Here is a 56,944-nt window from a genome sequence, read left to right as displayed (position 1 = left end):
CCCCGGCGAGCTGCCGATCGTCGACGGGATGCTGGCCTACCGGCTGCCGGACGGCAGTGATCTCGACGACGTCGAAGCGGCTACCCAACTGCTGTGCATCTTCATCGGTGGCACCGAGACCGTGCCCAAGATCGTCGCGCACGGGCTGTGGGAACTGGCGCAACGGCCGGATCAACTGGCTGCGGTGCGGGCCGATCCGCACAACACAGTGCCGCGGGCACGCGAGGAGATGATCCGCTACTGCGCACCGGCGCAATGGTTCGCGCGCACCGCCCGCAAACCGTTCACCCTGCACGGGACGACGGTCAAGCCCGGCCAGCGCATCATCACCCTGTTGGCCTCGGCCAACCGCGATGAGCGTGAGTACCCCGATCCCGACGCCTTCCAGTGGGACCGGCCGATCAGACGATCCCTGGCATTCGGCCGCGGCCAGCACTTCTGCATCGGCTACCACCTGGCCCGGCTGGAAGTGACTGTCCTGGTGCAGGAATGGCTGCGCCGAGTCCCGGACTACCGAGTGCTCGACGAGGGTGCGACCAGGCTGCCGTCCAGTTTTCAATGGGGCTGGAACACCATCCCGGTGGAGGTCTGACACATGTGGGCATACCGATTGGTGGCGCCGTATCAGTTCGAGAAGATCGAGGCCCCCGACCCCAGCGAGCAGCAGGTCGGCGCGGGACAGGTGCTGCTGCAGTTCGTCGCCGCCGGGGTCTGCGGCAGCGATATGCCGGCCTTTCGCGGCGCGCAGGGCAGGCTGCCCGGTGACGACGGCGCCGCGGCCGCCGAGAAGCTCGGCTTCCCGATCCACGAGATCGTCGGCGACGTCATCGCCAGCCGCCACCCGCAGCACCGGCCCGGAGACCGAGTCGTCGGCTGGGCGTCGGGGTTCGACGGCCTGATGGAACAGGTGATCAGCGACGGCGACGGCCTGGCGACCTACGACCCGGCGCTGACGCCCGCTCAAGCCGTGGGCCTGCAGCCGCTGGCCTGTGTGCTCTACGCCGTCGAACAGCTGCCCGACCTCACCGGCCGGCACGTGGCGGTGATCGGTCAGGGCTCGATCGGTCTGCTGTTCAGCGCTGTCGCCAAGGCCGCCGGTGCTGGGCACGTCACCGGGGTGGACCCGGTTGATCGCCGAGAGGTGGCCGGCGCCTTCGGTGTTGACACGGTGGTGCAGGCGACCAGCGACCGCTGGGTGCGCCACCTAGAGGCGGGGGACCGCCCGGAGATCGTGATCGAGGCGGTGGGGCACCAGGTCGCCACCTTGGGCCACGCCGTCGAAGCAGTCGCACCCGGCGGCACGGTGTTCTACTTCGGCGTCCCCGACGACGACAGTTATCCGATCAGCATGCGCACCATGCTGCGCAACAATCTGACGTTGATCTCCGGAGTGACGCGGGACCGGCGGCGGATGCTGGAAGCCGCCGGCCGCTTCGCCACGCAGCATCCAGAACTGTTGGATAACTACGTGACTCACGTCTTCGGTTGCCATGAGGCCCAGGCCGCCTTCGAGCTCGCGACCCGACCCGTGCCGGACCGAGTCAAGATCGCGATGGTCGCATGACGTCGGCGCTGCGCACCGCACTGGCGTCCCGGGCCCCGATCTGGGGAGGCTGGGTCACCGGGCCCACCGTGCTGGGCCCGGAGGAATTCGCCCGCGCCGGTTATGACTATGTGGGTTTCGACGCCCAACACAGTTACCTCGACGACGCCGACATCGCCGCCATGCTGCGCCACACCGAACACCTGCCGATCGCGACCGCGGTCCGGTTGCCCAACACCGACGCCGCCGCCATCGGCCGGGTGCTCGACGCCGGGGCCGACGCGGTCATCATCGCGCTGATCGAGAACGCCGAGCAGGCGGCCTTCGCGGTGGCCGCCACCCGTTACCCCCCGGCCGGGATCCGCAGCTTCGGGCCGTTGCGGCCCGGGCTGGGCCGCGATCTGGCCGCGCTCGAAGCGCGAGCAGACGTGTTCGCCATGATCGAGACCGCCGCGGGGTTGGCCGACATCGAGCGGATCTGCGCCGTTCCCGGCCTGGCCGGCATCTATGTCGGCCCCGCGGACCTGGCGATCTCGATGGGTGTCGACGTCGCCCACGCCACCACGCACCCGGACCTGCTCGCGGCGATGACGCGAATCCGGCGTGCGGCAGCGCACGCGGGCGTGATCGCGGCGATCCACGGCGGATCGGGCGCGGCGGGGGCGGCCCTGGCCGGGCTGGGCTACCAGATGATCACGCTGGCCGCCGAGTCGCAGGCGCTGCGCCGCGGAGCGCTCGAGCATCTCGACGAAGCGCGGGGCCGATGAGCCCGCCCCGCGTAGCGCTGGTCACCGGCGCCGCCCGCGGCCAGGGCTGGGCCATCGCGCAACGACTGCGCGCCGACGGATTCGCCGTGGCCGCCTGCGACATCAACGACGCCGAACTCAACGCAGCGGTCACCGCGCGAGCCGACGACGCACTGATCGGTGTTCGGCTCGACGTGACCCGCCCCGAGCAATGGGAAGCCGCGGTGGCCACCACCGTCGAACGGTTCGGGGCGCTGACCGCGTTGATCAACAACGCCGGCGCCCTGCACCGCGCGGCGATCGCCGACGAGACACCCGAGGACTTCGAGAAGGCGTGGCGGGTCAACTGCCTGGGCCCGTTCCTCGGGATACAGGCGGCATTGGAGCAACTGCGCCGCCACGACGGTGCGGCGATCGTCAACACCTGCAGCACCGGGGCGATCCGCCCCTTCCCGCAGCACAGCGCCTACGGGTCGTCCAAGTGGGCACTGCGCGGCCTGACCCAGACCGTGGCCGCCGAACTGGTCTCGGCGGGCATCCGGGTCAACGCGGTGTTCCCCGGGCCGATCGCCACACCGATGCTCGACGACGTCACCCAACAGCGGCTGGCCGCGGTGTCGGCGACCGGCCGCCTCGGCCGGCCGGTCGAGGTGGCTGACGCGGTGGCGTTCCTGGTCTCGGAAGCCGCGTCGTTCATCACCGGCGCCGAACTCGTCGTGGACGGCGGCCAGTGCCTGCAGATCCGATGAGAACCCGCGAACTGTCGGTCGGCATCATCGGCGCCGGACCGGGCGGGCTCGCGTTGGGGATCCTGTTGCGGCGTGCCGGATTTGCCGACTTCACCATCTTCGACCGGGAGGACGGCGTCGGCGGCACCTGGCGGATCAACACGTATCCGGGACTGGCGTGTGACGTCAAATCACACCTGTACTCCTTTTCCTTCGACCTGAACCCGCACTGGTCGCGGCAGTGGTCGCAGCAACCCGAGATCTTGTCCTACTTCGAGCGCTGCGCGGCTGAGCATGGCCTGGACGCACATCTGCGGCTGCGCACCGAGATCCGCGCCGCCCGCTGGGAACCAGACCGGCGTCAGTGGTGTCTGAGCAGCAGCGACGGCGCGCAGCACCGGTTCGACGTGGTGGTCTCCGCCGTGGGGCTGTTCACCCAGCCGGTGCTGCCGGAACTGATCGAGGAAGAGCCGTTCGCCGGCACCGTGATGCACTCGGCGCGGTGGGACCACTCGGTGCCGATCGCCGGTGCGAAGGTCGCCGTGCTGGGGACGGGTTCGACTGCGGCGCAACTGCTGCCGGAGTTGGCGCAGGTCGCCGAGAAGGTGTATTCGCTGCAGCGGTCGCCGACCTGGATTCTGCCCAAACCGGACCGCCCCTACACCCCACGGGAGCGGTGGGCCTTCGCCCGCATCCCGTTGGCCAAGCGCCTCTACCGGATGCGTCTGTGGCTGCGCAGCGAGGCGAACATCTCGGTGATCGAGCACGGCAGCGACAAGACCCGCGAGTTCACCGACACCGCGCGAAAACTCCTGGAGCGCTCCATCGCCGACGATCAGCTGAGGGCGGCGCTCACCCCCGATCACCCGTTGGGCTGCAAGCGACTGGTGTTCTCCTCGGACTACCTGACCGCACTGGCCCGACCCAACGTCGAAGTGGTGACCAGCCCGGCCCGGGCGCTGCGGACCCGATCGGTGGTCACCGAGGACGGCACGGAATGCGAGGTGGACGTGGTGGTCTGCGCCACCGGCTATGCCGCCGCGGACTACCTCGGTCAGATCGAGGTGACCGGCGAGGACGGCACCACACTCAAACAGGCCTGGCGCGACGGGCCGCGGGCCTACCTGGGCATGGCGATGCCCGGCTTCCCCAACTTCTTCATGCTCTACGGGCCCAACACCAACGTCGGCTCCAACAGCGTCATCTTCGTGCTGGAAGCCCAAGCGCGCTACATCGTTCGGGTGCTCAAACACCTGCGGCGCACCCGCAGGTCCTACGTCGCGGTGCGGCCCGCCGCCCTGGCCGACTTCATCGCCAAGATCGACCGGTGGATGCACGGCACGGTGTGGACCACCCGCTGCAGCAACTACTTCCGCGCCGCCAACGGCCGGGTGGTCACCCAGTGGCCGCGCAGCGCCGGCGCTTTCTGGGCCATGACCCGACGGTTCCGGGCCGCCGACTTCGCCTTCGAACCGGATAAACCCGTCAGTGCGCAGCGAACGTGATGATCTGACGCACCGCGGCGCCGTCGGCGAGCTGATCCATGGCCTCGTTGATCTGCTCGAGGGGCACGGTCGCCGAGACCAGCCGCTCGACGGGAAGCCGGCCGGCTCGCCACAGCCCGACGAACCGCGGAATGTCGCGCGCGGGAACCGCCGAGCCCAGATAGCTGCCGATCAGCGCGCGGCCCTGCGCAACCAGACCCAGTGGGGACACGCTGATGCGGGCATCCGGCGGCGGTAGGCCGACGGTGATGGTGCGCCCACCCGGCGCGGTCAGCCCGATCGCCGTCTCGAGCGCGGCGGGATGACCCGCGGCCTCGATCACCACCGGGGCGCGCACGCCGGCGTCGAGCGCCTGCTGCGGGGTGTAGGTGAGCGCAGCGCCCAGCGCGGTCGCGGCGGCCAGCTTGTCCGGCAGGCGGTCGATCGCGATGACCTGCACGCCGTCGTGGGCCAGCGCGGTGAGCACCGCGGCCATGCCGACTCCGCCGAGCCCCACCACCGCCACGGTGTCGCCCGGCGCCGGACGGCCGACGTTGAGCACGGCGCCGCCGCCGGTCAGCACCGCACAGCCCAGCAGGGCGGCCACCGTCGGCGGCACGTCATCAGGCACCGGGACCACGCTGGTCTGGCTCACCACCGCATGAGTGGCGAACCCGGAGACCCCGAGGTGGTGGTAGACGGCCTGGTCGGCGCGATGTAGCCGCATCCCCCCGCCGAGCAGGGTGCCCGCGCCGTTGGCGGCGCTGCCGGGCTCGCACGGCGCCAGGCCGTCGGTGGCGCACGCCGCGCAGTGGCCGCAGCGGGGCAGGAAGGTCAGCACCACACGCTGGCCCGGCCGCACCGCGGTGACCCCGGCGCCGACCTCTTCGACGATGCCCGCGGCTTCGTGGCCGAGCAGCATCGGCACCGGACGCACCCGGTTGCCGTCGACCACCGATAGGTCGGAGTGACACACCCCGGCGGCCTCCACCCGCACCAGCAGCTCGCCCTCACCGGGCGGGGCCAGCTCCAGCTGCGTCACCGTCAGCGGGCGCGAGACGGCATAGGGGCGCGGCGCCCCGATCCGCTCCAGCACCGCCCCGCGGATGGTGGTCATGCTGGAATACAACCATGAGTGGCCACGCACCGGTTCCGCCCGCGCCGGAAGGGTTGACCAGCCAGGACTTCCCGGTGCACTGGCCGGTGCTGACCCGCTGGGCCGACAACGACATGTTCGGCCACCTCAACAACGCGGTGTACTACCAACTGTTCGACACCGCGATCAACGGCTGGATCGCCGAACATGTCGACATCGACCCGGTCGCGACGCCGGAGCTGGGGGTGGTCGCCGAATCGGGGTGCCGCTTCCTGGGCGAACTCGCCTTCCCGGAGCGGCTCGCGGTGGGGCTGGCCGTCACCCGGTTGGGCCGCAGCAGCGTCACCTATCGGCTCGCGCTGTTCCGGGCCCCGGGGGATGCCGGCGCCGTACCCCTGGCCGCACTCGGGCATTGGGTGCACGTCTACGTCGACCGCACCACCCGGCGGCCGGTGCCGATCCCCGACGGTATTCGCGCGCTGTTGGCCACCGCCCAGGTTTAGCGCGGCGGCTGGCGCGCCGGTGGCTATGCTCGGCGGGTGCCGCTCGTGAGCAAGACCGTCGAAGTCGCCGCCGACGCCGCAACCATCATGGGGATCGTTGCCGATTTCGAGGCGTACCCGCAGTGGAATGAAGAGGTCAAGGGGATCTGGGTGCTGGCCCGCTACGACGACGGCCGGCCCAGCCAGCTGCGGCTGGACGCCTCCTACTCCGGGTTCGACGGCACCTTCATCCAGGCCGTCTACTACCCCAGTGAGACCCAGATCCAGACCGTCCTGCAGCAGGGCGACCTGTTCAGCAAGCAGGAGCAGCTGTTCTCGGTGGTGGAGATCGGCCCGACCACGCTGCTCACCGTCGACATGAACGTCGAGACGGAGATGTCGGTGCCCAAACCGATGCTCAAGAAGGCGTTCAACAACGCCCTGGACTATCTGGCTGACAATCTCAAACGCCGCGCCGAAGCACTGGCTGCGGGCTAGCACGAAGCGGGAGAACCGAATTGAGCCACGAACCCGTCGATCCCGCCGAGCAGCCCTACCGGGCTCGTCGACAGAACTGGGTCAACCAGCTGGACCGGCACGCGCTGATGCAGCCGGATGCCCCGGCCCTGCGATTCCTGGGCCAGACCACCACCTGGTCGCAGTTGCGTGCGCGGGTCGGCGCGCTGGCCGATGCCCTGAGCCGCCGCGGGGTGCGCGCCGGTGACCGGGTGATGATCCTGATGCTCAACCGCACCGAGTTCGTCGAGGCAGTGCTGGCCGCGAACATGCTGGGCGGGATCGCCGTTCCGGTGAACTTCCGGCTGACTCCGCCCGAGATCGCCTACCTGGTCACCGACTGCGAAGCCCGAGTGCTGATCACCGAACCGGCGCTGGTGCCGATCGCCACCGGTGTGCGGGGGCTGACCGATCTGCTGGAGACGGTGGTGGTCGCCGGCGCTCCCAGTGACAGCGATGCGGGTCTGATCGGCTACGAAGAACTGATCAGCGAGACCGGCGAGCCGCACGAGCCGGTGGACATCCCGAACGACTCGCCGGCCCTGATCATGTACACCTCGGGCACCACCGGTCTGCCCAAGGGAGCGGTGCTGACTCACACCAACCTGGTCGGCCAGACGATGACCGCCCTGCACACCTCGGGGACCGGCACCTCCGACGTGGCCTTCATCGGGGTGCCGTTCTTCCACATCGCCGGGGTGGGCAACCTGCTGCCCGGCATGTGGCTGGGCATCCCGACCGTCATCAACCCACTCGGCGCCTTCGATGCCGCGCAGCTGCTCGATGTGCTGGCCGCCGAGCGGGTCACCGGGATCTTTCTGGTCCCCGCCCAGTGGCAGGCTGTCTGCGCCGAGCAGCGGGCCAACCCGCGTGACATCTGTCTGCGGACCATGTCGTGGGGAGCCGCACCGGCCTCCGACGCCCTGCTGCGGGAGATGGCGGAGACCTTCCCCGGCACCAAGATCCTGGCCGCGTTCGGGCAGACGGAGATGTCCCCGGTGACCTGCATCCTGCTCGGTGAGGACGCCACCAGAAAGCGCGGTTCGGTCGGAACCGTCATCCCGACGGTCTCGGCCCGAGTCGTCGACGAGGAGATGAACGACGTCCCCGTCGGCGAGGTGGGCGAGATCGTCTACCGGGCGCCCACCCTGATGAGCGGCTACTGGAACAAACCCGAGGCCACCGCCGAGGCCTTCGCCGGGGGCTGGTTCCACTCCGGTGACCTGGTGCGGATGGACGAAGAGGGCTACGTGTGGGTGGTCGACCGCAAGAAGGACATGATCATCTCCGGCGGCGAGAACGTGTACTGCGCCGAAGTGGAGAACGCACTGGCCGACCACCCCGACATCGCCGAGGTGGCCGTCATCGGTCGCCCGGACGAGCGCTGGGGCGAGGTGCCGATCGCGGTCGCCGCGCTGTCCCGCGACGGCTTGACGCTGGCCGACCTCGACGACTTCTTGACTCAGCGGCTGGCGCGCTACAAGCACCCCAAGGCCCTCGAGGTCGTCGAGGCCCTGCCGCGCAACCCGGCCGGAAAGGTGCTCAAGACCGAACTGCGGGCCACTTACGGGGCGGCTCCGGGATCCGCGTAGGCCTCGATCGACAAGAGTCGCAAGCCATGCCGCCGGAAAGGCCGAGGGGTGAGGTGGCGGCACGTTACTCTCCGGTAGGAACCCCCTGTGGGTTCGATCCGTTCGACGCCCTTCTCACGGAGTCATCAGGTATGGTCCGAGGGTCGCCAAGGGCACTTCGGGTCGCTAAGGTGACGCGGGTCTCGCTGATCGACGGACGGGAGAAGACACTGTGCGACGCGGTTCCTTGCTGAGTCGTGCGGCGGGATTTCTGGTGAGGGGGGTGGAGTGACGGCTCCAGCACGTCCCCGCGTCACCGACTTCCTCCGGGATCGGGTCCTGCCGCCGCTGGTCATGGTCGGCGGATTCTTCCGCATGTGTGCGCTGACGGCACGCGCGCTTTTCGTACGGCCGTTCCAATGGCGTGAGACGGTGCAGCAGGGCTGGTTCATCACCAGCGTCGCCATCATTCCGACCATCGCGGTCGCCATTCCGCTGACCGTGCTGCTGGTCTTCACACTCAATATTCTGTTGGCGCAGTTCGGTGCTGCCGACGTGTCGGGTGCCGGCGCGGGCATCGCCGCCGTCACCCAGCTGGGCCCACTGGTGACCGTGCTGGTGGTCGCCGGCGCCGGGTCCACCGCGATCTGCGCCGACTTGGGCGCCCGCACCATCCGCGAAGAGATCGACGCGATGGAAGTGCTCGGCATCGATCCGATCCATCGGCTGGTGGTGCCCCGGGTGATCGCCGCGACCGTGGTGGCCCTGCTGCTCAACGCCTTGGTGATCGTGATCGGCCTGACCGGAGGCTTCCTGTTCGGCGTTTACCTGCAGAACGTGTCGGGCGGGGCCTACCTGTCCACCTTGACTCTGCTCACGGGGCTGCCCGAGGTCATCATCTCGACGGTGAAAGCCAGCGTGTTCGGACTTATCGCAGGCTTAGTCGGTTGCTACCGGGGGCTCACCGTCCGCGGCGGCTCCAAGGGCCTGGGCACGGCGGTGAACGAAACAGTCGTGCTGTGCGTGCTCGCGTTGTTCGCCGTGAACGTGGTGCTGACCACCATCGGCGTGAAGTTCGGAACGGGGACCTGACATGTCGACATCGACAGTTGTTCGGGGCCGCTTTCCCGGGCTGGTTGCGAACTACCAGCGCTACGTCGGGATGGCCGGCCGCGGGCTCGAACGCAGCGGTGCGCTCGGCTGGTTTTCGGTAACGGCCCTCCGGCAGATTCCCTGGGCGCTGCGCCGGTATCGCACCGAGACGCTGCGCCTGGTCGCCGAACTGGGCATGGGCACCGGCGCCATGGCCGTGATCGGCGGCACCGTCGCCATCATGGGCTTCGTGATGCTGGCCGGCGGCTCGCTTATCGCCATCCAGGGCTTCACGTCGCTGGGCAACATCGGCGTGGAGACCTACACCGGTTTCGCCGCGGCCCTGGTCAACGTCCGCGTGGTCGGCCCGGTCAACGCCGGTATCGCCCTGGCTGCGACGGTCGGCGCCGGCGCGACCGCCGAACTGGGCGCGATGCGCATCAGCGAGGAGATCGACGCCCTCGAGGTGATGGGCATCAACTCGATTGCCTACCTGGTGTCGACCCGGGTGGTGGCCGGATTCACCGTGATCATCCCGCTGTACGCCCTGGCGCTGATCATGGCGTTCGCCGCACCGCAGATCGTCACCACGTTGTTCTTCGGGCAGTCGTCGGGTACTTACGAGCACTACTTCCGAACATTCCTACGACCAGACGATGTGTTCTGGTCGTTCATCGAGACCATCCTGATCGCGGTGGTGGTCATGGTCACGCACTGCTACTACGGCTTCAACGCCAGTGGCGGTCCGGTCGGCGTCGGCGCCGCCGTGGGCCAGTCGATGCGCCTGTCCCTGATCACGGTGCCCACCGTCGTGTTGCTCGCAGCGTTGGCGCTCTACGGCGTCGACCCCAACTTCAACCTAACGATGTGACGCGCATGGCAACCGGGAAGCAGAACAGAGTGCACAACCCGCCGTACCGGCTCGCGGGCGTGGTGACCTTCGCGGTCCTGGCATTGATCGGTGGCCTGGTCTACGGCCAGTTCCGTGGCGCCTTCACCAAGACGACGTCGCTGACCATGGTCGCGCCGCGGGCCGGTCTGGTGATGGACCCCGGCGGCCCGGTGACCTACAACGGCGTGCAGATCGGGCGGGTGGCCGCCATTGAGCCCACCGAATACGAGAACAAGCCGGCCGCCCAGTTCACCCTCGACGTGAACCCCAAGTACCTCAAGCTGATTCCGTCCAACGTCAAGGCCGACATCTTGGCCACCACGCTGTTCGGCAACAAGTACGTGTCGCTCACCGCGCCGGAACACCCGGCGCGGGAACGCATCACCAGCAAGAACATCATCGCGACCTCGGTGACGACGGAGCTCAACACGCTGTTCGAGACCATCAACAACCTCTCGGAGCACGTCGACCCGATCAAGCTGAACCTGACGCTGCACGCCGCGGCCGAGGCGTTGACCGGCTTGGGCGACAAGCTCGGCGAATCGCTGGTCAACGGCAACAAGATCCTCGACGACGCCAACGAGCGGATGCCGTCCTTCCGTCGTGACCTCAAGGGGTTCGCGAACCTGGCCGAGGTCTACGCCGATGGAGCACCGGACCTGATCAACTTCTTAGACACCTCGGTCGTCACCGTCCGGACGATCACCAACCAGCAGAAGGAACTGGACGCGGCCCTGCTGGGGGCCGCCGGGGTGGGCAACCTCGGGGCAGATGTCACCGAGCGGTTCGGACCGTACTTCCGCCGCCAGTTCTCCGACCTGGTCCCGGTGTCGGCGCTGCTGGACGAGTACAGCCCGGAATTGTTCTGCGCCATCCGCAACCTCGCCGAGGGGGCGCCCAAGGTCTACGAATTCCTCGGTGGCGACGGCTACGCCCTCGACACCGTCAGTGAGCTGGTGGGCCCGGCCAACCCGTACATCTACCCGGAGAACCTGCCCCGCATCAACGCTCGCGGTGGCCCCGGCGGTGCGCCGGGCTGCTGGCAGAAAATCACCCACGACTTCTGGCCGGCGCCGTACCTGGTGGCCGACACAGGAGTCAGCCAAGCGCCGTACAACCACTTTGATACCGGATCGCCCCTGGCTGTTGATTACATCTGGGGTCGCCAAGTCGGGGATAACACGATCAACCCATGAACATCACCAGAACCGCCCTCAAACTCGGCGCCGTCGGCTCGGTGCTGCTGCTCTTCACGGTCGGCCTTGTCGTGGTGTTCGGTCAGGTTCGATTCGACCGGACAACCCGCTACTCCGCGGAGTTCACCAACGCCAGCGGCCTGCGCCCCGGCCAGTTCGTCCGCGCCTCCGGGGTGGAGATCGGCAAGGTCAAAAAGGTCCGGCTGGTCGACGGCGGCCGCCGGGCCGTGGTCGACTTCGAAGTCGACCGGTCACTGCCGCTGTACCAGTCGAGCACCGCGCAGATCCGCTACGACGACCTCATCGGCAACCGCTACCTGGAACTCAAGCGGGGCGAGGGAGAAGGCGCCGACCAGCGGCTGCCCGCGGGCGGATTCATTCCGGCTTCCCGCACCGAACCGGCGCTGGACCTGGACGCGCTGATCGGCGGCTTCAAGCCGGTGTTCCGGGCGCTGGACCCGGAGAAGATCAACACCATCGCCTCGACCATCGTCACGGTGTTCCAGGGTCAGGGCGGCACCATCAACGACATCCTGGAGCAGACCGCCCAGCTCACCGCGCACATCGCTGATCGCGATGCGGCCATCGGGGAGGTCGTGCGGAACCTGAACGTGGTCCTGGACACCGCGGTTCGCCACCGTCAGACCTTCGATGAGACGGTCGACAACTTCGACAAGCTGGTCCAAGGCCTCAACAGCCACGCCACCGGCTTGGCCAACGGCACCGCGGAGTTCGGCAACGCCGCGGGCAACCTGGCGGACCTGCTGGCCGACAACCGCACCGCGTTGCACAGCCTGTTCCCGGTGGCGGGTCCCGAGCCGCCGGACCGGCTCAACGACGTCGACGAGCTGTTGCAGAAGATTCCGAAGGCGCTGAAGCTGATCGGGCGCACCGGTGTCTACGGTGACTTCTTCAACTTCTACATCTGTGACGCGACCATCAAGCTTCCTGGCCTGCAGCCCGGTGGACCGGTCCGCAACGTCCGGTTGTGGCAGCAACCGACGGGGAGGTGCACGCCGCAGTGAGGACCCTCGAACCGCCCAACCGGGCACGGATCGGCATCATCGGCGTCGTCACCACGGCGCTGGTGACCCTGGTGGGGCAGAGCTTCACCACGGTGCCCATGCTCTTCGCCGAACCGAGTTACTACGGGCAGCTCTCCGACACCGGTGGACTGACCCCCGGTGACAAGGTGCGCATCTCCGGTGTGGACGTCGGCAAGGTCCAAGACCTGTCGATCGAGAATGACCATGTGCTGGTGAAGTTCTCGGTCGGGGCCAACCCGATCGGCACCGACAGCGTGATCGGCGTCAAGACCGACACCATCCTGGGCCGCAAGGTCCTGGCGATCGAGCCCAAGGGCGAGCGGCGGATTGCGCCGCAGGGTGTGCTGCCGCTGGGCCAGAGCACCACGCCCTACCAGCTCTACGACGCGGTTTTCGACGCCACCAAAGCCGCCTCCGGCTGGGACATCGACACGGTCAAGAAGTCGCTGAAGGTGCTCTCGGAGACGGTCGATGAGACCTACCCCGACTTGAGCGCCGCCCTCGACGGGGTCGCGAAGTTCTCCGACACCATCGGCAAGCGTGACGACGAGATCACCCACCTGCTGGCGCAGACCAATCAGGTCGCCAGCGTGATCGGGGACCGCAGCAACCAGATCGACGCCCTGCTGCGCAACACCCAGACCTTATCGGCAGCGGTCAACCAGCGCAGCCAGGCGATCTCGGCGTTGCTGGGCAACATCGCCTACTTCGGCGAGCAGGTTCAGGGCTTGGTCCGTGACAACCCGGGCCTGGATCTGAACCACGTGTTCGAAGAGGCCTCCAACATCACCGACATGCTGGTGCGGCGCAAAGATGACCTGCGCGAGATGAACACCATCCTGGGCAGGTACCTGACGATCGTGAACGACGCGATCGCCTCGGGGCCGTACTTCAAGGTCTCAACTCTGAACCTGGTTCCGTTCTGGATCCTGCAGCCGTGGGTGGACGCGGCCTTCAAGAAGCGCGGCATCTCGCCGGAGGAGTTCTGGCGCAACGCCGGCCTGCCGGAGTTCCGCTACCCCGACCCCAACGGCACCCGGTTCGCCAACGGTGCACCGCCGCCTGCTCCGCAGGTGATCGAGGGCACCCCCGAGCACCCCGGGCCGGCGGTCGCACCCGGAACGCCGTGTTCCTACGCGCCGGCTGCGGGCATGTTCCCGACCCCGGCCAACCCGCTGCCCTGTGCGAACCTCGACCCGAACTCCGGGCCGTTCGGGCCGAGCGGCCCGTACCCGGGGCCGACCGACGTGTTGTTCTCGCCGCCGAACCCCGACGGCCTGCCCGCCTCACCGGGCGTCCCGATCTCGGGCCGCCCGGGCGAGGCCCCGCCGGTGGTGCCCGGTACCCCGGTTCCGCTGCCGGAGGGCAACCCCGGTGCGCGTACCGAGCCGCTGGGCCCGGTCGCCGGTCCGGCTCCGGCCAACCCGGGCGCGGCCCCGCCACCGGCACCTCGGGCACCCGGTCCGCCGGCTCCGCCCGGACCCGGCAACCAGCTACCGGCACCGTTCATCGCTCCGGGCGAAGGTGGTAACAGCCAGCCCGGTGGCGGCGGTGGCGCAAGAGGGAGTGAGCGGCCGTGAGTACCGTCTTTGATGTTCGCAACGTGCGACTGCCGGAGCGGTCGCGTGCGACGGTGATCATCGGCTCCCTGGTGTTGGCGCTGGCCCTGGTGGCTGCCTTCGGGGGAGTGCAGCTGTTCCGCAAGCTCAACAGCAACAGCGTCGTCGCGTACTTCCCGCAGACCGACGCGCTGTACCCCGGTGACGCGGTGCAGATCATGGGTGTCCGGGTGGGCGCGATCGACAAGATCGAGCCGGCCGGCGACAAGATGAAGGTCACCCTGCACTACAACAACAAGTACAAGGTGCCCGCCGACGCCAAGGCGATCATCTTGAACCCGACGCTGGTCGCATCACGGACCATCCAGTTGGAGCCGCCCTACCGGGGCGGCCCGGTGCTGGGCGACAAGGCCGTCATCCCCGAGGAGCGCACCGAGGTCCCGGTCGAATGGGACACGCTGCGCAACGACGTCACCAACATCATCAACAAGTTGGGACCCACCCCCGAGCAGCCCAAGGGGCCGATCGGCGAGGCCATCGAATCGTTCGCCGACGGGCTGGCCGGCAAGGGCCAGGAGATCAACACGGCGTTCGACAGCCTGTCGGATGCGTTGACCGCCCTGAACAAGGGCCGCGGTGACTTCTTCGCGGTGGTTCGCAGCCTGGCGCTGTTCGTCAAGGCGCTGGACCACAACGACCAGCAGTTCGTCGCGCTGAACCGGGATCTGGCCAAGTTCACCAGCAACCTGAACAGCACCGATCAGGCGCTGGCGACGGCCACCGACCAGTTCTACGCCACCATGACGATCGTCAAGGCGTTCCTCAACCAGAACGCCAAGCCGCTGGTCCAGAGCATCAACAACGTCGAAGAGGTGACCACCGCGATCACCCAGCCCGACGCACTGGACGGCTTCGAGACCGCGTTGCACATCCTGCCGAACGTGTTGGCCGGCGTGGACGAGATCTACCACCCGGCGCAGGGCATGGTGCTGGGTTCCCCGGTTCTGGTGAACTTCGCCAACCCGATGGAGTTCATCTGCAGCGCCATCCAGGCAGGCAGCCGGTTGGGTTACCAGGAATCCGCGGAGTTGTGCGCGGAGTACCTGGCTCCGGTGGCCGACGCGATCAAGTTCAACTACCTGCCGTTCGGTATCAACATCTGGACCAGTGCGTACACCACGCCCAAGGAGATCGCCTACTCCGAGCCGCGGCTGCAGCCGCCGCCGGGATACAAGGACACCACCGTCCCGGGCATCTGGGTGCCCGACACCCCGACCGCGCACCGCAACACCCAGCCGGGCTGGATCACCGCGCCCGGGATGCAGGGTGTGGAGCCCGGTCACGACACCGCCCGGCTGCTCACCCCCGAATCGCTGGCGCAGTTGATGGGCGGCCCCGACCCGGCCCCGGTCGACTCGCAGTTCCAGACGCCGCCCGGCCCGCCGAACTCCTATGACGAGTCCGCCGGCCCGCTGCCGTTCATCGGTCAGCCTCCCGGCGTGGCGCCGATACCGCCGCCCCCGCCGGCCGCCAACGTGATCCCAGGACCGGTGGCACCGCTTCCGCCGCGAGGTGACGGCTGATGAGACGGAGGACAGGGATGAAGACGGTCAGCCGACGCGGCTGGCAGGCTCTGGTGCTGCTGATGGCCGCCCTGACGCTGTCGTCGTGCAGCAGCTGGCGCGGTATCGCCAACGTGCCGCTGCCCGGCGGCCCCGGCGGCGGCAAGGGCGCCTACACCGTGTACGTCCAGGTGCCGGACACGCTGGCGCTCAATGGAAACAGCCGAGTCCTGGTGGCCGATGTCTTCGTCGGCGCCGTCGAGCGGATCGAGCTCAAGAACTGGGTCGCCACGCTCAAACTGAAGCTGAACAAGGACGTTCACCTGCCGCGCAACGCCACGGCCAAGATCGGCCAGACCAGCCTGCTGGGTTCGCAGCACATCGAGTTGCGCTCCCCGGCTGACCCGGTGGGCGAGCTGCGCGACGGCGACACGATCGGTCTGGACAACTCGACCTCCTACCCGACCATCGAACGCACGCTGGCGGGGCTGGCGCTGATTCTGCAACGCGGCGGGTTGTCCGATCTGGACACCATCACCACAGAGTTCGCCGCGCTGGCCAACGGGCGGGCCGACCAGATCCGGGCGTTTCTGACCAAGCTGGACACGTTCATCGGCAACCTCAACGACCAGCGTGAGGACATCACCCGGGCCATCGATTCGAGCAACCGGTTGCTGAGCTACTTCGGTTCGCACAACGACAGCATTGAGAAGGCCCTGACGGACTTCCCGCCGTTGTTCAAGTACTTCAACGAACAGCAGGCGGTCTTCATCAACGCCGTCGACGCGCTGGGCGCCATGGGCACTCAGGTCAACCAGCAGATCGCGCCCGCGCGGTCCGACCTGCACAAGGTCTTGACGTCGTTCCAGTGCCCGGCACGGGAACTGCGCAAGGCGTCGCCGTACCTGCCTGACCTGATGCAGGTGATGATCACCGCGCCGTACCACGTCGACGGTGCCTTCAAGGCAGTTCGCGGTGACTTCATCAACACCTCGCTGGTGGTCGACCTCACCTACGCGTCCATCGACAACGCGATCCTGACCGGTACCGGTTTCTCCGGAATGCTGCGAGCGCTGGAGCAGTCGTTCGGCCACGACCCGGAGAAGATGATCCCGGACGTTCGGTACACGCCGAACCCGGCCACCGCGCCCGGCGGTCCGTATGTGGAAAGGGCTGACCGGAATTGCTGAAACCACAGATCAAACGACAGCTGGTCATCTTCAGCATCCTGACGGCGGTGTCGCTGCTGGTGTTGGGCGTCTACTACCTGCGGTTGCCTACCCTGGCAGGTCTGGGCCAGTACACGCTGAAGGCGGATCTGCCCGAGGCGGGTGGTCTGTACAAGACCGCCAACGTCACCTACCGCGGCACCATCATCGGCCGGGTCACCAGCGTCGAACCGACCGAATCCGGTGCGCAGGCCACGTTCCAGATCTCCAGCAAGTACAAGATTCCGGTGGACGCGAGTGCCAACGTGCATTCGGTGTCGGCGATCGGTGAGCAGTACCTGGACCTGGTGTCGACCGGTAACCCCGGCCAGTACCTGAAGGAGGGCCAGACGATCACGACGGGCACCGTCCCCTCTGCGATCGGCCCGGCACTCGACACCGCCAACCGTGGGCTGGCGGCGTTGCCGGCCGGCAAGATCTCGTCGCTGCTCGATGAGACGGCGACAGCTGTGGGCGGGCTGGGCCCCTCACTACAACGACTGGTCGATGCCACCCAAGCGATCGTCGGCGACTTCAAGGCAAACCTCGACGATGTCAACGACATCGTGGAGAAGTCGGCGCCCATCATCGAGAGCCAGACCGACTCCGGCGACGCCATCCATCAATGGGCCCGGAACCTGAACATCCTGTCCAGCCAGGCCGCCAGCCGGGAAGACACGGTGAAGCACATCGTCTCGGACCTGCCACCGCTGATCGATCAGGTGCACACGGTGTTCAACGACACCAAGGACAGCCTGCCGCAGCTGATGGCCAACATGGCGATCTTGACCGATATGTTCAAGCGCTATAACCGGAACACCGAGCAGGTGCTGGTCTTCCTGCCCCAGGCCGGCTCGATCATCCAGACCGTGAGTGCGACCTACCCGGGGCGCGCATCTCTGGGCGTGGCGCTCGGGGCGTTCCCCGGCCCGATCTTCCCGGTGCCGATCCCGGGCCTGAGCCTGAACTACCCGGCACCGTGTCTGACCGGCTACCTGCCGGCTTCGGAGTGGCGTGCCTTCGCCGACACCAGTCCGGCCGAACTGCCGGATGTCTCCTGCCGCATTCCACAGGACACACCGGCCAACAATGTTCGCGGCGTCCGCAACATCCCGTGTGTCGACGTGCCCGGCAAGCGTGCCCCGACACCCAAGGAATGCCGCAGCGACAAGCCGTACGTTCCGCTGGGCACCAACCCCTGGTACGGCGATCCCAACCAGATCCGGAACTGCCCGGCGCTGGGCGCGCGCTGTGATCAGCCCGTCGAGCCGGGTCACGTGATCCCGGCACCGTCGGTCAACACCGGCCTCAACCCGCTACCGGCGGACATGGTGCCGCCGACTCCGCCGCCGACCAGCGACCCGCTGTCGCGGCCGGGGACGGGTAGCGTGCAGTGCAACGGGCAACAACCGAACCCCTGCATCTACACCCCCGGTGGCGGACCGTCCGCGATCTACAATCCGCAGAGTGGCCAGGCGGTGGGGCCAGACGGCGTCGAATACTCCGTCGAGAACTCGATGAACATAGGAGACGACGGATGGAAGGGGATGCTGGCACCGTTCCGCTGAGCACGGACGAGGACCAGCAGACCACAGATATCTCGGCTAAGGACACCGAAGACGCGGTGACGGATGCGGAGCAGGAAGCTCCGCAGGAGTCGACCGACTCGGCACCGTCGCGTCTCGGCCGTCGCCGGCAGGTGGGTATCTGTGTGCTGTTGTTGCTGTTGGCCGCGGGTTTGGTGGCCGCGGGCGTACTCGCCCTGCGCGACCACGCGGCGAGCCAGCAGTTGGCCCGTGACAATGCCGTGGCGATAGCGGCGGCCAAAGAGTGCGTGCTGGCCACCCAGGCTCCGGACGGGCGGGACATCGCCCTGGCCCAGCAGAAGATCCTGAACTGCACGACGGGCGAGTTCCGCACCCAGGTGGCCCTGTACGCGGAGATGTTCGTGCACGCCTATCAGGCGGCGAAAGTCCATGCCGACGTGACCGAGATGGGCGCCGCGGTGGAGCGCAACAACCCGGACGGGTCCGTCGACATCCTGGTGGCGTTCCGGGTGAAGATCAACAACATCGAGACTCAGGGCAAAGAGGTGGGCTACCGGCTGCGGGCCCAGATGGTTCGCGAGGACGGCGAGTACCGAATCGCGAAGCTCGACCAGGTGGCCAGGTGACCGAACCAGTGGCCGACGCGGTGGCCGATCCGGCGGGCGACACGGTGGTCGAACCGGTGGCCGACGCTGCGCCTCCCGAGCCGGCCCGCTGGCAGACCCGCGCCACGGCGATCGCGATCGATCTGCTGCCCGGTTCGGCGGTGATGGCCAGCACCGGCATGCTTGCTCTCAGCCTGCCGTCCGACAGCATCTGGCGCTGGCTGGTGTCGGGAATCGCCGGGCTGGTGTTCCTGGCGACCGAGGTCAACCGGATTTTCCTGCCGGCGCTCAAGGGATGGAGCCTGGGTCGCGCGTTCACCGGAATCGAGGTGGTGCGCGGTGCCGATGGCGCGGCCCCCGGAGCGGGCCGACTGTTGCTGCGCGAGGCCGCGCACCTCGTCGACACCGTGCCGGTTCTGCTCGGCTGGATCTGGCCGCTGCGCGACCGGCGGCGCCGAACGTTCGCCGACCTGCTGACCCGTACCGAAGTGCGCCCGGCGGCGCAGCGGCAGCCACCGGCCAACATCCGGGTCGTGACCGCACGGGTGTTCGTGGCCGCGGCCGCGGCGAGCCTGATCGCTGCTGCCACGGCATACGGCGTGGTCTACCAGAATGACCACAACTCGGATCGGGCCCAGGCTGAGATCACCCGACAGGGGCCGAAGATCGTGGCGGACATGTTGTCCTACGACCCGGAGACCTTGGCGGAAGACTTCGAACGCGCGCAATCGTTGGCCACCGAGAAATATCGCCAGCAGCTCGTTCCCCAGCAGGACGCGATCCGCGACTCCGAGCCGGTTCCGAACTTCTATCGGGTGACCGATGCCGCGGTCCTCCACGCCTCTCCGCACCGCGCCACCATGCTGCTGTTCCTGCAGGGCCAGCGGGGAACACCCGGTAAGGAGAGGCTGATCAGCGCCACCGTCGAGGTGGCGTTCGTGCAGGAAGCGGGAACCTGGCGCGTCGACGATCTAGATGTGGTCAGCAAGCCGCTGCCGGTCCAGGGGGAGAAATGAGCCCGCGCCGCCGCGTGTCCACCGAATCGCAACCGCTGTTCGCCCAGGCGGCGGTGCCCCGGCGCCGACGGCTGCCGATAGTGATCGCGACGTCGCTGGTGGTGACCGCCGCCGCCATCGCGGTGTGCGCGATGACGCTGATCACCCACGAACAGCACCGGCGTGCGGCGGTGCGCAACGTCGAGGCGCGGGACGCGGTCGAGTCGTTCATGACGATGTTCACCTCGCCGGATCCATTCCACGCCAACGACTACCTGGCCAATGTCATGGACCACGCCACCGGTGACTTCGCTCAGCAGTACCAGGAGAAGGCCAATCAGATCCTGATCGCGGTGGCGCGTAGTGAGCCGACCACCGGCCTGGTCAGGGCCGCCGGAATCGAGCGGTGGAATGACGACGGCAGCGTCAGCCTGCTGGTGGCCGTAGAGAACAGCAGCAAGTCGCCGGACGGCAAGCACGACATCAAGGTGGCGAGTCGTTGGCTGGCGACAGCGCAGAAGGAAGGGGACCAGTGGAAGATCAGCAATCTGAACCAGGTGCTGTGACCGAGTCCTCCGGGGCCGACGAGGGCGAGGCGGTGGTCGACGAGGGCGCGGAAAGGCCGGACGACGTCGACTCCGTAGCCGACGAAGACGCTTCCGCGACCGATCAGGCAGCGGCCAAGCGCCCCCGGCGCAAGATCGGTGTGCGCCTCGCGGTGGCGGTGTCGGCTGCCGCATTCGTGGGTGCCGCCGGATTCGCGGCGGCCGCAGCGCAGCCGTATCTCCTCGACCGGGCAGAGGTGGCCATCAAGCTCGACATCGCCAGGACCGCGGCCCGGGCGATCCACACGCTGTGGAACTACACCCCGGAGAACATGGACTCGCTGCCGGATCGGGCATCGGTCTATCTCAGTGGCGACCTGGAAGCCCAGTATCGCAAGTTCATCGACGCCATCGCCGACAGCAACAAACAGGCGAAGGTCACCGACACCACCGAGATCGTCGGTGCGGCAGTGGAGTCCCTCGATGGTCCCGAAGCGACGGTGATCGTCTACACCAACACCACGGCGACCAGTGAACTGAGCAAGTCGATCCCGCAGATCAAGTACCTGACCTACCGGCTGCACATGAAGCGCGACCACAACCGGTGGGTGGTCACCAGGATGCCCACCATCACTTCGCTGGACCTGACCCCGCGCCTGCAGGGCTAGCGCAGGCCGGGCAGGGTAGCGGTAAGCATGCCGATCGCGTCGCCGTTGTCGCAGCGGCGCACCGTGATCGCCCTACTGCTGCTGACCTTCGCCACGGGACTGGTCGACGCGGTCAGCGTGTTGGTGCTCGGCCGGGTGTTCGTGGCCAATATGACCGGCAATGCGATCTTCCTGGGATTCCTGTTCGTCCCGGGCTCCGGATTCGATCTGACCGCCGCGATTGTGGCGGTGGCCGGATTCCTGCTGGGCGCGATCATCGGCGGCCGGCTGTTCCGGATATTCGGGGACCAGCGGCCCCGGCACTGGCTCACGATCGCCCTGGGTCTGGAGGCGGGGCTGCTGCTGATGCTGGCCGTGCTGGCCGGGATCGGCGTGATCAGCTACGACGGGACCAGCAAACTGCTGTTGATCGCCGGGCTGGCGGTCGCCTTCGGCGTGCAGAACTCAACCGCTCGCCAATTCGGCATCCAGGAGCTCTACACCACGGTGCTCACCTCGACGATCATCGGCATCGGGGTGGACAGTCGACTGGCCGGCGGGACCGGTGAACGCGAAAAGCTGCGTTACGGCGTCGTTTTCGTGATGATCCTCGGCGCCGTCGTCGGCGCCACGTTGACCCGTGTGGTGGTGGCGCCGGTGATCGCCCTGGGCGGGGCAGTGGTGCTGGCCACCCTTGCCCTGTTCCGCTACGGCTAGCCGGCCGCCCCGCCGTACTCCGGGCGCAGGATTGAGGCCAGGGCCGACAGCGGGATGTGCGCTTGAACGTTGCCGCCGTCCATGAACCACTGCATCTGGTCGTACTGGATCGGACTGTCGTGGCTGACCGGGTAGTCGGGCATGTACAGGATCAGCTCATCGCCGGTGAGGGCCCACGAACGGTATCCGCCGGAGAAGACCTTGTCGGGGGTGAAGCGTTCCGGGACAAAGGGGTAGTCGCCGGGCCGATGCTCCCAGAACGCACGGTCCAGTGCCTCGACGATGTAGGGCTCGCCCAACTGCGGGATCGACACCAGCGGATCGATTCCGGGTTTGGTGATATCGGCCAACTGCAGCTGCCGGCCGCCGGGCCCCATGTCGAAGGTGAAGGTGCGGTAGGCGTTGTTGATGTAGGGCCCCTCGGCGTGGTAATCCTCGTGGAACACCACGGTCAGCGCGTTGCCGTGGTGGAAGATCTCGTAGTTCTCGTTGCCCCAGCTGTCGATGACCATCGACACGCCTTTGGTGCGCCAATTGGTGAACAACTTCGACAGGTATTCGCGGATCGGGGGACCGGCGACCGGGTGGTCGACGAGGTCGCCGGGCACCGCCATCCGGATGTAGCGGGTGGCCAGCCGTTCCGAGTGCACGTCAGTACTGCAGAAATGGCCGTCCCAGTTGCCGCCCAGGCGGTCGCAGAACGACGGCGCCGAAGCGCCGGCGATCGGCGCCCCGGACGCCGTAGCCACCGCAAACGTTGCGGCAAGCACGCCCGTCAGTAACCGGGTCGCCCACATAGCTTGCCTCCTAAGGCAATTCCACTTTGCTCGCCAGCCACCGGCCGTCGACCTTCTCCATCGTCATCTTCATCCGGCTGCGGTCCACCCGCGGGTCCGGGCGGGTGGTGTTGGTGATGGTCTGATCCACCATCAACAGCACCACCACTTTGTCCGGCGAACCGGACTGCACCGCCGACTCCACCACGGTGCCGTGGGCCGTGGCCTTGTTGTCGATCAGCAACTGCCGCAGCTGCACACTGGCCTTGGTGTAGGTGTCCTTGAAACCCCCGGTCGCACCGTTGAGGACCGCGTTGAAGTCCTCATCGACCTTGCTGGAGTCGATGCTGGTCAACACCTGGGCGTAGTCCTCGGCGGCGTGGCGCCCGGCGGCCTCCGCCGAGGAGAGCCGATGTTGTTGCCACAGTTGCCAACTGAAAGCGATGACCAACCCGAAGACCACCAGATAGGTCCCCGCGATGGCCACACGCCGCCAGAGCGCCGGACGCTTCCCAACCGGCGTCGGGGCAGCCGCAACGACCGCAGTGTCCTCCACCGGCTCCACAGCGGTCGACTCCGGCTCGCTCGCAGCGGATTCCGCGTCTTCGGTGCGGTCGGGCGCGGTCGGTTCCTCAGCGGTACTCACCGCGGTGTCTCCTTGAACATCAGCGGGGCGGGTCGATCAACAGCGGTGGTCCGCCGTACTCGGTCGGAATCGTGTACCGGCCCTTGGGGGTGGGATCGGTGGTCGCGGCGAGGTCGGCGCCCGGGGGTGGTCCTGCGGTGTCGTCTCCCGGTGGCCGTGGCGCATTGTGGGCACCGCGCACCAGCACCGACTGATCGGTGTCGCGGCAGTACCCGTACAGGAACGGTTCAGGGAAGTCCGCGGCTGACGGGGGGCGCCGTGGGGTGCCATAGTCGCAGGTGTAGCGGGGGTAGGCATCCACGGTGGACCACATGCCGTCCTCGCGGATCACCGAGCTGAGCGCCTCCAACGTCGAACCGCGGTAGTTGGGGAACAGCGCATTGAGCGCCGGTACGCGGACGTAGAGCAGCTGAGACACGGTGGCCAGGTTGCCCAGCAGGCCCACCATGACGTCGGAGTTGTCGTCGAAGACGCTGTCGACGCCCGCCAACATTCCGGGTGTCTGATCGAGCAGCCGGTTGTACCCGCCGATCATCGGAGTGATCCCCCGAAACACCTTGTCCAGGTTCGTCGCGGTCGTAGCCATACCGTTGTTGACGTCGCTGAGCATGGTCAGCACCACGCGGCTTGACTTGAGCAGGCTCACCGTCTCCGGCAGCACCGAATCCAGGGTGGACAACAGGAAGGACCCACCGTCAACGATGTCGGTGAGCTTGCGCGGGCCTTCGTCGGAAAGGCTGAGCTCCTTCTTGATCAGCTCCATCTTGCGGGTGTCGGTCTGCGCGAGCATGCCGTCCGCGTCGGCGAGCAACTGCGAAATCGGGATAGGCGTGGTGGCGCGATCCTTGGAGACCACGCTGCCCCGTGTCAGATAAGGCCCGGAACTCGACGGCGGCTCGAAGTCGATGTATTGCTCACCGGCAGCCGAGAGGCCGGAGACGCGCACCGGGCTGTCGGCGGGGATCTTCACCTTGGAGTCGATGTTGACGACCGCGTCGACGCCACCGCTGGTGACGCGCAGCGACTCGATGCGGCCCACCGGCACACCGCGCACCGACACGTCCTGGTTGGCCAGCAGGCCGCCGGAATCGGGCAGCGCGATGGTGATCTGGTAGGTGGACCGCGCCGGATTCACCCGCAGTGCGCCCACCAGGAGATACCCGGTGGCCACCACCAGGGTCATCGCGAGCGCGATTCCCGACAACAGGTTCTTACGGCGATATCCGGCCCGGACCAGTGCGACGATCCGACGGCTCAAGGCGTCGATCATGGCCGCGGCCCCTGTTCGACCAGACCGGCCTGTGCGGCCTCCATCTCCAGCTCTGCCGGCGTAGGCGGCATCGGGGGACCGATCGCGGTCCACGGCGCCTGTCCCATATCGGTGTCCGGTCCGCGGCCCACCACACGTTCCTGCAGCCGCCACAGCGCGTATTTGATCGAGCCGGCCAACTTGGCCCAGTCATAGCGCTTCGGGCCGTGGAACGCGGGGTCGCCCTTGAACCCGGCGTCGGGCATCGAACCCCACACCAGGCGATCGATGCTGGCGTGCATGGCCGCGCCGGTGCCCGCCGTGATCTTGATCATCGGTGCCATCAGCCGGTTCAGTGCGTACAGGCTGAGGTCGGGATCGGTGGCCATGTCGTTCCAGGCGCTGGCGAGGATGTTGGCGTCCTTGACGAAACTGTGCCCTGAGTCGTCGGTTCCGGCGATCGACGGGAACCGGGCCAGCTGCCGGCTGGTGGCACCGAGTTGTTCGACCAGGTCGGCGATCTGGGTGGTGTTGTCGACCATCGTGTCGGTGGCCGGGCCCGCCGCGTCGAGCACGTCTGTGAGCGCCGCGCTGCGGGCGTCGAGGCGCTCTGCGAGCTGGCTGGTTTCGCGCAGCGACGACTCGATCTCACCCGACCGGGCGTTGAGCTTTCGCAGCAGGTCGTTGGACTGGCTGATCAGTTTGCCGAACGCCTGGCCCTGGTCACCGGTCGCCTTTCCGGCGCCGTTGATGACGTTGGTGAAGTTCTGCACCGCACCGCCATTGACCAGCAGCGCAGCCGAACTCAAAACCGACTCGACGGTGGCCGCCGAGGCGGTGGACTCCAGGCCGATCGTGTCGCCGTCGGTGAGCAGCGGTGCCGACGGATCGACCGGCACCGGCGGTTTGATCGCCACGAACACGTCACCGAGCGGCGTCGCCGAACGCAACTCGGCGGTGCTGCCTGCGGGAATCTGGACACCGTCCATGATGCGCAGGGTGGTGACGGCGGTGTAGTTGCGGGCGACCATCGTCTCCATCTGACCGACGTCGGCGCCGGCGAGCTTGACCTTGGCGTGCCCGGGCAGGTTCAGGGCGTTGGCGAACACCGCGGTGATCAGATAACCGCCGCGCCCGATCCCCGGCGCCGGCAGTGGCAGGCTGTCCAGGCCACTGGTGCCGCAACCGGCCACCGACGAGGCGATGACCGCGCCGCACAGCAGCGCCACGGCGGTCCTCGGTGCCCTTCTCAATCGTGATGTCACGTCTACTGTCCCATCATCGAAAGTCCGTCGAGGATATAGGTGAGGCCGAAGTCCGGACCGTAGTCGGCCAACGTTCCAGTGCTGCAACCCAACTGCCGAAGGTGCATCATGTTGCACAGTTCTTTGGTGCTTTGGGTCTCGACGAGAATCTTGTCCACCAGTGCGTGCAGGCGGACCGCGCCGTTGTTGGTGTCGACGGCGTTGTAGAGGTTCTCCAGCGTCAGCGGCAGCACATCGACGAGCTCGGACAGTTCGCGCCGCTTTTCCGCCATGGTCGTCAAGGCGATGTCACCGTTGATCACACTCTGCTTGAGGTGGTCCCGATTGGCCTGGATCAGCGACGTCGCCTGGGTCACAACCTCGTTGAGCATACGGCCGGTGCGCCCGGTCCCGAAGTCCTCATCGGCGAGCATCTGACTCAACTGCCTGGTGGTGGAACCGAATTGCCGCAACTTCGCGTCGTTGCGAGCCGCCGCGTCCATCAGTGAGCTGAGGTTGGTGATGATCGTCGTCAGCTGATCGCCGGTCGCCTCACCGCGGTCGGAGCTGAGTTGCAGTGCGCGCGACAACTCACTCAATGCCGACTTGATCTGCTCGCCGTTGCCGTCGGCGATGTCGGCGCCGGCATTGATCACGTCGGCCACCGGGCCGTTGCCCTTGCCGTCGCCGCCGAGGGACTTGGAAACCTTGTCCAGCATGTCCAGAACGCGGTCGAACGCGACGGGCGTCCGGGTGCGGTTCAGTCCGATGGTGGAGTGGTTCGGCAGAACGGGTCCGCCGGTATACGCCGGGGTCAGCTCGACCTGACGCGCGGTCAGAATCGAGGTGTTGATGGTCACGGCGTTCACATCGGCGGGAATCTTCACCCCCCGGTCGATGCTGAGCTCCGCCTCGACGTATTCGCCCTTGGGAGTGACCTTCTTGACCTTGCCGACCGGCATGCCCAGAACCGCTACCACGTTGTCCTCGTAGAGCCCTGCGGCGCTGTCGAATTGGGCGGTGACAGTGATGTGTCCGCCGAATGGGTTGAAGTGGTAGGCGGCCACCGCGCCGGCCACCAGTGCCCCCGCGACCAGCGCTGTCACCAGCGCCTTGACTCCGCGCCGGCGTACGCCCGAAGGCTGCGGTGCCGCAGGCGTGGGCGCTGTGTCGGCGGGCTCTTCGATCGGGTCGTCGGCGGTGGTCGGCGGCGCGCTCATTTGCAGTCCTTGAAGTACTCGATCATGCCGAACTGCTTGGCACGTCCGCTGATCGCACACATCCACGCGTCCATCAGCAGCCCGTTTCCGGCGAAGAATTCGATACCGGGCCCGTAGCCGGTCGCATTCGTCGCGCCCCGCAACGCGGGTGGTGCGGCTTGCAGAAGGCTGCGCACCAAGTCGTCATGCTGGCCGAGCATGTCGGACAGCGCACGAATGTTGGCCAGCATGTCGTCGAGCATCGATCGGTCCTTGACCACAACGTTGTTGAGTTGGCCGGCCAGAGTGGTCAGGGCCGACAACATGGCGTGGAACGTGTTCTGGCGCGCCACCAGTTCCCCCAGGAAGTCCTGGCTCTGATCGACCAGATTTCCCAGGCTTGTCTGCTGGTTGTGCAGCGTATTGGCCACCCGTTGGGTGCTGGCCAACAAGGTGCCGAGTTCGTCGCGTCGATCGGCGGTGATCTTGGCGAGTGCGTGCAGATTGGCCATCGCCTGCGGAACCACCGGCGGGAGGCCGCTCATCTGTCGCCCGAGCACCGCCAGAGACTGGGCGAATTGGTCGGAGTCGATCTGGTCGAAGGTGGTGGTGGCGTCCTCTAACAGCGATTCGAGGTCATAGGGCACTTCGGTGTGGGCCAGGGGAATCCGCTTGCCGGGCAGCGAGCCGGGACCGTCGGGCTCCAATCTCAGATACCGCGAGCCGAGGATCGTCATCACCTGGATCTTCGCCCGGGTGTCCTTGCCCAGTGGGACATCGTTGCGAACTGTGAGACCGGCCTCGACGTGGTCACCGGCGAGCCGCATGCTCGATACCCGACCCACCTCGATGCCGGCCACCATGATCGGGTTTCCGGGGCTCAGTGCGGCGGCCTGGGCGAACTCCGCGGTGTAGCGCGTGTAGCCGACGCCGAGGACTTTGACGAACAGTGCCGCAGCCACGACCACGGCCACCACCGCCAGTGCGGCGAACCCCATCCACGTGGTGTTGTAAGACTCCAGGGGCCGGCTGCGCCATTGACCGATAAATCGTTTGATGCTAGCCATGGACGGTGTTCCTGCATCTCGGGGTGAACCAGGCAAGGTTCTCGGCTGTGAGAGGGCGGGCGTTGCCGGGAGTTGCGGCGTTGGTGATCATCGTGTTGATGTCGTTGAAGCCTGGCATGAAGCCCGTGGCGTTCAAGTCGCACAGGTAGGCGATGCCGTAGGCCCCTTCGCCGAACATCCGGCCGAAGCCCTTGAGCAGCAGGGGCAGGTTGGCGCCAGTGAATGCCAGCTGCGGTTCGATGCTGGCAAGGTGCTTGGTGAAACCGGGTTCCCGGTTGATCATCTCCTCGAAGGACGGGAAGACCTCATCGGTGATCTTCGCCAGTTGTCGCGTCACCTGGGCCAGCGACCCGACCGAGGACTGCAGCGCCGGTCGCCGGGCGTCCAGGTCGGCGACTGCCCGGCGTGCCTGTGTCAGCGCGTGATCTAACTGATCGTTCTGCCCCGCGATGGTTCCGGTCACCTTGTTGAGGCTGGTGATGAGGTCGCCGAGTACCTCGTCGCGCCCGGCCAGCGTCGCGGTGAGCGTTGACGACTGTTCCACCAGTGCGGTCATCGAGGACTGGTCGCCTTGCAGCGACTGAATGACGCCCTTGGTCAGATCGTCAGCCTGTTGGGGGTCTAGCAGCGACATCAGCGGTTTGAAGCCGTTGAGCAGGGTGCCGACATCGAAGGAGGGGTCGGTCTGCTCCACGCCGATCACGCTGCCGCGGGGCAGTTCTTCGGTGTTCTCGTTGTGGCCCAGCGACAGGCCGAGGTAGCGCTGGCCGATGATGTTCTGGTAGGTCACCGACGCGACGGTGTTGCCGTACAACTTCTGGTCGCTTTGGACGATGAAGGAGACCTTCGCCAGCTTTCCTTCCAGTGCGACCTTCTCCACCCGGCCCACCCGGACTCCGGCCATGCGGACGTCGTCGCCTTCGCGCAGCCCGAAGACGTCGGTGAACATCGCGGAGTACGGCGTCGTGGCTCCGGCCACGTCGCGGCGCAAGGTGGCATAGACCAGCCAGGTCAGGGTCAGCGAGATGACCATGAAGACAGACAGCCCGATCAGGGGCCCCCGGGTTCTCATCTGTTGCCACCTGCTTTCGGCGGGGCGGCGTCGGCCGCCGACGAGACGGAGACGAGATTGCCGCGAGCGACCGGGCCGAGCAGCAGCTGAGTCGCCACCGATGCCGGCCCGCCCTGTCCGGTGAGCAGGCCGAGCTGGGCGCGTTCGGTCTGACTGCCGACGGGACCCACGTTGCCTCCGTAGGAAGCGGGGGCCACCGGCGGAGCCGGCTGCCACTCCGGTGCATGGGGTTGAACCGGAATAGGCGGGCTCGGTGGGGGCGGGGGAGCCGGGTCCAACGGGTCAGCGGTGCCGCCAACGCGCGGGAACGGCCCGGTCCACCACGGCAGCGGCGGGTTGGTGTCCTCCAGGCTGCGATCCGGGTTGATCACGGGCGGCCCGACCGCATGCAGGTTTCCGTCGGAGCCGATCTCCGTACCGGGCGGTGGTTCCAGGCCGGCGGGGAAGCGGTAGTTCTGCGGCAGCAGGTTCTCCGGCAGTTCGGGCCGCACGGAGATCATCGGCGCGGTGAAGCAGCTCGGTCCCTTCACCTCGCCGTACTGCGGGCAGTCCGCTCTGGTGTAGGTGTGCAGCGGGGTGAACGACAGGTTGGCCCGCATGTTCTTGGTGATCAACTTGGGGTGGTAGAGCTGCTCGAAGAATTTGTCGCTGAGCCCGTTGACCCGGCTGAAGATCGGGACGAACTTGTCGGCGTTGTTGGCCAGCACGCCCACCACCGGAGTGAAGTCGTGGGTGATCTGAATCAACTGGTCGATGTGGTTGTCGAACGCCTGACGGGTAACGCCCACGGTGTGCTGACCACCGGTGACCAGTGCGGCCAACTCGGCGCGCTTCTCGGCGAACGCCCGCATCGGTTCGACGGCCTGGTGCAGTGCGTCGACAAGGTCGGGCGCGGTGGCCTGCAGGCCGTGGGTGGCCTCCAGCAGCGCCGAGACGGTGGACGGTCCCGGCTCGGTGGCGACGATCCCATTGAGCTGATCCAGCAGCCGGGACATGTGCGCACCGGCGTTGAGCAGCTTGACGCGCCGGTTGTCGGTGGCCGCGCCGACGGCGGCCAGGATGCCCAGACTGTGATCTTCGCGCCCGCGCCCGGTGGCGGCCAGGATATCCCGCAGTTTCGAGACGGTGGTCTGGAAGATCACCGTGGACAGCTCGCCGTTCTCGGCGATGTGGGCTCCGCTGCGGATGGTCGGCCCACCGTCGCCGGAGTCCACCAACTGAATCGAGGAAACGGCGAAGACGTTGGACGGCACCACCCGCGCGGTTACCGAGTTCGGGATGTCCTTGGCGTATTCGGGCTTGAGGTTGATGTGTACGTAGTTCGGCTTGCCGTAGGCGGCCGGGATCACATCGGTGACGCTGCCGACCAGCAGCCCGTGATATTTGACGTCGGATTGGGCGGGCAGCCCGTCGCCGACATTGATCAGGTCGGCGATCACCCGCACATAGGAGTTGAGCATTCCGGTGGACTTGGCCAGCAAGCCCGCGGTGGTCAGTGCTATCACCAGCAAGACAGCGATGCCCGCACCCAGCAGCTGGTTCTCGGAAGGACCACGGCCGTCGGGGTCCAGCGAGTTTCGCATCTCAGCCTCCGAACCTTGCGCCGGCGTCGATGCTCCACAGCGCCATCGTCAGCAGCATGTTGACCATGATCACGATCGTGATGCTGGCACGCATGGCTCGTCCGGCGGCCACCCCGACGCCTTCGGGACCGCCAGAGGCGTAGAAGCCGTAGTAGCACTGCACCGTTGAGGCCAGCCACACGAACACCACGCACTTGAGCACCGAGTACAGGATGTCCTGGCCGCTGAGCATCATGGTGAAGTAGTGCAGGTAGGGGCCGATCGAACCGCCGCCGATCAGGCCCGTCACCAGTTGGCAGGTCAGGTAGGTGATCGCCAGACAGGCAACGTAGAGCGGGATCACCGCGATGGTCGAGGCCAGCAGTCGGGTGGTGACCAGAAACGGGATGGGTCGGATGGCGATCGATTCGAGTGCGTCGATCTCCTCGGCGATCCGCATGGCGCCGAGCTGTGCGGTGAAGCGGCAGCCGGCCTGCATCGCGAACGCGAGTGAGGCCATGATGGGCGCCAGCTCGCGGGTGTTGACCAGCGAGGAGATGATGCCGGTCGCCGGCCCGAGCCCCAGCAGATTCAGGAAGTTATAGCCCTCGATCGCCACCAGGGCCCCGGCGGTGAAGCCGAGGACCACCGCCACGCCCGCGGTGCCGCCGCCGACCACGATGGAGCCGTTGCCCCAGGCGATGTCGGAGAGCAGGCGCACGAACTCCTTGCGGTAATGGCGCAGCACGGTGGGGACACCGGCTGCGGCGCGGCCGAAGAACACCAGCATGTGGCCCAGCCGGATGGTGGGCTCGGACGCCAATCGATACAGGCGGACGAATGGGCGCGCGAACGCAGGGACATACGCAGAAGCTGTCATGTCACAGGCCCGTCCGCGGGAACAGCACGTTGTAGAGCTCGCTGATGCCGACGTTGACGATCATCAGCACCAGGATCGACTCCACCACCGAAGCGTTCACGGAGTTGGCCACCCCGGCCGGCCCGCCACGGGTGGACAGTCCCTTCTGACACGAGACCACCGCGACGATCGCGCCGTAGATCACGGCTTTGATCAACGCGACGATCATGTCGCCGGTGGTGGCGAACGAGGAGAACGTCGCCACGAAGCTGCCGGGCGCGCCCTTCTGGAAGTACACGTTGAACAGGTAGCTGGCCAGGAAGCCGACGAAGCAGGTGATCCCGGTCAGCGCCACGCCGATCATGATCGCCGCGGCGAAGCGGGGGACCACGAGCCGGCGGATCACCGAGACGCCCATCACCTCCATGGCGTCGGTCTCCTCGCGCATGGTGCGCGAGCCCAGGTCGGCGGTGATGGCCGACCCGACGGCGGCGGCCATCAGCATGGCGGCCACCAACGAGGCGGCCTGTCGGATGACGGCCAGCCCGGCGGCGGCGCCGGCCAGCGAGGTGGCGCCGACCTGGTTGGCCAGCAGCGCGAACTGGACGGAGAGCGTGACCCCGATCGGCAGCGCCACCAAGATGGTGGGCAGCACAGCGGTGTTGGCCATGAACGCGCTCTGCCGGACGAACTCGCCCCATTGGAACCGGCCGCCGAACAGGTCGGAGAAGAAGTACTGCACGGTGCGCACTGCCAACACGCACTGCTCGCCGACGGTGGTCAGTGAGGCGAGCGGGTGGCGGTTGACGTAACCGGCGGTCCAGTCCTGAATTGCTGCCACACCGTCGAGCGATTCCGGCGCGGCAATGTCGCGGTCATCCTGGGTGGTCATCGGTCGCCGATCGTGGTCGTGAGGTCACCGTCGGTTGCCGATCGCGTGCACGGCCGATGATCCATGGCGGTCACCATAGTCAGGGTTCTTACTCCGCGGTAGGGTTCCGAAGTTCTCGGACCAACTGGTGGGTAGACAGAAAGGATACGCAGGCCGTCCATTGGGTAGAAGCTCATGGGGTGCCGACGCGACCTTTCATTCCGGACATGATGTCGGACACAATGCCCCGACAATGGTGCTTCGGGCAACATCACTGCGGTTATGGCTGAGTTACCCGCCAGTAGCACGGGTTTTCGCGGTTTTGGCGTCCGGATTCGGGCGTTGCGGGCAATACTCGACCGGGACATGTGCGACAGACGGAAGGAACCCGGGACGGTGCGAATGCGGGGAAGATGGACCCAGATCGCTGCCGCGGTGGGCGCTGCACTGGCAGTCGCAGCCGTGCCGGCACCGGGCTCCGCGCTCGCCGATCCGGACCAGACGCCGGCGCCTCCGGGCTTCACGCCGGGGCCCACGGACTGGTCTCCGCGGATGGACATCTGGCCGTTCAGCACCTTCACCTATCAGGTGACGCCGGAGATGATCGGCGGCATGTCGGATTCCTGCCAATGGTTCAACTCCCAGTTCGATCCGCTGATGGGGCAGATCACCGCCTTCAACCGCAACTTGGCAGACCATCACGACGTCTACGCGAGCGTGCAGTCGCAGGCGGATGCGGTGCTGGCCGGCATCGACGGAGCGACCGGGTTCCTGGGCCCGCGTGTCAAGCCGCTGACCATCCGAAACACCCCGGACAACTTCGGCCCCTACTCGCCGCTCTACGGCGGGGAACAGATGACCGAGGTGCTGTTCCAGCTGTCGCAGACCGCCGAGAGCATCCGTAAGAAGCAGCCGGCGGGCTTTACCCGCCCCTACATCGACGCCGCGTTCGGCTGGGGCGACGCGTTGCGGAATTCCGGGGCCTGCACCTAGGTGCCCGCAGGCACCGGAATGGGGGGTAGGTTCGGGGTGCGCTGCGGCCGGACGGCCCCGCGCAGCGATGACGAGAGGTAGTTCAGGGTGCCGGACCGTGAGGACCAGCCAGCGGCCGACGACGTCGAACCGGCAGTTGAGGCCACCGAAGCCGAGCCTGCCGAGTCCACCAAGGACGAAGAGTCCGCAGCAGACAGCGAGTCGGCTGCGGAGTCGGTCAAGGGCGGTGATGAAGCCGAGCCCACCGAGGACAGCAAGCCCACCGACGTTCAGGTCGCTGAAGACGCCGCGGGGCCGGCTCGCCCTTATCGGCGGTGGATCGCTGCGGCGGTGCTGGCGCTGGGCGTGATCGGAGCGGGCTACGAGGGCTGGCTGCTGTATGCGCACCACCAGCGCACCGTGGCCGCCGCGCAGGCGCTGGAGACGGCCGAGAAGTACACCCTGGCGCTCACCAGCGTGGACCCCGCTGCGATCGACCAGAACTTCGCCGAGATCATCGACGGAGCAACCGGCGAGTTCAAGGACGTCTACAGCGCATCCAGCGAACAGCTGCGCCAGCTGTTGATCGAGAACAAGGCGTCCGCACACGGCACGGTCATCGACTCGGCGGTGAAGTCGGCCACCAAGAACAAGGTCGAAGTTCTGCTGTTCGTCGATCAGGCGGTGAGCAACAAGGCGCTGTCGCAACCGCAGATCGACCGCAGTCGCATCGTGATCACCATGGAGAAGGTGAACGGCCGCTGGCTGGCCGCCAAGGTCGACATGCCTTGATTGCGTAGGGCTTAACGGCCCAGCTGGGTCTGCATCCCCCAGATCAGCACTTCCGACGACGCACCTGCCGTGAGGCGATGACCGCCGCCGGCGGTGAAGCGGACCGCGTCACCGGCTCCCAATGCGCCGACACTTTCCAGCTTGACGCTGCCCAGCGCGACGAACAGGTGCAGGTATGGCGCGTCTGGCACCGTGACGCTGTCGCCCGGTCGCAGCCGCGCGGCATATAGGGTCGCGCCGGCGTTGCCGAGGGTGATTACGGCCTCGGGGTCACGCCCTGAGGCGACGGTGATCAGGCGCCCGCCCGCCAGTGCGTCACCGATGTCGCGCTGCTGATAACTCGGCGTTCGGCCCGGGGTGTCCGGCATGACCCACATCTGTACGAAATGCACCGGCTCGCAGGAAGAGTCGTTCTTCTCCGAATGCAAGATGCCGGTGCCCGCCGACATGCGTTGCGCCAGTCCCGGATGGATGACGCCGGCGTTCCCGATCGAATCGCGATGGCTCAGCGCACCGGACAGCACCCAGGTGACGATCTCGGCGTCGCGGTGCGGGTGGGTGTCGAAGCCGGCGCTCGGCTCCACGATGTCATCGTTGTTGACCAGCAGCAGCCCGTGATGGGTGTTGTCGGGATCGTAGTAATCGTTGAACGAGAACGAATGCCGCGAGGTGAGCCACGGTGCGCGGGTGACCGCGCGGTCCTCCGCTCGTCGCACATCGAGCAGGCCGGTCATGACCGCCAAGGCTAGCGCGCAACACGGTCGGTGCCGGTAGTCTCACTGCAACCGCCGAGACATACGGAGGTAGCACGCGATGTCCGTCGAAACCGGCGCGTGAGTCGTCCGACACTGCAGTATCTGCAGATCGGCGGGCTCATCTCCCAGGCCGGCGGTGATCCGTGGGCGGTCGATGACAGCCTGCAGGCCGGCAGCCCCACCCAGATCGACTTCCTGGCGCAGGCGTTCCATTCGGCCGCCGGATCGGCCACCTCGGCCGAGGAAGCCTTCGTCACCGCCCGGCAGCACTTCGAGCAGTACAACCGGGAGAACGGCGAGCAGCCGATCAACAACAGCGCCGAGGTCCAGCGGGTCAGGGACGGTCTGCATGCCACCAATCAGCAACTCGGTCAGATCGCGGCCGACCTGGAGACCATCGCCGCCACCTTGGCGCAGGCCCACGCCGCCTCGCTGGCCAACATCACCGCGCTCAACGCCAACCTGATGGTCCTCGACGCCCGTATCGGGGTGTACCTGGAGCAGGAGAGGCAGGGCCACGACCACGGCGCCGACATTGCCCAGTGCCGTGAGTTGGCCGAGGCCGACACCGAGACCGCGCTGCACAATGCCACCGTCATCCGCAACGGCTACTCCAAGACCCTGCAACAGGCGCTGACCGATCTGCGGGTGCGCGACGGATACGACCCCGACGCTGCGCTGGGCGAGTTCGACGCGGACGCGCCGGCACCGCCACCGGGACCGGTCCCCGACGATCCCCAGCAGTTCAACGACTACTGGAACAGCCTGACGCCCGGGCAGAAGGACTGGCTTTACAACGCCGACCACAACATCGGCAACCATCCGGGCATGCCGTGCGACCCGCCGGATCACCTGGGCTACGACCACTACAACAAGCTGCACCTGGCGGACGAACTCAGCCGGGCCCGGGGTGCTGCCGCGCAGGCCGAGGTCTTGAAGAACCAGCACCCGGACTGGGCTGCCGGCAATGACATTCCGCGTCCTAATGAGCCGGGGGCGATCTTCGACGACCGCGTCGCCTACGAGAACTGGCAACGCCAATATTCCGCGGCACGCGACGGCGCCAGATACCTGCCGGATCTGCAGGCCGTGGACGCCGCGGTCCGCGCCAGTCCGGACCGCAGGCTGATGCTGCTGGACACCCAGAGCGGCACGCAGGCGCGGGCCGCCATCGCGGTCGGGGATCCGGATAAGGCCACCCACGTGTCGGTCACCACCCCGGGACTGAACACCACGGTGCACGGCGGCATCGGGGGAATGACCGAAGAGGCGACCAACCTCCGGCAAGAAGCCCTGCGGCAGTTGGGACTTAGCCCCGGGCACGCAACAGATTCCGTTTCGGCGATCGCATGGATCGGTTACGACCCGCCGCAGGTGCCCGGCTTCGACGACAAGACGGCTTCCCTGTCCGGAATCTGGGGCGTCACGCACGACGACCTCGCCCGAGCCGGGGCCCATGACCTGGCCCGTTTCTATGACGGGATACAGGCGTCGCACCTGGGCGGTCCCGCCGACCTGACCGCGATCGGGCATTCCTACGGTTCGCTGACCACCGGCCTGGCGTTACAGGAGCCCGGTGATCACGGGGTGTCCCGCGCGCTGTTCTACGGGTCCCCCGGGATCGCAGCCTCCACACCGGAGCAGCTGCAACTGCACGCCGGGCAGGTCTACGCGATGGAGGCCCCCGATGACCCCATTCAATGGGTCTACGACGCCAGGGCGGTGGGTCAGGGCATCCCGATCCTGGGCACCTACCTCAACAACGAGTTGGGCGATTTCGGATCGAACCCGGCCACCAACCCCGAATTCACCCGACTGGCCACCGGTGCCGCGAGCGTGCCCGACGGTCATGGCGGAACCATCGTGCTGCAGGAAGCGCACGGCCACAGCGATTACCCGCGTTTCCCCGACGGCGGAGGCGTTCGGACGACCAACTACAACATCGCCGCGGTCCTGGCGGGTCTCGGCGACAAGGCGGTTCGAGGAAATTGACGTATCACCACATGTCCCCACCCCAGCCGCGACGATGCCTGTCCGCTGTCTTGGCCATCGCCGCACTAACCGCAGGATGTCACGTGTCCCAACCTTATGAACCCACTCCGCCCAGCGTCGCCGCCGAGGCCTTGGACGTGCTCAGATCTCTGCCGTCCTTCGAGGAGACCCAAACCCTGGTACAGGCGGCGATGGACGAGATCACCACGGCCGCAAGCCAGGTCATCCCAGCTGCCCGGTGGGAGAGAATCCACGAGGGTTCGGGCGGTCGATGCGAGCGGCCCTATGAACAGACCGACGGCAAACGCTACTTCCTGCCCGACGTCATTGCGCAGGATGTCGACGTGTCAGAGCAGGCCTGGGCGAAGCTCGAACAGATCGCCAGAGCGGCGGCTGCGAAGCTGGACGCCACCGAGGTGCAGGTGATGGCGAACCAGCCGGGCAACCACGACGTCGGTTTCTACGGCCCCACCGGGCTTTTCATCAAAATCGGCTACCGGGGCAACCTCGTGGTGTCCGGTTACACCGGCTGCCGGCTGCCCCGAGAATGACGGGCTACCAGTCCGATTCGTCGTAGGTGATGACGCCGCGGATGTTCTTGCCGTCGAGCATGTCCTGGTAGCCGGTGTTGATGTCTTCGAGCTTGTAGGTCGTGGTGATCATTTCGTCGATCTTGAGCAGTCCCGACTTGTAGAGGCCCACCAGCCGCGGCGTCTCGATGTGCGAGCTTCCGCCGCCGAAGATGTTGCCCTTCAACGTCTTCTGCAGCATGGTGAACAGGAACAGGTTCAGCTTGACGTCGAAGTCGACCATGGCGCCCATGCCGGTGACCACGCAGGTTCCGGTCTTGGCGGTCAGCGTCAGCGCCTCTTCGATGTATTCGCCCTTCATGTCGCCGACGGCGATGATCACCTTGTCAGCCATCAGGCCCCAGGTCTCTTCCATGACCGGCATGAGCGCCTCGGCCATCGACGGGTAGACGTGGGTGGCGCCGAACTTGACGGCCGCCTCTCGCTTGAAGGGCACCGGGTCGATCGCGATGACCCGCCGGGCGCCGGAGATCACCGCGCCCTGCAGGGCGCTCATGCCGATACCGCCGACACCGACGATGATGACGGTCTCGCCCGGTTGAACTTCAGCGACGTTGGTGGCCGAACCGAATCCGGTGGGCACGGCGCAACCCATGATGGCCGCAGCCTCGAACGGCACGTCCTTGTCGATCTTGACCACGGAGTCCTGGTGCACAGTCATGTACGGCGAGAACGTACCCAGCAGGTTCATCGCCGAGACCTCGTGCGAACCGGCGTGGATCCGGTTGGTGCCGTCGGCGATGGCCTTGCCGCCCAGCAGCACCGCGCCGCGATCACACAGCGAGCGGAAACCCTTCATACACGGCGCGCAGGAGCCGCATGCCGGGATGAAGGCCATCACGACGTGGTCGCCCTCTTCCAGACCGGTGACGCCCTTGCCGACCTTGGTGATCACCCCGGCGCCCTCGTGGCCGCCCAGCGCCGGCAGGCCCATCGGAGTGGCTCCGGTGGTCAGGTGGTAGTCCGAGTGGCACATGCCCGCGGCGTGCATCCGGACCTGTACTTCGCCTTCGACCGGGTCGCCCAGTTCGATCTCGTCGACCCGCCACGGCGAGTTCACTTCCCACAACAAAGCGCCCTTGGTCTTCATGACCGGCATCATAGAACACGTTTCAGAAGCACTCCCGATGGGTGCTTTCAGCTGCGGGAATGCTGCCCTAGCTGGTCTTGTGTGGAATGCCCACAGACAGGCCGCCGTCGATCACCAGATCGGAACCGGTCATGTACGACGACTCGTCGGAGGCCAAGAAGACCACCGCGGTGGAGACCTCCGCGGACTTGGCGCCCCGGCCCATCGGAATCTGCAGGGAGTCGTCGGGGATCGCGATCGTCATCCGGGTGCGAATCAGCCCGGGCAGCACACTGTTGATCCGGATGTTGTGCGGAGCCAGTTCCACGGCGGCGGCTTTGGCCAGCCCGCGGACCCCCCATTTCGACGCGACGTAGCCGTACAGGCCGGCGGTGCCCCGCATCCCTTCGACCGAGGAGATGTTGATGATGGAGCCGCCGCCGGCGGCCTTCATCGGGGCGACCGCGGCATGCATGCCCAGCATGGTGCCGGTCAGGTTGACATCGATGACCTGCTGCCAGACGGCGGGATCGAAGTTCTCCAGCGCGTTGTACTTCGCGATCCCGGCGTTGTTCACCAACACGTCGAGGCTGCCGAAGGCGTCGACCGCAGTCGCGACGGCCGCCTGCCATTGGTCGGCCTGGGTGACGTCGAGCGGCACGAACCGGGCGGTGTCGGGTCCCAACTCCTCGGCGAGTCTGCTGCCCTCGTCCTCGAGGACGTCACCGATCACGATCTTGGCGCCCTCAGCTGCCAGCGCCCGGGTGTGTGCGGCACCCATGCCCCGCGCCCCGCCGCTGATCAGCGCGACTTTGCCTTCGACTCGTCCCATGGCTGGCGAGGTTACCTGGGCAGCGCTTTGCCCGTTACGCTGCCCTGATGGCAGTGACCCGCATCGAGCGAACCTTCCAAGGTCAAGGCGCGCGGGAGGTTCCGATCGTCTACGACACCTGGACGCCGGACTCGCCGCCGCGCGCCGTGGTGGTGCTGTCACATGGTTTCGGCGAGCATGCCCGTCGCTATGACCACGTCGCGGAGCGGTTCGGAGCAGCGGGGCTGGTGACCTATGCGCTCGACCACCGCGGCCACGGACGCTCGGGTGGCAAGCGGGTGCTCTGCCGCGACATCGCGGAATACACCGGCGACTTCCACACGTGCGTGGGTATCGCTGCGCGCGAGCACCCCGGGCTGCCGCGCGTGGTGCTCGGGCACAGCATGGGCGGGGCGATCGTGTTCAGCTACGGCGTCGACCGCCCCGACGACTACCAGTTGATGGTGCTGTCCGGACCCGCGGTGGGCATGACCGAGACGGTGTCGCCCGTATTGGCATTCGTCGCCAAGGCCCTCGGGGCCATCGCGCCGAGCCTGCCGGTGGAGAAACTCGACAGTGCCCTGGTCTCGCGTGACCCCGCGGTGGTGCGCGCCTACAACGAGGATCCACTGGTGCATCACGGTCTGGTACCGGCCGGCGTGGCGCGGGCTCTGATCAAGGTCAGCGAGACCATGCCGACGCGGGCGCAGGCACTGACTGCCCCGCTGCTGGTGGTGCACGGTGCCGAGGACGGTCTGGTGCCGGCGCAGGGCAGCAGGCGGCTGGCGGACAGTGCCGGTACCAACGACGTGCAACTGATCGTGTATCCGGGGCTCTACCACGAGGTGTTCAACGAGCCGGAGCGAGCACAGGTGCTCGACGACGTGGTGGGCTGGATCGACGCGCACCTGTGAGTCGCGGTCGGCGTGGTGTCGCCGATGTCGGTTAGCGTGGCGGCCATGAGCACCGACGACAAGATGTTGGCGCGGATCGCCGCACTGTTGCGCCAGGCCGAGGGCACCGACAACCCCCATGAAGCCGATGCGTTCATGGCGGCGGCGCAACGGCTGGCCACTGCGACCTCCATCGACCTGGCGGTGGCTCGCGCGCATTCGGCCACCCGGACCGCGGCCACCACGCCGGTGCAGCGGACCATCACCATCGGCGAGCCGGGCACCCGCGGGTTGCGCACCTATGTGCAGCTGTTTGTGGGGATCGCCGCGGCCAATGACGTGCGCTGCGACGTGGCGAGCAATTCGACCTATGTCTATGCCTACGGTTTCGCCGAGGACATCGACGCCACCCACGCCCTCTACGCCAGCCTGGTCGTTCAGATGGTCCGGGCCGCGGACGCCTATATCGCCACCGGCGCGCATCGGCCCACCCCGACCATCACCGCTCGGTTGAACTTCCATCTGGCATTCGGCGCTCGAGTCGGCCAGCGGCTGGCCGAAGCCCGTGACGAGGCCCGACGCGATGCGGAGAAGGATCGGAGTCGGCCACCGGGAACGGCGATTGCATTGCGCAACAAGGAAGTCGAGCTGCACGACTTCTACCGCGGCACATCCAAGGCACGGGGCACGTGGCGGGCCACCCGGGCCTCGGCGGGCTATTCGTCGGCGGCACGACGGGCCGGGGACCGGGCTGGGCGTCGAGCCCGACTGGGCGACAGTGCTGAGCTGTCGGTGGCGCGGTCCGCGCTGGAACGGTGAACGACAACGCTGAACAGCGCGATGCTCAGCGCGCCAAGGTCTACGCCGCAGAGCTCTTCGTCCGCACCCTGTTCGACCGCGCTGCCGAGAGCGGCAGGCGCAGTGTGGAGTTCTTCGGCACTGAGCTGACGTTGCCGCCCGAGGCGCGCTTCGGCTCGGTCGCCGCCGTCGGGCGCTACGTCGAGGACGTCATGGCGCTGTCGACGGTGCGCGCGCGGTGGCCGGACGCGGCGGAACTGACGGTGCGCGCTCGCCGAGGCACCACGGCGGCGCACTACGAAAAGCTCGGTGCGGCAGGGGTTATCGCCGTACCGGATCAGCGTGGTGTGGACTGGGCGTTGCGAGAACTGGTGGTGCTGCATGAGATTGCGCACCATCTGTGTGATGGGCGGCCGCCGCACGGACCGGAATTCGTCGCCACATTCTGCGAACTCGCCGAGATCGTGATGGGCCCCGAGTTGGGGTATGTGCTGCGGGTGGTGTTCGCCAAGGAGGGTGTGCGACAGCGGCGGGAGCCACTGGCGTGATGATCGGCTGTCGGGCGATCCTCTAAGGTGCGACAGTGAACACCTTCGTCCCGGTGCCAGAGTTCGCCAGTCTGGACGCGTATCTGGGGGAAGACGAATTCATCCACGTCACACAGCCGGCGGTCTGCAACCTTGCCCGGGAATTGCGGCAGTCTGCGGGCGGTGACGTGGCGTTCGCTCGGGCCGCGTTCGAATGGGTGCGCGATCAGGTCGCTCACTCCTACGACGTCGCAGACCCTCGAGTAACGCTGACCGCGAGCGAGGTACTCGAGCAGCGCGTCGGACTCTGTTACGCCAAATCCCACTTGCTGGCAGCGCTTTTGCGATCAGAAGGTATTCCCACCGGCCTGTGCTATCAGCGACTTGTGCACGGTGAGGGACATGTTCTGCACGGACTCGTCGCGATCTATCTGGGGGGAGCCTGGCACCGCCAGGATGCGCGCGGCAATAAGCAGGGCGTGGACGCGCAGTTCTCCCTCGGCTCGGAGAGGCTCGCGTGGTCCGTTGACACGTCTGTCGGAGAGGTCGACTACCCGCAGATCTTTGCTTCGCCCGTGCGGCCTGTCATCAACACACTGCGCGACACGGAGGACATCCTGGCGATCTACGACACCGGCCTGCCGACTGGGCTGGGTGCCGACGCCCGCTGAGCGTCCCGTACACGGGAGGCGCCGGTGACGCTACGAGGTGGTCCGTCACCGGCGCCGTCCGTCGTCAGCTGGTGACGGCCACCAATTCGTCGCCGCAGGTGCATCGGTAACTCACGTCCGCTCCGGAGCAGTGGCACGCCGTCTCGATGCGTACCCGGCAACCGCAGCCGTCGTGGCCGCAGGTCAGCACAGTTCCCTCTTCGTAGTTGGTCATCTGTCACACCTTCCTTCGTGGTCCCCGGCGGGCGCCGGGCTGACCCGACTATATACCCCATAGGGGTATGGGGTAAAGGAAAATCTGCGCGGGGTTGCCGGCTAGCCGGTTGGCGCCGAATTCTTCGTTGCTGGCAAACAGCGGCCGGGCGTAACCTCTTGTCAGATGGATGGGTGCAACTGGCACCAAATCGCCTGTTGCATAACAGAAAGGTCACGAAATGAGTACAGTCCATTCATCAATCGAACACCACCCTGACCTGTTAGCTCTGCGGGCGCGGTACGACCGCGCGGCCGAGTCGATGACCGCTCAGGGAACCTTCGGATTGACGCTGCTGGCGGCTGTCTACGGGGCGGTGTCCCCGTGGGTTGCCGGATTCGACGCGACCACCAGATTGGCCGTCAACAACCTGGTCGTCGGACTCTGCGTCGCTTTCCTGGCGTGCGGGATGGCGGCGGCGCTCGACCGCATGCACGGGCTGGCGTGGACCCTGCCGGTCTTCGGGGCGTGGTTCATCGCCTCGCCCTGGATCCTGACCGACGGATCGCCGAGCACCGCGATGATCTGGTCCAACGTGATCACCGGCGCGGTGATGACGGTCCTCGGCCTCAACGCCGCGTACTTCGGTATGCGGGCGCGCAGTGAGTCAGCCCGGCACGCCTAGGCAGACTCAGCGCGCGTAGCCCGGGCTAGCCGCAGACGGCACCGTTGGCGGCGGAGCCCACCAGCTTGCGGTACTTGGCCAGCACGCCGGTGGTGTAGCGCGGCGCCGGCGGGGTGAAACCCTGTGCGCGGGCGGCGAACTCGTAAGGATCCGCCACCACGTCCAACGTCGCGTTGGCTACGTCGAGGCGGATCTTGTCGCCGTCGCGCAGGAACGCAATCGGGCCGCCGTCCACCGCTTCGGGGGCGATGTGGCCGACGCACAGGCCGGTGGTGCCGCCGGAGAACCGGCCGTCGGTCAGCAGCAGAACGTCTTTGCCCAGACCGGCGCCCTTGATGGCCCCGGTGATCGCCAGCATCTCCCGCATGCCGGGTCCGCCCTTGGGCCCCTCGTAGCGGATCACCACGGCGTCGCCGGCGCGGATCGTGCCGTCTTCCAGCGCATCGAGCGCCGCCCGCTCGCCGTCGAAAACCCTTGCGGTGCCTTCGAACACGTCGGTGTCGAAGCCCGCGGACTTGACCACCGCGCCCTCGGGGGCCAGGGATCCGCTGAGAATGGTGATGCCGCCGGTCGGGTGGATCGGGTTGGTCAGTGCGTGGACCACTTTGCCGTCGACGACCGGGGGATTGAGCTCGGCGATGTTCTCCGCCATGGTCTTGCCGGTGACGGTCAGGCAGTCGCCGTGCAGCAGCCCGGCCTCCAGCAACGTCTTCAGCATGACCGGCACGCCACCGATCTTGTCGATGTCGTGCATGACGTGCGCCCCGAACGGCTTGACGTCGGCCAGGTGCGGCACCTTGGCGCCCACCCGGGAGAAGTCGGCCAGGGTCAGATTCACTTCGGCCTCGCGAGCGATCGCCAGCAGGTGCAGCACCGCATTGGTCGATCCGCCGAACGCCATCACCACGGCGATCGCGTTCTCGAACGCCTCCTTGGTCAAGATGTCGCGTGCGGTGATGCCCCGGCGCAGCAACTCGACCACGGCGGCCCCGCTGGCGCGCGCATACCCGTCACGGCGCCGGTCGACCGCCGGCGGAGAGGCGCTTCCCGGCAGCGACATGCCCAGCGCCTCGGCGGCACTGGCCATGGTGTTGGCGGTGTACATGCCGCCGCAGGCGCCTTCACCGGGACAGATCGCCCGCTCGATGATGTCGACGTCCTCTTGGGACATCAGGCCGCGGGAGCAGGCGCCCACCGCCTCGAACGCGTCGATGATCGTCACCTCACGCTCGGTGCCGTCGGACAGCTTCGCGTAGCCGGGCAGGGTGGAGCCGGCGTAGAGGAAGACCGAGGCCAGGTTGAGGCGCGCCGCGGCCATCAGCATGCCGGGCAGCGACTTGTCGCAGCCGGCCAGCAGCACCGATCCGTCGAGACGCTCTGCGCACATCACGGTCTCGACACTGTCGGCGATCACCTCGCGCGACACCAGCGAGAAGTGCATGCCCTCGTGGCCCATCGAGATGCCGTCGGAGACCGAGATGGTGCCGAACTCCAGCGGGTAACCGCCGGCCTGAAGGACGCCCTCTTTGGCGGCCTTGGCCAACCGGTCCAGCGAGAGGTTGCAGGGTGTGATCTCGTTCCACGACGAGGCCACACCGATCTGGGGCTTGGCGAAGTCCTCGTCGCCCATGCCGACGGCCCGCAACATGCCGCGGGCGGCGGTCTTCTCCAGGCCGTCGGTGACGTCACGACTGCGCGGTTTGATGTCGGCGGACGCCGCGGTGGTGTTGTTGCTCCCAGAATTCACCAGCTCAGTATGCCGCTAGGGCCGGACCGGGCAAAACGAATAAATACCCCGCGGGGGTATGCGCTAAAGTAGCCGCATGAGGTCGGTTGTTCCCGTCGTCGCCGCGGCCATTGTCGGCATGGCCGTCGGCGGCTGCCACCACGCGCCCAGCCCGGCGCCGCCAGTGTCGACGACCGCCGCGGTGGGAATGAGCACCGGCAGCCCCACCGACGTGAGGTTTTTAGAAGACATCGTGATCCACCACCAGCAGTCCCTGGAGCTGACGGCCATGGTGTACAGCCAGAGCGGCGATCCGGCGCTGGTGGCGTTCGCCGACCAGAGCGCGGCCCAGCAGCGCACCGAACTGCAGGGCTGCCAGGCGCAGCTGCTGCAGTGGGAGGTCCCCGGCGAGCGCTCCGAGAAGGACCGTGCCGCCGACATTCCGGGCATGGTGGACAAGGCCACCATCGACAAGCTGCGCAGTGTGCGCGGCCCGGCGTTCGACACCCTGTGGCTGCAGACCATGATTGCCCATTACCGTGGCGCGATCACCATGGCGCAGAACGAGATTCAAAACGGCGAGAGTCCCGAGGCGATCAGTATCGCGCAATCGCTTCTGCCGTTCCAGCAGGCCGAGATCAATCAGATGAACCAGATGTTGGGAGCGCCATGACGACCGAGGCTCCGGGGTACTCCCCGCGCAAAGACAACTACGCCAAACGGCTGCGCCGTATCGAGGGCCAGGTGCGCGGCATCGCCAAGATGATCGATGACGACAAGTACTGCATCGACGTGCTCACCCAGATCAGTGCGGTCAACAGTGCGCTGCGGTCGGTGGCGCTGAACCTGCTGGATGAGCACCTGGTGCACTGCGTCAGCGGGGCCGTCGCATCCGGCGGCGCGGAGGGCGACGCGAAGCTGACCGAGGCCTCGGCGGCAATCGCGCGGTTGGTTCGCTCCTGATCTTCGCGCCGTTACCATGTGATCCAGCAGTTACCGGGAGCGCCATGCGCCACCACCACTGGACGCTGCCCCCACCACATGACTGTTGAAGCCGGAGAAGCCCGATTGAGGCCGTGGACGCCACAGACCACGGCGCGGTTGGCGATCCTGTCGGCCGCGGCCTTCATCTACGCCACCGCCGAGATCCTGCCGGTCGGCGCGCTGCCCGCGATCTCGGCCGGCCTGGACGTGAGCGAGGCGCTGGTCGGGACACTGCTGGCCTGGTATGCGGTGGTGGCAGCGGCGACGACGCTTCCCCTGGTGCGCTGGACCGCATTCTGGCCGCGGCGTCGGGTGCTGGTGCTCACCCTGGTCTGCCTGACCGCCTCCCAGGTGATCTCTGCCCTGGCCCCCAACTTCGCCGTGCTGGCGGCCGGCCGGGCGTTGTGCGCCGTCACGCACGGCCTGATGTGGTCGGTGCTGGCGCCCATCGCCACCCGACTGGTGCCACCCAGCCATTCGGGCCGCGCCACGACGGCGATCTACGTCGGCACCAGCCTCGCGCTGGTGGTCGGTATTCCGCTGACCTCGGCGATGAGTCTGCTGTGGGGGTGGCGGCTGGCCGTCGTGGTGATCACGGTGGCGGCGGCGGTCATCACGGTGGCCGCCCGACTCGCGTTGCCGCCGCTGGTGCTCAGCACCGACCAACTGGCGCTGGTCGGCAATCATCACCATCGCAACGGGCGACTGGTGGCGGTGAGCACGCTGATGCTGATCGCCGTCATCGGGCACTTCATCTCCTACACGTTCATCGTGGTGATCATCGAAGACGTGGTCGGAGTGCCGGGGGCTCGACTGGCGTGGTTGCTGGCCGCGTTCGGTGCTGCGGGGCTGATCGCGATGCCGCTGCTGGCGCGGCCGGTGGACCACCGGCCCAAACTGGTCACCGGCGGTTGCATGGCCGCGATGTCGGCGGCATTCGTCGTCCTGGCGGCACTGTCGATCGGCGGACATCACAGCACCGGCACGACGGCGGTGGGGGCGGCCGCGATCGTGCTGTGGGGGGCGATGGCGATGGCGGTCTCGCCGATGCTGCAGTCGGCGGCGATGCGCACCGCGCCCGACGATCCCGACGGCGCGTCGGGGCTCTACGTCACCGCGTTTCAGGTCGGCATCACCGGCGGCTCGCTGGCCGGCGGGCTGCTGTTCGAGCGGGCCGGGACCTCAGCCATGCTCACGGCTTCGGCAATGCTGGTCGGCGTCGCCGCGGTCGGCATCGCGGCCAGTAAGCGCTTGTTCATCGTTCCCTGACGCATTCGGGCCGGTAACGTTGGCCACTGGGGCTGACAGTCAAAGACGCTGGTCAATGGCGTTAGGCCGTGCGGCGTGCGTCGCTGTTTCCCCGCTTGGCGAGTTAGCTGGCGGCCGTCCTGTGAGACAATGGAATCACGTTTGTGACCGGAGGTAGGTAGATGTCGGGATGGAAGCGCGCGCAACTCGGCGCGTGGCTCAGCACCGCTGGCTTGGCCGCGAGCCTGGTACTCGGGTGTGGTTCAGCACTGGCCGACCCGCCTCAGCAGCCCGGCGACCCGGCCGGGGCGGAGGCCGGCCCGGTTGATCCGTTCGGGCCGCCGCCGGCACCGCCGTTCCCCCCGTTCCCGTGGGAGCTGCCCCCGCCGCCGCAGGGCGAGCCGGTGGCGTTCCCGCCGCCGCCCGCGGAGCAGCTCGCGCCGGGCCTGCCCGCCGCGCCCGAGGGCGTCCCGCCGGGCCCGGACCCGCAGGCAGTTGCGTCCGAGCCGACAGACCCGGCAGCCCCCACGGAGCCCGGCGCGGTGTCGGCCGCGGCCGCTGGACCGGTGGTGGGGCAAAACCCCGAGCCGTTCACCGGTACGGCGCCGTTCCAGCCGCCGACGTTCAATCCGGTCAACGGCTCGACGGTGGGTGTCGCCAAGCCGATCATCATCGACTTTCAGCGGCCGATCGTCGACAAGGCGGCGGCCGAGGAGGCCATCCACATCTCGTCGACCCCGCCGGTGTCCGGCAAGTTCTACTGGATGACTCCCAGTCAGGTGCGGTGGCGTCCGCTGAACTTCTGGCCCGCCCACACCGTCGTCAATATCGACGCCGGCGGCACCAAGTCGAGCTTCCGCATCGGTGACTCGCTGGTGGCCACCGCCGACGACAAGACGCACCAGATGACGATCACCCGTGACGGCAAGGTGGAGAAGACCTTTCCGATCTCGATGGGGATGAGCGCGGGCGGTCACGAGACCCCCAACGGCACCTACTACGTGTTGGAGAAGTTCCCCACGGTGGTGATGGACTCCTCCACCTACGGGGTTCCGGTGAACTCCAGTTGGGGATACAAGCTCACCGTGCAGGATGCGGTCCGGATCGACAACAGCGGCGGGTTCGTGCACAGCGCGCCGTGGTCGGTGGCCGATCAGGGCAAGCGCAACGTCAGTCACGGCTGCATCAACCTCAGCCCGGCCAACGCCAAGTGGTTCTACGACAACTTCGGCAGCGGTGATCCCGTCGTGGTGAAGAACTCCGTCGGCACCTACACCCAGAACGACGGCTCCCAAGACTGGCAGTTATAGGTCAGTTTCTCCCCCGCGAGCAGACGCGAAAGCCCCCATTTCAGCGTGAAAATGGGGGCTTTCGCGTCTGCTCGCCCGGGAAAGGCGCGGGGAAAACCGGCGCTCAGTTCCAGATACGGACCCGCGCGGCCGGCTCGAGATACAGGGCGTCGTCGGGTGTGACGTCGAAGGCGTCGTAGTAGGCGTCCATATTGCGGATCACGCCGTTGCAGCGGAACTCCGGAGGGGAGTGCGGATCCACCGCCAGGCGCCGGATCGCCTCGGCCTCACGTGATTTCGTCCGCCAAACCTGCGCCCAACCAAAGAAGACGCGCTGGGTGCCGGTCAAGCCGTCGATCACCGGTGCCTCGGCGCCGTTCAACGACAACTGGTAGGCGAGCAGAGCGATGGACAGCCCACCGAGGTCGCCGATGTTCTCCCCGACGGTGAACGCACCGTTCACGTGCTTGTCGGGCGCCAGCCCGCGCGGCACGTAATTCTCGTACTGGGCGATCAATGCCGTGGTGCGGGAACCGAATTCGGCGCGGTCGGCGTCGGTCCACCAATCGATCAGGTTGCCGTCGCCGTCGTACTTGGCGCCCTGATCGTCGAAACCGTGCCCGATCTCGTGGCCGATCACCGCGCCGATACCGCCGTAGTTGGCCGCATCGTCGGCGTCGGCATCGAAGAACGGCGGTTGCAGGATCGCGGCGGGGAAGACGATCTCATTCATCCCCGGGTTGTAGTAGGCGTTGACGGTCTGCGGCGTCATGAACCATTCATCACGGTCCACCGGCTGGCCCAACTTGGCCAGTTCCCGGTCGTAATTGACCGCATAGCCGCGCAGGTAGTTGCCGTACAGGTCGGCGGGGTCGGTGACCAGCCCCGAGTAGTCCCGCCACTTTGCCGGATAGCCGACCTTGGCGGTGAACTTGTCCAGCTTGGCCAGCGCTCGCTCCCGCGTCGCCGGGGTCATCCAGTCCAGGTTGGTGATGCTCACCCGGTAGGCCTCGCGCAGATTGGCGACCAGCTCGTCGATACGCGCCTTGGCATCCGGCGGGAAATGCTGGGCCACATAGAGCTTTCCGACGGCATCGCCCATCAGGGATTCCACCACCGACACGCCCCGCTTCCAGCGGTCACGGATCTGCTCGGTGCCCGAGAGCCGACGGCCGTAGAACTCGAAGTCCTCGGCGACCAGCTCGTCGGTGAGCAGTCCGGCGCGCGCGTGAATGACCCGCCACCGAGCCCAGTCCTGCCAGTCGGCGAAGTCCGCACTCGCCCACAGTTCAGCAAACGCGGTCAGGTAATCGGGTTGCCGCACCACCAGCTCGGCCAGCTCGCCCGAGGCGGCCGGCGGCAGGCCCAGAGCGCTCACCCACCCTGCCCAGTCGAAGCCGGGCGCCTCGGCCGGCAGCTCGGCGAAGGTGCGCAGGTTGTAGGTCAGCTCGGCGTCGCGACGCTTCACCACATCCCAGTGCGCGCCCGCCAGCCGGGTCTCCAGCGCCACAATGCGTGCCGCGGTCTCGGCGTGCTGTTCGGTTTGTCCGCCGTAGACCAGTGCGAACATCGCCGCGATATGAGCCGGGTAGGCCGCCAGGATCTCGGCGTGCTGCTCCTCGCGGTAGTAGGACTCGTCAGGCAGCCCGATGCCCGACTGGCTCAGATGCAGCAGGTAGCGGCTGGAGTTCTTCGAATCGGTGTCCACATAGAGCCCCACGCCCCCGCCGACCCCGGTGCGCTGACCGGCGGCCACCACCCGGGCCAGGGCGTCGCGGTCGACGGCCGCGTCGATCGAGGCCAGCTCGCGAAGCAGCGGCGCAACCCCGCGGTCGCGGACGGTCTGCTCATCCAAGAAGCTGGTGTAGAGGTCGCCGATCCGGCGCTCGTCGGTGTCGGGCGCAGCCGTACCCGCTGCGGCCGACTCGGCGGCGGCGGTGAGCAGTTCGCGGACTTGGCTCTCGGCGCGGTCGAACAGCGCGCGGAAGGCTCCATCGGTGGCGCGGTCCGGTGGCATCTCGTAGCCGTCGAGCCAGCGGCCGTTCACATGACCGAACAGATCGTCCTGAGGGCGGACACCGCTATCTACATAGGTGAGATCAAGGCCAGAACGGATGGCGGGTGAGGTCACCGTCCCATCCTTCCACGGCGAACCGCATAGCTCTGCGGTAGCGTCACCGCCATGCCTGACGAGGAACAACCTGACATCTCCGACGAGATGGACGACGGAATCATCGAACCCGGCGCCGACACCACCGAGAGCGCCGCGGACCAGGTCGCGGACAAAGCGGACGAAACCGCGGACGAAGCGGACGAAGAGGTCCGCGAAGAGGCCCCGGCGAAGGCCGCCAAGAAGAGCACCCACAGCAAACCGGCTAAGCCCTCGGGCGGGGGCCTCTCGGGCTACGGGTGGGGGTCGGTGGTCCTCGGTCTGGTCGCCGTGGCCGCGCTGGTCTTCAGCCTGATCACCTGGAAAGTGCACCACGACGACGTCAACGAACGCGGCTACCGCAGCCGGGTGCTGCAGACCGCCGCCAGCTGGACCAGCGTGCTGATCAACCTCAACGCCGAGAACGTCGAGAAGGGCATGGTGCGGCTGCGCGACAAGACCGTGGGTGAGCTCAACGCCGAGTTCGACGCCGCCTTGGCGCCCTACCGCGATGTGGTGCAGCGGATCCAGTCGCGCAGCAGCGGCCGGATCGAGGCCGTCGCCATCGAGTCGGTGCACAACGAACTCGACGAGCAGTCCGAGACCGTCACCGAGGAGCCGTCGAGCCCGGGTCGCACCGACCCGGTGATGGTGATCGCCACATCAATAGCCGAGAACGTCGGCGGCAGGCCGCAGACCGTGCACTGGGCTCTGCACCTCGACGTCACCGACGTCGCCGGTGACCTGATGATCTCCCGATTGAGGTCGATTCGATGAGCAAGCTGGATGTCGTGAAGTCGCAGTCACTGTGGCGGATGGTGGCCGTCGACGTCGCCTCGCCGCTGGCCGCGGTCGGCGGTCTGCTGCTGGTGGGGCTGACCCTGGACTGGCCGGTCTGGTACGTGTCGCTGTGCTCGGTGCTGGTGCTGTTGATCGTCGAGGGCATGGTGGTCAACTTCATGCTGCTGCGCCGCGACAAGGTCACGGTCGGCACCGACAACGAGCGCCCCGGCCTGCGGTTCGGCGTCGTCTCCCTGGCCGCGGCGGCGCTGGTGGCCGCGGCGGTGCTCGGGTACCTGCGGTGGACCGTTCCGGACCGCGAGTTGGAGGCCGACTCGGGTGAGGCGGTCAAGGTCGCGGTGGCCATGGCCGAAGCGGCGGCCACGGTTTCGCCGGCCGACCCGAACGCATCGATCGAGAAGGCAGTGACCTACATGGTCCCGGACCGGGTCAACGCCTTCCGGGAGAGCATCGGCCGGACGGCCAACGACATGGCCGAACGCAACATCGCGGTCGAGGCGCAGACGGTCAGTGCCGGTGTCGAGGCGCTCGGGCCGTCGGCGGCACGCGTCGCGGTCGTGATGCGCAGCGTCCAGACAGTCGCGAACCAACAGGTCAAGCAGTCGATTGTGCCGGTGCGGGTCACGCTGACCAAGCGCGGCGGGGAGTGGCTGGTGCTGGAGATGTCCCCGATCCACGCCCGCTGACGCACCCGGCGTCAGACGACGTCGGGCGCTTCGCGGGTGTGCAGCTTGACGAAGCGGTCAGACAGTCGGCGCATCCGGATCATCAGGGAGGCCGGCGGGCTGACCGTGGCATTGAGGTATTCACCCAGGGTGTCGGCGGGAACCCCGATCCGGGAGGCGAACTCCTGCTGGCTCAATCCCGACCGCTCGATCAGCACCCGCATGTGACGCGCGACCTCCGCGCGCTCATTGGACTCCAGGTGGGCCCGGGTGCGACTGAGAACCTCCGAGAGCGCCTTGGCGATACCGAGGGATTCGGTGCCTTCCAGCACCTCTTCGACCTGGCGCGCGGTCCGGCCGTAGGGATCGCGCTTGAGTGCCACCACGATCTGCTGCCAGGTGGCGATGTCGCCGGACTGCAGCGCAGCGCGGATAGCCGACGTGGGCCAGAACTCGACCGGCCGGTCGGTGTCGCCGGACGGCTGCCGGGGCAGCGACCCACGACGTCGATCAGCGGCCAACGTCACCTCGCCTCCTCCAGCATCGCCACGGCAACTGCCAGGCAGCGCCCTTGGACGTGTTCCCAGTCCGTACTCGCCCCAAGCGCATCGTCGCCGGAGGTGTAGTCGCCGCGTGCGGTGGGCTCCGGATCGGCGAGTCGACATACCAGCTGGGTGGCCATCCAGTGTCCGTCGGCTGGTTGACCAGAGTAGTACGCATCAATGGCGCAGAGCGCGTCAGCAACGGTTTTAGGACCCAGTGCATCGGCGAGCTCGGCGAGCGCGGCGTAGTCCCGGCGGCTGTTGCGTGCCAGCACGAGGTAGCCCGCCAACCGCAGGGTTTCGGCCCCGGTGGGGATCTGCAGGCGGTCACCGGTGGGAAGCTGGACAGCGGCGGCTTCCATCGGACGGCATCGGGTCAACGGGGGTATGTCAAGCCCGATCTCGGTGGCTGCCCAGGACTCGGTTTCCAGCGCGTCGAGGGCAATGGCGAGCCGGCGCCGCCACACGGTGACCGGGTGAACCGGACGGATGGTGCGCGGCTGGGCGCGGTCGGTACCGGTACGCGACTGCCAGCCACCGGTCAGCCGCGCCAGCGCCTGGCTGACCACTCTGCCGCCGGCCGGCGCGGGCGCTGTCGCCGACCCGGTGTCGGCGGGCACCGCCTGCAGCCTGCTGGTGGCCATCTCCGCGACGCCGCAGCCGCGCAGCGCCAACGGGTCGCTGACACAGACCACGTCGGGGGCCAGCCCTTTGAGCCGGGCGGCCGACTTGACCACCACGCGAAGGTCGGCACTGGGAGTGATCAGGGCGGAGATGTCGTCCGGTATCACCACGACGTCGCCCAGATCCACACTGGGAAGCGGCTTTTCAAAGTCGACCGAGGGCAGGATCCGGGCCAGCCAGCGGGGCAGCCACCAGTTCCACTCGGCGAACATCGCCATCAGCGCGGGTACCAGGACCAGGCGCACCACGGTGGCGTCGACCGCGATCGCCACCGCGCAGGCCACCCCCAGCTCGGCGACCAGCGGCATTCCGGCGAACGCGAATCCGATGAACACCGCGATCATGATCAGGGCGGCGCTGGTGATGGTGCGCGCGCTGGTGCTCACCCCGTAGGCGACGGCGTCGTGGGTGTTGCCGGTCTGCAGGAAGCGCTCGCGGATGCGGGTCAGCAGGAAGATCTCGTAGTCCATCGACAGGCCGAACGTCATCGCCAGCACGAGCGGCGGGATGAACGTGTCGATGGAACCGGTCGATGCGAAACCGAATCGTTCGAACCAGCCCCACTGGAACACCATCACCAGACTGCCGTAAGCCGCCGCCACCGACAGCACCGTCATCACGACGCCCTTGAGCGCCAGCAGCACCGACTGGATGGACACCAGCAGCATCAGGAAGGCGATCAGCGCCACGAAGACCAGCACCATCGGTTCGGCGGCCTCGACGCGGTCGTCGAAGTCCTTGATCAGCGCCGTCGGTCCGCCGACATACACCTGCACCGCCGGCGAACCGGCGGCCTGCGGCAGGTGTTCACGCATCCAGTCGACGGTGGTGCGGGCCGCCATGTCCTCGGGGTCGACGGACAGCACCGCAGACAGCAGGCCACTGTTGTTGTCGTCGCCGAAGACTGGCGGGGACACCGAGGCGATATTGGGCGCCTGCGCCATCTCCTGGCGGATCGCTGCGAAGGTCTCGGCGTACTTCGGTGCCGATGCATCCTCGCCGGGAATGGTCACCAACACCCGGACCGGTCCCAGCGCGCCCGGACCCAGGGCCTGGGCCGCCGCGGCCACCCCGCCCCGGATCTCGTGGGAGGAGTCGAACTGGCGGAGCATGCTGTTACCCAGCGACAGCGACAGTGCCGGCGCCGCCAGGGCCAGCAGGAATCCCGCGGCCAACAGGGCCGAGACCCAGGGGCGGCGCATCACCGAAGCCGTCCAACTGGTCCAGAATCGTGATTGGGCCGTCTGCGGGCTTCGTGCCCAGTGCAGCAGCGCCGACCGTTTGGCCACCGCCCGGCCGAATACGGCCAGCACCACCGGCGTCAGGCTCACCGAAGCCAGCACCGCCACCGACACCGACAGGATCGCGCCGGTCGCCATCGACACCAGCACCGGTGTGTTGATCAGATAGATCCCGGTCAGGGAGGCAACGACGGTCAGACCGGAGAGCACCACGGCCAGCCCGGACGTCGCCATCGCCGCATCGACGGCCTCCTGCGGCTGGCGTCCGGCGCGCAGTTCCTCTCGGTAGCGCATCAGGATGAAAAGCGAGTAGTCGATGGCCAACGCGATCCCGAACATCGACACCGTCGAGGTGACGAACACCGACATCGTGGTGAACATGGACAGCAGGTAGACCAGCCCCATCGTGACGATCACCGTGCCGATCCCCAGTGCCAGCGGGATGGCGGCGGCCGCCAGCGAACCGAACACGGCCAGCAACACGATCAACACGATCGGCAGATTCCACTGCTCGGCCGCGCCGATATCCTGCTTGGTCTTCGCCGAGGCGGCGGCGCCGAGTGCGCCCTGCCCGATCACGTAGAGGTTCACCGAACCGTTCTCGACCCGGCCGGGATGTTCGCCTTCCACGCCCAGCTTCGTGCGCAGCTTCTTGGCGACGTCGACCGCGCCGGTGTTGTTGAAATCCACCCGCAGGGACACCACGTAAGGCCGGTCCGGCCGGGGCGGCGGCTGGGTCGTGTCCGGCAGCACCGTCACGCTGGGAACCTCGCCGGCGGCCCGCTTGAGCAGCGCGACGGCATCTTTCATGTCGCGGTAGGTGGCGTCGGCGCGGGGCGCGGCGACCAAGGCCAGCGGTGAGGCGCCCTGCTCAGGGAAGTGATCCTCGAGCTCGTACTGCACGTGCAGCGACTGCGATCCCCGGACCTCGAAGCCGCCGCCGGTGAGGTGACCGGACTGCGTGCCGGCCAGGTAGAGCGACGGGATCACAGCAAGTAACCACCCTGTGAAGACCACCCAGCGGAATCTGCGCAGGTTGCTGCTGAAGCGCATCATGAACTGCTGGATTTCGTCTCTCCCCGCTCTCGCCCGCACCGGTGCGTCGCGTTTGCGAGCCTACCGCAGCAACGTGTGGAGCCGACCGTTTCAGTCGCGCTGAGCTGCTCCGATGCCGTCCGGGGACCATGCTGTGACCAGGTCGATCTGCGCTCGGGTGGCGGCAACAGGTGGTTACTGTCAGGATGTTGGAAAAGGCTGGCTTTCGATCTGCCGTTGCTGCCGGGGGGCATCGCACGCGCACCAGACCATCGTCGAAGCGCGTCATCCGCACCGTGGCGGGATTCTCCGGGGCCGATCGGAGATCTCGCCCATCGTGAGGAGAAATTCGTGCGCATCACCCGTCGCAGTCTGTCCGGCAAGGGCGTCCTTGCCGCCGTGCCGGTCGTGCTGGGCGGGGCCGTCGCGGGCGTGCTGCTGGCCACTCCGTCGGCACCCTCGGCGACCGCAGCCAAAGACCCCTGCGTGGCCAGCGAGATAGCCCGAACCGTGGGCAAGGTCGTCACCGCGACCGGCGACTACCTGGACTCGCACCCCGACACCAACCAGGTGATGACGGGTGCGCTGCAGCAGCAGCCCGGCCCGCAGACGCTGGCGAACCTCAAGGCGCACTTCGACGCCAATCCGAAGGTCGCAGATGACCTGGCCAAGATCGCCGCGCCGGTTCAGGAGGTGACTGACCAGTGCAAGCTGGCGGTCAGCCTGCCGCAGGTGCTCGGGCTACTGCAGGCCGTACAGGCTCAGGGCGGGCTGCCAGGAGGCGGACTGCCGGTGGGCGGCCTGCCGGTGAGCGGACCTCCGGCCGGTGCGGTGACGCAACCGGTCGCGATTCGCTGAGGACCGGCGCGTACTCGTCGGTCGCGTGGTCGGCTGCGTTGTCGGCGCGGAACACCAGGCAGAACACCACCCACCCCACCGCCGATATCAGCACCCAGCTGATCAACCGGTAGATCAGCACCGCCGAGATGGCGTCCGGCAGGGTCAGCCCGCTGGACACCAGGCCCGGGACCAGCACGGCCTCCACGACCAACAGGCCACCGGGAATCAGGGGAATCGTTCCGGCGGCGCGGGCGGCGGCGTAAGCCACCGTCAATCCGGCCACCGACGCCCGTCCACCGGTGGCGTAGGCGGCGCACGCCAGGCAGGCGACGTCGGCGACCCAGTTGTACAGCGACCAGCCGAACGCCGTTGACAGGTCGCGGCGGCCCAGGCTCACCGACTCCAGTTGGCTCAGCAGCCGGCGCCAGGTCGTGATCCCGGCGTCCGCGGGACGGGTTCGCAGCGAGTTGAACCAGGACAACGCCCGAACGCCGATGCCGTCGATCAGCTCCGGGCGCGAGGCGACCGTCTGGGCCAGCATCAGCAGCGCGAGGAAGCCGCCGAGGGTCAACACCAGTGAGATCGGGTTGTCACGGGCGCCGAGGAAAAACGCGCCGCCCAGGCCGAGTGCGGCCAGACCGATCGCCTGCAGCACCCCCGACATCACCAG

The 56,944-nt window shown here is 67.4% G+C and carries 56 protein-coding genes and 1 pseudogene (2 of these 57 cut by a window edge); 37 read left to right on the top strand and 20 right to left on the bottom strand.

The genetic code is table 11. The annotated features are described in order from the left end of the window. The 5 genes in view from AWC18_RS13610 to AWC18_RS13590 are tightly spaced (at most 3 nt apart) and all read left to right on the top strand, a layout consistent with a single transcriptional unit that may run on beyond the window. On the top strand, positions 1–592 hold the 3' portion of the coding sequence (locus tag AWC18_RS13610) for a cytochrome P450 (protein ID WP_085139100.1). It extends 584 nt beyond the left edge of the window; 592 of the gene's 1,176 nt are visible here — the last part of the coding sequence; the start codon falls outside the window, past its left edge; the stop codon is at positions 590–592. Positions 593–595: 3 nt separating this feature from the next. Continuing rightward, positions 596–1,564 (top strand): zinc-binding dehydrogenase, encoded by a 969-nt coding sequence (locus tag AWC18_RS13605; protein WP_085139057.1) that lies wholly within the window; start codon positions 596–598, stop codon positions 1,562–1,564. Beyond that, positions 1,561–2,310 (top strand): HpcH/HpaI aldolase family protein, encoded by a 750-nt coding sequence (locus AWC18_RS13600; protein WP_085139056.1) that lies wholly within the window; start codon positions 1,561–1,563, stop codon positions 2,308–2,310. The genes AWC18_RS13605 and AWC18_RS13600 overlap by 4 nt, the downstream gene beginning before the upstream one ends. Continuing rightward, on the top strand, positions 2,307–3,038 hold the full coding sequence (locus AWC18_RS13595) for an SDR family NAD(P)-dependent oxidoreductase (protein WP_085139055.1): 732 nt from the start codon (positions 2,307–2,309) through the stop codon (positions 3,036–3,038). Before AWC18_RS13600 ends, AWC18_RS13595 begins: the two co-directional genes overlap by 4 nt. Then, complete coding sequence (locus tag AWC18_RS13590; protein ID WP_420093337.1) at positions 3,020–4,522, top strand: flavin-containing monooxygenase; 1,503 nt, start codon at positions 3,020–3,022, stop codon at positions 4,520–4,522. Before AWC18_RS13595 ends, AWC18_RS13590 begins: the two co-directional genes overlap by 19 nt. Here AWC18_RS13590 and AWC18_RS13585 read toward each other — a convergent pair. Then, positions 4,503–5,618, bottom strand: a complete 1,116-nt coding sequence (locus AWC18_RS13585; protein ID WP_085139053.1) for an alcohol dehydrogenase catalytic domain-containing protein — start codon at positions 5,616–5,618, stop codon at positions 4,503–4,505. The genes AWC18_RS13590 and AWC18_RS13585 overlap by 20 nt on opposite strands. A 14-nt stretch (positions 5,619–5,632) precedes the next feature. On the opposite strand from AWC18_RS13585, the gene AWC18_RS13580 reads away from it, so the two are divergent. The 16 genes from AWC18_RS13580 to AWC18_RS13505 all read left to right on the top strand — a co-directional run bounded on the left by AWC18_RS13580 (position 5,633) and on the right by AWC18_RS13505 (position 21,777). Then, the gene (locus AWC18_RS13580; RefSeq protein WP_064997983.1) at positions 5,633–6,100 is read left to right on the top strand and encodes an acyl-CoA thioesterase; all 468 of its coding nucleotides are present in this window, start codon (positions 5,633–5,635) and stop codon (positions 6,098–6,100) included. A gap of 36 nt (positions 6,101–6,136) precedes the next feature. Then, entirely contained in the window at positions 6,137–6,577 is a 441-nt protein-coding gene (locus AWC18_RS13575) for an SRPBCC family protein (protein WP_046320410.1), read from the top strand. A 20-nt stretch (positions 6,578–6,597) separates the two neighbouring features. Continuing rightward, the gene (fadD5, locus tag AWC18_RS13570) at positions 6,598–8,187 is read left to right on the top strand and encodes a fatty-acid--CoA ligase FadD5 (protein ID WP_064997984.1); all 1,590 of its coding nucleotides are present in this window, start codon (positions 6,598–6,600) and stop codon (positions 8,185–8,187) included. Between the two features lie 333 nt (positions 8,188–8,520). Beyond that, positions 8,521–9,258 (top strand): MlaE family ABC transporter permease, encoded by a 738-nt coding sequence (locus AWC18_RS13565; RefSeq protein ID WP_109470366.1) that lies wholly within the window; start codon positions 8,521–8,523, stop codon positions 9,256–9,258. A gap of 1 nt (position 9,259) precedes the next feature. Next, positions 9,260–10,129 carry an ABC transporter permease gene (locus AWC18_RS13560; protein ID WP_076049326.1) on the top strand — a complete coding sequence of 290 codons (870 nt, stop codon included), beginning with the start codon at positions 9,260–9,262 and terminating at the stop codon, positions 10,127–10,129. 5 nt (positions 10,130–10,134) lie between these two features. After that, complete coding sequence (locus AWC18_RS13555) at positions 10,135–11,346, top strand: MCE family protein (RefSeq protein WP_076049325.1); 1,212 nt, start codon at positions 10,135–10,137, stop codon at positions 11,344–11,346. Then, positions 11,343–12,371 (top strand): MCE family protein, encoded by a 1,029-nt coding sequence (locus AWC18_RS13550; RefSeq protein WP_064997988.1) that lies wholly within the window; start codon positions 11,343–11,345, stop codon positions 12,369–12,371. The genes AWC18_RS13555 and AWC18_RS13550 overlap by 4 nt, the downstream gene beginning before the upstream one ends. Beyond that, positions 12,368–13,972, top strand: a complete 1,605-nt coding sequence (locus AWC18_RS13545; protein WP_064998027.1) for an MCE family protein — start codon at positions 12,368–12,370, stop codon at positions 13,970–13,972. Before AWC18_RS13550 ends, AWC18_RS13545 begins: the two co-directional genes overlap by 4 nt. Next, entirely contained in the window at positions 13,969–15,534 is a 1,566-nt protein-coding gene (locus AWC18_RS13540) for an MCE family protein (RefSeq protein ID WP_064997989.1), read from the top strand. The genes AWC18_RS13545 and AWC18_RS13540 overlap by 4 nt, the downstream gene beginning before the upstream one ends. Positions 15,535–15,551: 17 nt before the next feature. Then, on the top strand, positions 15,552–16,703 hold the full coding sequence (locus AWC18_RS13535) for an MCE family protein (RefSeq protein WP_064997990.1): 1,152 nt from the start codon (positions 15,552–15,554) through the stop codon (positions 16,701–16,703). After that, positions 16,697–18,289 (top strand): MCE family protein, encoded by a 1,593-nt coding sequence (locus tag AWC18_RS13530; protein WP_064997991.1) that lies wholly within the window; start codon positions 16,697–16,699, stop codon positions 18,287–18,289. The genes AWC18_RS13535 and AWC18_RS13530 overlap by 7 nt, the downstream gene beginning before the upstream one ends. Next, the gene (locus AWC18_RS13525) at positions 18,259–18,894 is read left to right on the top strand and encodes an Rv1363c family protein (protein ID WP_085139052.1); all 636 of its coding nucleotides are present in this window, start codon (positions 18,259–18,261) and stop codon (positions 18,892–18,894) included. Before AWC18_RS13530 ends, AWC18_RS13525 begins: the two co-directional genes overlap by 31 nt. Before the next feature lie 44 nt (positions 18,895–18,938). Beyond that, positions 18,939–19,889 (top strand): RDD family protein, encoded by a 951-nt coding sequence (locus tag AWC18_RS13520; RefSeq protein WP_064998028.1) that lies wholly within the window; start codon positions 18,939–18,941, stop codon positions 19,887–19,889. Beyond that, positions 19,886–20,434, top strand: coding sequence for an Rv1363c family protein (locus AWC18_RS13515; protein WP_064997993.1), 549 nt, complete (start codon positions 19,886–19,888; stop codon positions 20,432–20,434). The genes AWC18_RS13520 and AWC18_RS13515 overlap by 4 nt, the downstream gene beginning before the upstream one ends. Further along, complete coding sequence (locus tag AWC18_RS13510) at positions 20,431–21,081, top strand: mammalian cell entry protein (RefSeq protein WP_064997994.1); 651 nt, start codon at positions 20,431–20,433, stop codon at positions 21,079–21,081. Before AWC18_RS13515 ends, AWC18_RS13510 begins: the two co-directional genes overlap by 4 nt. 27 nt (positions 21,082–21,108) lie before the next feature. Further along, entirely contained in the window at positions 21,109–21,777 is a 669-nt protein-coding gene (locus tag AWC18_RS13505) for a YoaK family protein (RefSeq protein ID WP_064997995.1), read from the top strand. Here the strand turns inward: AWC18_RS13505 and AWC18_RS13500 are convergent. From AWC18_RS13500 to AWC18_RS13455, 10 genes are read right to left on the bottom strand one after another with little or no spacing between them, the layout of a single operon-like run. Beyond that, entirely contained in the window at positions 21,774–22,574 is an 801-nt protein-coding gene (locus tag AWC18_RS13500; protein ID WP_082961095.1) for a mannan-binding lectin, read from the bottom strand. The two genes, AWC18_RS13505 and AWC18_RS13500, sit on opposite strands and share 4 nt — an antisense overlap. Before the next feature lie 10 nt (positions 22,575–22,584). Continuing rightward, a complete protein-coding gene (locus tag AWC18_RS13495) occupies positions 22,585–23,199 on the bottom strand; it encodes an Rv1363c family protein (protein WP_085139051.1) in 615 nt (204 codons plus the stop codon). Between the two features lie 19 nt (positions 23,200–23,218). Beyond that, the gene (locus tag AWC18_RS13490) at positions 23,219–24,469 is read right to left on the bottom strand and encodes an MlaD family protein (protein WP_085139050.1); all 1,251 of its coding nucleotides are present in this window, start codon (positions 24,467–24,469) and stop codon (positions 23,219–23,221) included. Continuing rightward, positions 24,466–25,701, bottom strand: coding sequence for an MCE family protein (locus AWC18_RS13485; protein ID WP_085139049.1), 1,236 nt, complete (start codon positions 25,699–25,701; stop codon positions 24,466–24,468). Before AWC18_RS13485 ends, AWC18_RS13490 begins: the two co-directional genes overlap by 4 nt. A 14-nt stretch (positions 25,702–25,715) precedes the next feature. Next, positions 25,716–26,912 (bottom strand): MCE family protein, encoded by a 1,197-nt coding sequence (locus AWC18_RS13480; protein ID WP_085139048.1) that lies wholly within the window; start codon positions 26,910–26,912, stop codon positions 25,716–25,718. Then, the gene (locus AWC18_RS13475) at positions 26,909–27,958 is read right to left on the bottom strand and encodes an MCE family protein (protein WP_064997999.1); all 1,050 of its coding nucleotides are present in this window, start codon (positions 27,956–27,958) and stop codon (positions 26,909–26,911) included. Before AWC18_RS13475 ends, AWC18_RS13480 begins: the two co-directional genes overlap by 4 nt. Continuing rightward, positions 27,951–29,030: an MCE family protein gene (locus tag AWC18_RS13470; RefSeq protein WP_064998000.1), complete on the bottom strand. Its 1,080-nt coding sequence runs from the start codon at positions 29,028–29,030 to the stop codon at positions 27,951–27,953. The genes AWC18_RS13475 and AWC18_RS13470 overlap by 8 nt, the downstream gene beginning before the upstream one ends. Further along, positions 29,027–30,613, bottom strand: a complete 1,587-nt coding sequence (locus AWC18_RS13465) for an MlaD family protein (protein ID WP_064998001.1) — start codon at positions 30,611–30,613, stop codon at positions 29,027–29,029. The genes AWC18_RS13470 and AWC18_RS13465 overlap by 4 nt, the downstream gene beginning before the upstream one ends. Position 30,614: 1 nt before the next feature. Beyond that, entirely contained in the window at positions 30,615–31,472 is an 858-nt protein-coding gene (locus AWC18_RS13460) for an ABC transporter permease (RefSeq protein ID WP_085139047.1), read from the bottom strand. A 1-nt stretch (position 31,473) separates the two neighbouring features. Further along, a complete protein-coding gene (locus AWC18_RS13455) occupies positions 31,474–32,343 on the bottom strand; it encodes an MlaE family ABC transporter permease (protein WP_064998003.1) in 870 nt (289 codons plus the stop codon). Between the two features lie 381 nt (positions 32,344–32,724). Here AWC18_RS13455 and AWC18_RS13450 point away from each other — a divergent pair, with 381 nt between their 5' ends. Beyond that, positions 32,725–33,315, top strand: a complete 591-nt coding sequence (locus tag AWC18_RS13450) for a hypothetical protein (RefSeq protein WP_085139046.1) — start codon at positions 32,725–32,727, stop codon at positions 33,313–33,315. 87 nt (positions 33,316–33,402) lie between these two features. Further along, positions 33,403–34,086 carry an Rv1363c family protein gene (locus AWC18_RS13445; RefSeq protein WP_085139045.1) on the top strand — a complete coding sequence of 228 codons (684 nt, stop codon included), beginning with the start codon at positions 33,403–33,405 and terminating at the stop codon, positions 34,084–34,086. 11 nt (positions 34,087–34,097) lie between these two features. Here AWC18_RS13445 and AWC18_RS13440 read toward each other — a convergent pair whose 3' ends face one another. Continuing rightward, positions 34,098–34,820: a pirin family protein gene (locus tag AWC18_RS13440; protein ID WP_085139044.1), complete on the bottom strand. Its 723-nt coding sequence runs from the start codon at positions 34,818–34,820 to the stop codon at positions 34,098–34,100. Between the two features lie 99 nt (positions 34,821–34,919). Between AWC18_RS13440 and AWC18_RS13435 the strand changes: the two genes are divergently transcribed. Continuing rightward, positions 34,920–36,833, top strand: coding sequence for a putative alpha/beta hydrolase (locus tag AWC18_RS13435; RefSeq protein ID WP_085139043.1), 1,914 nt, complete (start codon positions 34,920–34,922; stop codon positions 36,831–36,833). A gap of 83 nt (positions 36,834–36,916) precedes the next feature. Beyond that, on the top strand, positions 36,917–37,384 hold the full coding sequence (locus tag AWC18_RS13430; protein WP_085139042.1) for an LppA family lipoprotein: 468 nt from the start codon (positions 36,917–36,919) through the stop codon (positions 37,382–37,384). 4 nt (positions 37,385–37,388) lie between these two features. On the opposite strand, the gene AWC18_RS13425 is transcribed toward AWC18_RS13430, so the two are convergent. After that, the gene (locus AWC18_RS13425) at positions 37,389–38,513 is read right to left on the bottom strand and encodes an NDMA-dependent alcohol dehydrogenase (protein WP_064998032.1); all 1,125 of its coding nucleotides are present in this window, start codon (positions 38,511–38,513) and stop codon (positions 37,389–37,391) included. A gap of 67 nt (positions 38,514–38,580) precedes the next feature. Next, the gene (locus tag AWC18_RS13420) at positions 38,581–39,324 is read right to left on the bottom strand and encodes a glucose 1-dehydrogenase (protein WP_064998008.1); all 744 of its coding nucleotides are present in this window, start codon (positions 39,322–39,324) and stop codon (positions 38,581–38,583) included. 47 nt (positions 39,325–39,371) lie between these two features. Here AWC18_RS13420 and AWC18_RS13415 point away from each other — a divergent pair, with 47 nt between their 5' ends. From AWC18_RS13415 to AWC18_RS13400, 4 genes are read left to right on the top strand one after another with little or no spacing between them, the layout of a single operon-like run. Further along, positions 39,372–40,217: an alpha/beta hydrolase gene (locus tag AWC18_RS13415; RefSeq protein ID WP_109560082.1), complete on the top strand. Its 846-nt coding sequence runs from the start codon at positions 39,372–39,374 to the stop codon at positions 40,215–40,217. 45 nt (positions 40,218–40,262) lie between these two features. Further along, positions 40,263–41,015: a DUF2786 domain-containing protein gene (locus AWC18_RS13410; protein WP_064998034.1), complete on the top strand. Its 753-nt coding sequence runs from the start codon at positions 40,263–40,265 to the stop codon at positions 41,013–41,015. Further along, positions 41,012–41,542 carry a TIGR04338 family metallohydrolase gene (locus AWC18_RS13405; protein ID WP_064998009.1) on the top strand — a complete coding sequence of 177 codons (531 nt, stop codon included), beginning with the start codon at positions 41,012–41,014 and terminating at the stop codon, positions 41,540–41,542. The genes AWC18_RS13410 and AWC18_RS13405 overlap by 4 nt, the downstream gene beginning before the upstream one ends. Positions 41,543–41,577: 35 nt before the next feature. Beyond that, on the top strand, positions 41,578–42,192 hold the full coding sequence (locus tag AWC18_RS13400; RefSeq protein WP_208858366.1) for a transglutaminase-like domain-containing protein: 615 nt from the start codon (positions 41,578–41,580) through the stop codon (positions 42,190–42,192). Between the two features lie 64 nt (positions 42,193–42,256). Here AWC18_RS13400 and mymT read toward each other — a convergent pair whose 3' ends face one another. Then, positions 42,257–42,406 (bottom strand): copper-binding metallothionein MymT, encoded by a 150-nt coding sequence (gene mymT / locus AWC18_RS13395; RefSeq protein ID WP_085139041.1) that lies wholly within the window; start codon positions 42,404–42,406, stop codon positions 42,257–42,259. A 220-nt stretch (positions 42,407–42,626) separates the two neighbouring features. Here mymT and AWC18_RS13390 point away from each other — a divergent pair, with 220 nt between their 5' ends. Continuing rightward, complete coding sequence (locus tag AWC18_RS13390; RefSeq protein WP_085139040.1) at positions 42,627–43,070, top strand: SPW repeat protein; 444 nt, start codon at positions 42,627–42,629, stop codon at positions 43,068–43,070. Positions 43,071–43,095: 25 nt separating this feature from the next. On the opposite strand, the gene ilvD is transcribed toward AWC18_RS13390, so the two are convergent. Continuing rightward, positions 43,096–44,817, bottom strand: coding sequence for a dihydroxy-acid dehydratase (ilvD, locus tag AWC18_RS13385; RefSeq protein WP_085139039.1), 1,722 nt, complete (start codon positions 44,815–44,817; stop codon positions 43,096–43,098). 76 nt (positions 44,818–44,893) lie between these two features. On the opposite strand from ilvD, the gene AWC18_RS13380 reads away from it, so the two are divergent. The 4 genes from AWC18_RS13380 (at position 44,894) to AWC18_RS13365 (ending at position 48,338) form a co-directional block, all read left to right on the top strand. Beyond that, positions 44,894–45,469, top strand: a complete 576-nt coding sequence (locus tag AWC18_RS13380; protein WP_085139038.1) for a DUF305 domain-containing protein — start codon at positions 44,894–44,896, stop codon at positions 45,467–45,469. Next, on the top strand, positions 45,466–45,759 hold the full coding sequence (gene ricR / locus AWC18_RS13375; protein ID WP_076049299.1) for a copper-sensing transcriptional repressor RicR: 294 nt from the start codon (positions 45,466–45,468) through the stop codon (positions 45,757–45,759). The genes AWC18_RS13380 and ricR overlap by 4 nt, the downstream gene beginning before the upstream one ends. A gap of 78 nt (positions 45,760–45,837) precedes the next feature. Continuing rightward, complete coding sequence (locus AWC18_RS13370) at positions 45,838–47,049, top strand: MFS transporter (protein ID WP_085139037.1); 1,212 nt, start codon at positions 45,838–45,840, stop codon at positions 47,047–47,049. Positions 47,050–47,210: 161 nt separating this feature from the next. Continuing rightward, complete coding sequence (locus AWC18_RS13365; RefSeq protein WP_085139036.1) at positions 47,211–48,338, top strand: L,D-transpeptidase; 1,128 nt, start codon at positions 47,211–47,213, stop codon at positions 48,336–48,338. A gap of 103 nt (positions 48,339–48,441) precedes the next feature. Here the strand turns inward: AWC18_RS13365 and AWC18_RS13360 are convergent, their stop codons facing one another. Continuing rightward, complete coding sequence (locus AWC18_RS13360) at positions 48,442–50,448, bottom strand: M13 family metallopeptidase (RefSeq protein WP_085139035.1); 2,007 nt, start codon at positions 50,446–50,448, stop codon at positions 48,442–48,444. 51 nt (positions 50,449–50,499) lie between these two features. On the opposite strand from AWC18_RS13360, the gene AWC18_RS13355 reads away from it, so the two are divergent. Both AWC18_RS13355 and AWC18_RS13350 read left to right on the top strand, forming a co-directional pair. After that, the gene (locus AWC18_RS13355) at positions 50,500–51,243 is read left to right on the top strand and encodes an Rv1363c family protein (RefSeq protein ID WP_109560080.1); all 744 of its coding nucleotides are present in this window, start codon (positions 50,500–50,502) and stop codon (positions 51,241–51,243) included. Then, the gene (locus AWC18_RS13350; protein WP_085139034.1) at positions 51,240–51,953 is read left to right on the top strand and encodes a hypothetical protein; all 714 of its coding nucleotides are present in this window, start codon (positions 51,240–51,242) and stop codon (positions 51,951–51,953) included. Before AWC18_RS13355 ends, AWC18_RS13350 begins: the two co-directional genes overlap by 4 nt. A gap of 11 nt (positions 51,954–51,964) precedes the next feature. Here the strand turns inward: AWC18_RS13350 and AWC18_RS13345 are convergent, their stop codons facing one another. Next, positions 51,965–52,459 carry a helix-turn-helix domain-containing protein gene (locus tag AWC18_RS13345; RefSeq protein ID WP_082961100.1) on the bottom strand — a complete coding sequence of 165 codons (495 nt, stop codon included), beginning with the start codon at positions 52,457–52,459 and terminating at the stop codon, positions 51,965–51,967. Beyond that, positions 52,456–55,455 (bottom strand): MMPL family transporter, encoded by a 3,000-nt coding sequence (locus tag AWC18_RS13340; RefSeq protein WP_064998018.1) that lies wholly within the window; start codon positions 55,453–55,455, stop codon positions 52,456–52,458. The genes AWC18_RS13345 and AWC18_RS13340 overlap by 4 nt, the downstream gene beginning before the upstream one ends. A 75-nt stretch (positions 55,456–55,530) precedes the next feature. On the opposite strand from AWC18_RS13340, the pseudogene AWC18_RS22295 reads away from it, so the two are divergent. After that, positions 55,531–56,136: pseudogene (locus AWC18_RS22295) on the top strand (hemophore); the annotation flags it as partial. Positions 56,137–56,152: 16 nt separating this feature from the next. On the opposite strand, the gene AWC18_RS13330 reads toward AWC18_RS22295, so the two are convergent. Beyond that, positions 56,153–56,944: the 3' portion of a lysylphosphatidylglycerol synthase transmembrane domain-containing protein gene (locus tag AWC18_RS13330; protein ID WP_234806523.1), read on the bottom strand. The gene runs 414 nt beyond the window's last position; only the last 792 of its 1,206 coding nucleotides appear in the window; the start codon falls outside the window, past its right edge — the gene reads right to left on this strand; its stop codon occupies positions 56,153–56,155.

The sequence above is a fragment of the Mycolicibacter nonchromogenicus genome, assembly GCF_002101775.1.
Taxonomy (GTDB): domain Bacteria; phylum Actinomycetota; class Actinomycetes; order Mycobacteriales; family Mycobacteriaceae; genus Mycobacterium; species Mycobacterium nonchromogenicum.
The sequence above is the reverse complement of the archived record's forward strand: the minus strand, read 5'-3'. Positions and strand labels throughout refer to the sequence as shown.

What these genes read in the sequence shown, in the direction of transcription:
- AWC18_RS13605 (WP_085139057.1), top strand. Translation starts at nt 596, where the DNA reads ATGTGGGCATACCGATTGGTGGCGCCGTATCAGTTCGAGAAGATCGAG.
- AWC18_RS13600 (WP_085139056.1), top strand. Translation starts at nt 1,561, where the DNA reads ATGACGTCGGCGCTGCGCACCGCACTGGCGTCCCGGGCCCCGATCTGG.
- AWC18_RS13595 (WP_085139055.1), top strand. Translation starts at nt 2,307, where the DNA reads ATGAGCCCGCCCCGCGTAGCGCTGGTCACCGGCGCCGCCCGCGGCCAG.
- AWC18_RS13585 (WP_085139053.1), bottom strand. Translation starts at nt 5,618, where the DNA reads ATGACCACCATCCGCGGGGCGGTGCTGGAGCGGATCGGGGCGCCGCGC.
- AWC18_RS13580 (WP_064997983.1), top strand. Translation starts at nt 5,633, where the DNA reads ATGAGTGGCCACGCACCGGTTCCGCCCGCGCCGGAAGGGTTGACCAGC.
- AWC18_RS13565 (WP_109470366.1), top strand. Translation starts at nt 8,521, where the DNA reads ATGGTCGGCGGATTCTTCCGCATGTGTGCGCTGACGGCACGCGCGCTT.
- AWC18_RS13560 (WP_076049326.1), top strand. Translation starts at nt 9,260, where the DNA reads ATGTCGACATCGACAGTTGTTCGGGGCCGCTTTCCCGGGCTGGTTGCG.
- AWC18_RS13555 (WP_076049325.1), top strand. Translation starts at nt 10,135, where the DNA reads ATGGCAACCGGGAAGCAGAACAGAGTGCACAACCCGCCGTACCGGCTC.
- AWC18_RS13550 (WP_064997988.1), top strand. Translation starts at nt 11,343, where the DNA reads ATGAACATCACCAGAACCGCCCTCAAACTCGGCGCCGTCGGCTCGGTG.
- AWC18_RS13535 (WP_064997990.1), top strand. Translation starts at nt 15,552, where the DNA reads ATGAAGACGGTCAGCCGACGCGGCTGGCAGGCTCTGGTGCTGCTGATG.
- AWC18_RS13525 (WP_085139052.1), top strand. Translation starts at nt 18,259, where the DNA reads ATGGAAGGGGATGCTGGCACCGTTCCGCTGAGCACGGACGAGGACCAG.
- AWC18_RS13515 (WP_064997993.1), top strand. Translation starts at nt 19,886, where the DNA reads ATGAGCCCGCGCCGCCGCGTGTCCACCGAATCGCAACCGCTGTTCGCC.
- AWC18_RS13505 (WP_064997995.1), top strand. Translation starts at nt 21,109, where the DNA reads ATGCCGATCGCGTCGCCGTTGTCGCAGCGGCGCACCGTGATCGCCCTA.
- AWC18_RS13500 (WP_082961095.1), bottom strand. Translation starts at nt 22,574, where the DNA reads ATGTGGGCGACCCGGTTACTGACGGGCGTGCTTGCCGCAACGTTTGCG.
- AWC18_RS13490 (WP_085139050.1), bottom strand. Translation starts at nt 24,469, where the DNA reads ATGATCGACGCCTTGAGCCGTCGGATCGTCGCACTGGTCCGGGCCGGA.
- AWC18_RS13480 (WP_085139048.1), bottom strand. Translation starts at nt 26,912, where the DNA reads ATGAGCGCGCCGCCGACCACCGCCGACGACCCGATCGAAGAGCCCGCC.
- AWC18_RS13475 (WP_064997999.1), bottom strand. Translation starts at nt 27,958, where the DNA reads ATGGCTAGCATCAAACGATTTATCGGTCAATGGCGCAGCCGGCCCCTG.
- AWC18_RS13470 (WP_064998000.1), bottom strand. Translation starts at nt 29,030, where the DNA reads ATGAGAACCCGGGGGCCCCTGATCGGGCTGTCTGTCTTCATGGTCATC.
- AWC18_RS13465 (WP_064998001.1), bottom strand. Translation starts at nt 30,613, where the DNA reads ATGCGAAACTCGCTGGACCCCGACGGCCGTGGTCCTTCCGAGAACCAG.
- AWC18_RS13460 (WP_085139047.1), bottom strand. Translation starts at nt 31,472, where the DNA reads ATGACAGCTTCTGCGTATGTCCCTGCGTTCGCGCGCCCATTCGTCCGC.
- AWC18_RS13455 (WP_064998003.1), bottom strand. Translation starts at nt 32,343, where the DNA reads ATGACCACCCAGGATGACCGCGACATTGCCGCGCCGGAATCGCTCGAC.
- AWC18_RS13450 (WP_085139046.1), top strand. Translation starts at nt 32,725, where the DNA reads ATGCGGGGAAGATGGACCCAGATCGCTGCCGCGGTGGGCGCTGCACTG.
- AWC18_RS13440 (WP_085139044.1), bottom strand. Translation starts at nt 34,820, where the DNA reads ATGACCGGCCTGCTCGATGTGCGACGAGCGGAGGACCGCGCGGTCACC.
- AWC18_RS13425 (WP_064998032.1), bottom strand. Translation starts at nt 38,513, where the DNA reads ATGAAGACCAAGGGCGCTTTGTTGTGGGAAGTGAACTCGCCGTGGCGG.
- AWC18_RS13420 (WP_064998008.1), bottom strand. Translation starts at nt 39,324, where the DNA reads ATGGGACGAGTCGAAGGCAAAGTCGCGCTGATCAGCGGCGGGGCGCGG.
- AWC18_RS13415 (WP_109560082.1), top strand. Translation starts at nt 39,372, where the DNA reads ATGGCAGTGACCCGCATCGAGCGAACCTTCCAAGGTCAAGGCGCGCGG.
- AWC18_RS13410 (WP_064998034.1), top strand. Translation starts at nt 40,263, where the DNA reads ATGAGCACCGACGACAAGATGTTGGCGCGGATCGCCGCACTGTTGCGC.
- mymT (WP_085139041.1), bottom strand. Translation starts at nt 42,406, where the DNA reads ATGACCAACTACGAAGAGGGAACTGTGCTGACCTGCGGCCACGACGGC.
- AWC18_RS13390 (WP_085139040.1), top strand. Translation starts at nt 42,627, where the DNA reads ATGAGTACAGTCCATTCATCAATCGAACACCACCCTGACCTGTTAGCT.
- AWC18_RS13380 (WP_085139038.1), top strand. Translation starts at nt 44,894, where the DNA reads ATGAGGTCGGTTGTTCCCGTCGTCGCCGCGGCCATTGTCGGCATGGCC.
- ricR (WP_076049299.1), top strand. Translation starts at nt 45,466, where the DNA reads ATGACGACCGAGGCTCCGGGGTACTCCCCGCGCAAAGACAACTACGCC.
- AWC18_RS13370 (WP_085139037.1), top strand. Translation starts at nt 45,838, where the DNA reads ATGACTGTTGAAGCCGGAGAAGCCCGATTGAGGCCGTGGACGCCACAG.
- AWC18_RS13365 (WP_085139036.1), top strand. Translation starts at nt 47,211, where the DNA reads ATGTCGGGATGGAAGCGCGCGCAACTCGGCGCGTGGCTCAGCACCGCT.
- AWC18_RS13355 (WP_109560080.1), top strand. Translation starts at nt 50,500, where the DNA reads ATGCCTGACGAGGAACAACCTGACATCTCCGACGAGATGGACGACGGA.
- AWC18_RS13350 (WP_085139034.1), top strand. Translation starts at nt 51,240, where the DNA reads ATGAGCAAGCTGGATGTCGTGAAGTCGCAGTCACTGTGGCGGATGGTG.
- AWC18_RS13340 (WP_064998018.1), bottom strand. Translation starts at nt 55,455, where the DNA reads ATGATGCGCTTCAGCAGCAACCTGCGCAGATTCCGCTGGGTGGTCTTC.